Annotated in this window: 51 protein-coding genes (2 of these 51 only partly in view); 39 read left to right on the plus strand and 12 right to left on the minus strand. The window is 57.6% G+C overall.

Going from position 1 to position 57,671, the window contains the following annotated elements; all coding sequences use genetic code 11:
• The 9 genes from ACFSKT_RS00735 to ACFSKT_RS00775 form a co-directional block, all read left to right on the plus strand.
• Positions 1–22: the final stretch of a beta-ketoacyl synthase N-terminal-like domain-containing protein gene (locus tag ACFSKT_RS00735; RefSeq protein WP_377719885.1), read on the plus strand. It extends 3,410 nt beyond the left edge of the window; 22 of the gene's 3,432 nt are visible here — the last part of the coding sequence; its start codon lies beyond the left edge, outside the window; it ends in the stop codon at positions 20–22.
• 12 nt (positions 23–34) lie between these two features.
• Positions 35–301, plus strand: coding sequence for a phosphopantetheine-binding protein (locus tag ACFSKT_RS00740; RefSeq protein ID WP_377719886.1), 267 nt, complete (start codon positions 35–37; stop codon positions 299–301).
• A 24-nt stretch (positions 302–325) separates the two neighbouring features.
• Positions 326–1,468, plus strand: a complete 1,143-nt coding sequence (locus ACFSKT_RS00745) for a radical SAM protein (protein ID WP_377719887.1) — start codon at positions 326–328, stop codon at positions 1,466–1,468.
• Positions 1,469–1,498: 30 nt separating this feature from the next.
• The gene (locus ACFSKT_RS00750) at positions 1,499–2,584 is read left to right on the plus strand and encodes a cysteine peptidase family C39 domain-containing protein (RefSeq protein ID WP_377719888.1); all 1,086 of its coding nucleotides are present in this window, start codon (positions 1,499–1,501) and stop codon (positions 2,582–2,584) included.
• Positions 2,585–2,802: 218 nt separating this feature from the next.
• Positions 2,803–3,723, plus strand: a complete 921-nt coding sequence (locus ACFSKT_RS00755) for a methyl-accepting chemotaxis protein (protein WP_377719889.1) — start codon at positions 2,803–2,805, stop codon at positions 3,721–3,723.
• A gap of 77 nt (positions 3,724–3,800) precedes the next feature.
• A complete protein-coding gene (locus ACFSKT_RS00760; protein ID WP_377719890.1) occupies positions 3,801–4,181 on the plus strand; it encodes a response regulator in 381 nt (126 codons plus the stop codon).
• On the plus strand, positions 4,182–5,063 hold the full coding sequence (locus ACFSKT_RS00765) for a hypothetical protein (protein WP_377719891.1): 882 nt from the start codon (positions 4,182–4,184) through the stop codon (positions 5,061–5,063).
• Between the two features lie 173 nt (positions 5,064–5,236).
• Positions 5,237–5,689, plus strand: a complete 453-nt coding sequence (locus ACFSKT_RS00770) for a hypothetical protein (RefSeq protein ID WP_377719892.1) — start codon at positions 5,237–5,239, stop codon at positions 5,687–5,689.
• A 103-nt stretch (positions 5,690–5,792) separates the two neighbouring features.
• A complete protein-coding gene (locus tag ACFSKT_RS00775; RefSeq protein ID WP_377719893.1) occupies positions 5,793–6,506 on the plus strand; it encodes a CTP synthase C-terminal region-related (seleno)protein in 714 nt (237 codons plus the stop codon).
• An 87-nt stretch (positions 6,507–6,593) separates the two neighbouring features.
• Here the strand turns inward: ACFSKT_RS00775 and ACFSKT_RS00780 are convergent, their stop codons facing one another.
• Together ACFSKT_RS00780 and ACFSKT_RS00785 are read right to left on the minus strand one after the other, a co-directional pair.
• Entirely contained in the window at positions 6,594–7,886 is a 1,293-nt protein-coding gene (locus tag ACFSKT_RS00780; protein ID WP_377719894.1) for an arsenic transporter, read from the minus strand.
• 54 nt (positions 7,887–7,940) lie between these two features.
• Positions 7,941–8,378: an HIT family protein gene (locus tag ACFSKT_RS00785; protein WP_377719895.1), complete on the minus strand. Its 438-nt coding sequence runs from the start codon at positions 8,376–8,378 to the stop codon at positions 7,941–7,943.
• Positions 8,379–8,791: 413 nt separating this feature from the next.
• On the opposite strand from ACFSKT_RS00785, the gene ACFSKT_RS00790 reads away from it, so the two are divergent.
• Positions 8,792–11,491 (plus strand): OmpL47-type beta-barrel domain-containing protein, encoded by a 2,700-nt coding sequence (locus ACFSKT_RS00790; protein WP_377719896.1) that lies wholly within the window; start codon positions 8,792–8,794, stop codon positions 11,489–11,491.
• 164 nt (positions 11,492–11,655) lie between these two features.
• On the opposite strand, the gene ACFSKT_RS00795 is transcribed toward ACFSKT_RS00790, so the two are convergent.
• Entirely contained in the window at positions 11,656–12,219 is a 564-nt protein-coding gene (locus tag ACFSKT_RS00795; RefSeq protein WP_377719897.1) for a nucleotidyltransferase family protein, read from the minus strand.
• Positions 12,220–12,427: 208 nt separating this feature from the next.
• Here ACFSKT_RS00795 and ACFSKT_RS00800 point away from each other — a divergent pair, with 208 nt between their 5' ends.
• Positions 12,428–13,912, plus strand: coding sequence for a glycosyltransferase (locus ACFSKT_RS00800; RefSeq protein ID WP_377719898.1), 1,485 nt, complete (start codon positions 12,428–12,430; stop codon positions 13,910–13,912).
• A 234-nt stretch (positions 13,913–14,146) separates the two neighbouring features.
• The gene (locus tag ACFSKT_RS00805; protein WP_377719899.1) at positions 14,147–14,878 is read left to right on the plus strand and encodes a PIG-L deacetylase family protein; all 732 of its coding nucleotides are present in this window, start codon (positions 14,147–14,149) and stop codon (positions 14,876–14,878) included.
• Positions 14,879–15,105: 227 nt separating this feature from the next.
• On the opposite strand, the gene ACFSKT_RS00810 is transcribed toward ACFSKT_RS00805, so the two are convergent.
• Together ACFSKT_RS00810 and ACFSKT_RS00815 are read right to left on the minus strand one after the other, a co-directional pair.
• Complete coding sequence (locus ACFSKT_RS00810) at positions 15,106–15,438, minus strand: DUF2512 family protein (protein WP_377719900.1); 333 nt, start codon at positions 15,436–15,438, stop codon at positions 15,106–15,108.
• A gap of 215 nt (positions 15,439–15,653) precedes the next feature.
• Positions 15,654–16,682 carry a lytic polysaccharide monooxygenase gene (locus ACFSKT_RS00815; RefSeq protein WP_377719901.1) on the minus strand — a complete coding sequence of 343 codons (1,029 nt, stop codon included), beginning with the start codon at positions 16,680–16,682 and terminating at the stop codon, positions 15,654–15,656.
• A gap of 355 nt (positions 16,683–17,037) precedes the next feature.
• Here ACFSKT_RS00815 and ACFSKT_RS00820 point away from each other — a divergent pair, with 355 nt between their 5' ends.
• From ACFSKT_RS00820 to ACFSKT_RS00835, 4 genes are all read left to right on the plus strand, one after another.
• Positions 17,038–17,646, plus strand: coding sequence for a YIP1 family protein (locus ACFSKT_RS00820; RefSeq protein WP_377719902.1), 609 nt, complete (start codon positions 17,038–17,040; stop codon positions 17,644–17,646).
• Between the two features lie 362 nt (positions 17,647–18,008).
• Entirely contained in the window at positions 18,009–22,130 is a 4,122-nt protein-coding gene (locus ACFSKT_RS00825) for an IPT/TIG domain-containing protein (protein ID WP_377719903.1), read from the plus strand.
• A 185-nt stretch (positions 22,131–22,315) separates the two neighbouring features.
• A complete protein-coding gene (locus ACFSKT_RS00830) occupies positions 22,316–23,089 on the plus strand; it encodes a DUF2087 domain-containing protein (RefSeq protein WP_377719904.1) in 774 nt (257 codons plus the stop codon).
• A gap of 21 nt (positions 23,090–23,110) precedes the next feature.
• A complete protein-coding gene (locus ACFSKT_RS00835) occupies positions 23,111–23,527 on the plus strand; it encodes a GIY-YIG nuclease family protein (RefSeq protein ID WP_377719905.1) in 417 nt (138 codons plus the stop codon).
• Between the two features lie 65 nt (positions 23,528–23,592).
• On the opposite strand, the gene ACFSKT_RS00840 is transcribed toward ACFSKT_RS00835, so the two are convergent.
• On the minus strand, positions 23,593–24,456 hold the full coding sequence (locus ACFSKT_RS00840; protein ID WP_377776293.1) for a hypothetical protein: 864 nt from the start codon (positions 24,454–24,456) through the stop codon (positions 23,593–23,595).
• Positions 24,457–24,710: 254 nt separating this feature from the next.
• Here ACFSKT_RS00840 and ACFSKT_RS00845 point away from each other — a divergent pair, with 254 nt between their 5' ends.
• On the plus strand, positions 24,711–25,112 hold the full coding sequence (locus tag ACFSKT_RS00845; RefSeq protein WP_377719907.1) for an NUDIX hydrolase: 402 nt from the start codon (positions 24,711–24,713) through the stop codon (positions 25,110–25,112).
• Positions 25,113–25,219: 107 nt separating this feature from the next.
• Here the strand turns inward: ACFSKT_RS00845 and ACFSKT_RS00850 are convergent, their stop codons facing one another.
• Positions 25,220–26,074, minus strand: coding sequence for an EamA family transporter (locus tag ACFSKT_RS00850; RefSeq protein ID WP_377719908.1), 855 nt, complete (start codon positions 26,072–26,074; stop codon positions 25,220–25,222).
• Positions 26,075–26,463: 389 nt separating this feature from the next.
• Between ACFSKT_RS00850 and ACFSKT_RS00855 the strand changes: the two genes are divergently transcribed.
• The 4 genes from ACFSKT_RS00855 to ACFSKT_RS00870 all read left to right on the plus strand — a co-directional run bounded on the left by ACFSKT_RS00855 (position 26,464) and on the right by ACFSKT_RS00870 (position 31,837).
• Positions 26,464–27,015, plus strand: coding sequence for a DUF4269 domain-containing protein (locus ACFSKT_RS00855; protein WP_377719909.1), 552 nt, complete (start codon positions 26,464–26,466; stop codon positions 27,013–27,015).
• Positions 27,012–27,206, plus strand: a complete 195-nt coding sequence (locus ACFSKT_RS00860) for a hypothetical protein (RefSeq protein WP_377719910.1) — start codon at positions 27,012–27,014, stop codon at positions 27,204–27,206. Before ACFSKT_RS00855 ends, ACFSKT_RS00860 begins: the two co-directional genes overlap by 4 nt.
• A 209-nt stretch (positions 27,207–27,415) precedes the next feature.
• On the plus strand, positions 27,416–31,171 hold the full coding sequence (locus ACFSKT_RS00865) for an alpha-L-arabinofuranosidase C-terminal domain-containing protein (protein WP_377719911.1): 3,756 nt from the start codon (positions 27,416–27,418) through the stop codon (positions 31,169–31,171).
• Between the two features lie 105 nt (positions 31,172–31,276).
• Positions 31,277–31,837, plus strand: coding sequence for an RsfA family transcriptional regulator (locus ACFSKT_RS00870; protein WP_377719912.1), 561 nt, complete (start codon positions 31,277–31,279; stop codon positions 31,835–31,837).
• A gap of 91 nt (positions 31,838–31,928) precedes the next feature.
• On the opposite strand, the gene ACFSKT_RS00875 is transcribed toward ACFSKT_RS00870, so the two are convergent.
• Positions 31,929–32,384 (minus strand): hypothetical protein, encoded by a 456-nt coding sequence (locus ACFSKT_RS00875; protein ID WP_377719913.1) that lies wholly within the window; start codon positions 32,382–32,384, stop codon positions 31,929–31,931.
• A gap of 265 nt (positions 32,385–32,649) precedes the next feature.
• Here ACFSKT_RS00875 and ACFSKT_RS00880 point away from each other — a divergent pair, with 265 nt between their 5' ends.
• The 5 genes from ACFSKT_RS00880 (at position 32,650) to ACFSKT_RS00900 (ending at position 39,872) form a co-directional block, all read left to right on the plus strand.
• A complete protein-coding gene (locus ACFSKT_RS00880; RefSeq protein WP_377719914.1) occupies positions 32,650–35,946 on the plus strand; it encodes an OmpL47-type beta-barrel domain-containing protein in 3,297 nt (1,098 codons plus the stop codon).
• Positions 35,947–36,201: 255 nt separating this feature from the next.
• Positions 36,202–37,644: an FAD-binding oxidoreductase gene (locus ACFSKT_RS00885; protein WP_377719915.1), complete on the plus strand. Its 1,443-nt coding sequence runs from the start codon at positions 36,202–36,204 to the stop codon at positions 37,642–37,644.
• The gene (locus ACFSKT_RS00890; protein ID WP_377719916.1) at positions 37,641–38,180 is read left to right on the plus strand and encodes an MFS transporter; all 540 of its coding nucleotides are present in this window, start codon (positions 37,641–37,643) and stop codon (positions 38,178–38,180) included. Before ACFSKT_RS00885 ends, ACFSKT_RS00890 begins: the two co-directional genes overlap by 4 nt.
• A gap of 46 nt (positions 38,181–38,226) precedes the next feature.
• Positions 38,227–38,748, plus strand: a complete 522-nt coding sequence (locus ACFSKT_RS00895; protein WP_377719917.1) for a DinB family protein — start codon at positions 38,227–38,229, stop codon at positions 38,746–38,748.
• Positions 38,749–38,954: 206 nt separating this feature from the next.
• Positions 38,955–39,872, plus strand: coding sequence for an NAD(P)/FAD-dependent oxidoreductase (locus ACFSKT_RS00900; protein WP_377719918.1), 918 nt, complete (start codon positions 38,955–38,957; stop codon positions 39,870–39,872).
• Positions 39,873–39,957: 85 nt separating this feature from the next.
• Here the strand turns inward: ACFSKT_RS00900 and ACFSKT_RS00905 are convergent, their stop codons facing one another.
• A complete protein-coding gene (locus tag ACFSKT_RS00905; RefSeq protein ID WP_377719919.1) occupies positions 39,958–40,515 on the minus strand; it encodes a GbsR/MarR family transcriptional regulator in 558 nt (185 codons plus the stop codon).
• A gap of 169 nt (positions 40,516–40,684) precedes the next feature.
• Between ACFSKT_RS00905 and ACFSKT_RS00910 the strand changes: the two genes are divergently transcribed.
• From ACFSKT_RS00910 to ACFSKT_RS00945, 8 genes are all read left to right on the plus strand, one after another.
• Positions 40,685–41,503 carry an HAD family hydrolase gene (locus ACFSKT_RS00910; protein WP_377719920.1) on the plus strand — a complete coding sequence of 273 codons (819 nt, stop codon included), beginning with the start codon at positions 40,685–40,687 and terminating at the stop codon, positions 41,501–41,503.
• Positions 41,493–41,834, plus strand: coding sequence for a DMT family transporter (locus tag ACFSKT_RS00915; RefSeq protein WP_377719921.1), 342 nt, complete (start codon positions 41,493–41,495; stop codon positions 41,832–41,834). The genes ACFSKT_RS00910 and ACFSKT_RS00915 overlap by 11 nt, the downstream gene beginning before the upstream one ends.
• A gap of 18 nt (positions 41,835–41,852) precedes the next feature.
• On the plus strand, positions 41,853–42,728 hold the full coding sequence (locus ACFSKT_RS00920; protein ID WP_377719922.1) for a metallophosphoesterase family protein: 876 nt from the start codon (positions 41,853–41,855) through the stop codon (positions 42,726–42,728).
• 390 nt (positions 42,729–43,118) lie between these two features.
• Positions 43,119–43,352 (plus strand): hypothetical protein, encoded by a 234-nt coding sequence (locus ACFSKT_RS00925; RefSeq protein ID WP_377719923.1) that lies wholly within the window; start codon positions 43,119–43,121, stop codon positions 43,350–43,352.
• Positions 43,353–43,795: 443 nt separating this feature from the next.
• Positions 43,796–45,313 (plus strand): stalk domain-containing protein, encoded by a 1,518-nt coding sequence (locus ACFSKT_RS00930; protein WP_377719924.1) that lies wholly within the window; start codon positions 43,796–43,798, stop codon positions 45,311–45,313.
• A 446-nt stretch (positions 45,314–45,759) separates the two neighbouring features.
• On the plus strand, positions 45,760–47,073 hold the full coding sequence (locus ACFSKT_RS00935) for a carbohydrate-binding domain-containing protein (protein ID WP_377719925.1): 1,314 nt from the start codon (positions 45,760–45,762) through the stop codon (positions 47,071–47,073).
• Between the two features lie 222 nt (positions 47,074–47,295).
• The gene (locus ACFSKT_RS00940; protein WP_377719926.1) at positions 47,296–47,835 is read left to right on the plus strand and encodes a hypothetical protein; all 540 of its coding nucleotides are present in this window, start codon (positions 47,296–47,298) and stop codon (positions 47,833–47,835) included.
• Between the two features lie 39 nt (positions 47,836–47,874).
• On the plus strand, positions 47,875–48,249 hold the full coding sequence (locus ACFSKT_RS00945; protein ID WP_377719927.1) for a hypothetical protein: 375 nt from the start codon (positions 47,875–47,877) through the stop codon (positions 48,247–48,249).
• 151 nt (positions 48,250–48,400) lie between these two features.
• Here ACFSKT_RS00945 and ACFSKT_RS00950 read toward each other — a convergent pair whose 3' ends face one another.
• Positions 48,401–49,276: a helix-turn-helix domain-containing protein gene (locus tag ACFSKT_RS00950; protein ID WP_377719928.1), complete on the minus strand. Its 876-nt coding sequence runs from the start codon at positions 49,274–49,276 to the stop codon at positions 48,401–48,403.
• A 196-nt stretch (positions 49,277–49,472) separates the two neighbouring features.
• Between ACFSKT_RS00950 and ACFSKT_RS00955 the strand changes: the two genes are divergently transcribed.
• The 4 genes from ACFSKT_RS00955 (at position 49,473) to ACFSKT_RS00970 (ending at position 53,920) form a co-directional block, all read left to right on the plus strand.
• Complete coding sequence (locus ACFSKT_RS00955; RefSeq protein WP_377719929.1) at positions 49,473–50,633, plus strand: Gfo/Idh/MocA family protein; 1,161 nt, start codon at positions 49,473–49,475, stop codon at positions 50,631–50,633.
• A 20-nt stretch (positions 50,634–50,653) separates the two neighbouring features.
• Complete coding sequence (locus ACFSKT_RS00960) at positions 50,654–51,730, plus strand: Gfo/Idh/MocA family protein (protein WP_377719930.1); 1,077 nt, start codon at positions 50,654–50,656, stop codon at positions 51,728–51,730.
• Positions 51,731–51,851: 121 nt separating this feature from the next.
• A complete protein-coding gene (locus ACFSKT_RS00965) occupies positions 51,852–52,853 on the plus strand; it encodes a hypothetical protein (RefSeq protein WP_377719931.1) in 1,002 nt (333 codons plus the stop codon).
• Between the two features lie 488 nt (positions 52,854–53,341).
• Entirely contained in the window at positions 53,342–53,920 is a 579-nt protein-coding gene (locus ACFSKT_RS00970; RefSeq protein ID WP_377719932.1) for a DUF4256 domain-containing protein, read from the plus strand.
• Between the two features lie 35 nt (positions 53,921–53,955).
• Here ACFSKT_RS00970 and ACFSKT_RS00975 read toward each other — a convergent pair whose 3' ends face one another.
• Positions 53,956–54,864: an AraC family transcriptional regulator gene (locus tag ACFSKT_RS00975; protein WP_377719933.1), complete on the minus strand. Its 909-nt coding sequence runs from the start codon at positions 54,862–54,864 to the stop codon at positions 53,956–53,958.
• A gap of 132 nt (positions 54,865–54,996) precedes the next feature.
• Here ACFSKT_RS00975 and ACFSKT_RS00980 point away from each other — a divergent pair, with 132 nt between their 5' ends.
• Complete coding sequence (locus ACFSKT_RS00980; protein ID WP_377719934.1) at positions 54,997–55,770, plus strand: phytanoyl-CoA dioxygenase family protein; 774 nt, start codon at positions 54,997–54,999, stop codon at positions 55,768–55,770.
• A 96-nt stretch (positions 55,771–55,866) separates the two neighbouring features.
• Here the strand turns inward: ACFSKT_RS00980 and ACFSKT_RS00985 are convergent, their stop codons facing one another.
• A protein-coding gene (locus ACFSKT_RS00985; RefSeq protein ID WP_377719935.1) for a glutaminase family protein crosses the window boundary here: on the minus strand, positions 55,867–57,671 show its 3' portion. Its footprint extends 235 nt past the window's final position; the window shows 1,805 of its 2,040 coding nt (coding positions 236–2,040); the start codon falls outside the window, past its right edge; the stop codon is at positions 55,867–55,869.

A 57,671-nucleotide genomic window follows, 5' to 3' on the forward strand; every position in this document is an offset into this window, starting at 1 on the left:
TCTTAGTGAAACAATCGTATAGGAGGCATTCATAATGACGACGGAAATTCAAGAGCAAGAGGAGCTTAGAGAACGCATCATCACGATGCTCCGGGACAACGTGGACGATCCGTCCATGCTCGATGACCTCGACCCGGACGCGGACTTGACCGCGCTCGGCGTCAATTCGCTGACGTTCATTAAGCTCGTCATCGCCGCCGAGATGGAGTTCGGCCTGACGTGGAACGACGACGATCTCGACTTCCGGCATTTCGCTAGCGTCAACAGCATTTTGAACTATGTCCAACAATCCGGTTTTTAAGATCCGATAGAAAGAGGGTTCGCTATGCTAACGAAAGCAGGACGATTAGGCGGGACCGCGCTCGTGGAGCACGTTCGTCAGCTGAAGCCGCAAATCAAGCAGCTCACCTTGTTCCCGTCCGAATTGTGCAATTACCGCTGCAGCTTCTGCCACATTTGGGGCGAGACGGGATGGGCGCTCAATGAGCCGCAGCGCGCGATCCGCGAACAGCTTGATATCGACGTGCTGAAGCGGTTCTTGGGCGAAGTGACCGAGAATAACAAGAACCTTGGCGTCATCATTACCGGCGGAGAGCCGATGCTGTACAAGCATTTTACCGAGCTGGTGACCTATCTGCGCAGCCGTAAGGCGAACATCTATCTCCTCACGAATGGATCGCTGATCAAGAATCGCGTCGAATTCATCATGGAGAACATCGTCGCGCTCAACATCTCGATCGACGGACCGGAAGAATTCCACGACTCGATCCGGGGCAAAGGCAGCTTCAAGACGATCTGCGAGAATATCGACGCGCTTATTCAGGAGAAACGCCGCCGCAAAAAAATGTTCCCGTTCATCAACATCACGATGGTGCTCTCCAAGTACAACTACAAGTCCGTGAAGGACTTCATGCGCGCGCTGCGCGAGCGGTTCCCGAACGAGTCGGTCGTGCTGCACGATTCGCGCAATCCGTGGATGAAGCGCCGCGACCTGTCGGTCAACCTCGCGCCGCTGCTCTTCACGACGCCGGAGCGCGGACAAGCCTACGCCCACCAGATGAAGGAGCATCTCAATTGCGACGTATCCCCGGCCTGGCAGGGCTTCGTGGAAGAGGACATCGGCATCGATACGCTGGAGCTGAAGCGCGACCTGGAGGAGCTGTGGGCCGAGGAAGGGATCGATACGTCCCATTTCGTCGATATCCACGACTATTTTACCGATATCGAGAACGTATTCGAGCGCTCCAAATGCGTGGCCCCTTGGCACGAAATGGTCATTCGCCGGACGGGGGACGTCTACCCGTGCGTGGATTTGCCGGATTACAAGTACGGGAATATTTACGAGAATTCGTTCCAGGACATGTGGGAGGGCGAGCGCGCGACGGCGTTCCGGGATTACCTTCGGGAAGACAATCTGCTGATGTGCAATCGATGCACGCGCATGTTCGCCGATGCGGAGTCGTTCTAATCTCAAGCTAGATTCAGAGAGGGGGAGCCCATGACGCAGCCAGTCGAAACGGTGCAGTCGCTCGAGCGGCGCGTGCTGCCGTTCACCCAGCCGGACGTATACGGCTTTCTCGGGCATGCGTTCGTGCTCGGAATTTTGCAAAATTACGAGGAATGCCGGCCGTGGATTCATACCAATTACGTGCAAATGTACATTTCGCAGCATTACATCGACTTGAACGAATACCGGCTGGATTTCTTTCCCGATCTGCTCATCATCTTCGGAAGCGTGCCTTGGCTGGAGTACCGACAGTCGGACAAGGCGGAATTGAAGCGGTTCAACATTAGCATCCACGATTACATCCAGCGCCAGATTGACGGCGGCTTCTACTTTTTCTCTTACGTCGACGAGTACTATATTCCGTTCACGCTGGCGTACGGCGAGCATCATTTCACGCACGATATTTTCATCTACGGCTACGATCGGGCCAAGCGGGTCTATCACTACGCCGTCTTCGACCGGAACCGTCAGTTTACGCTGCGCGAGCTCGATTTCGACGTGTTCGATACGGCATACCACGCGGATACGCGACAGAACGCGATTTCGGTCTGCCGCAAAGTGGCGCCCGAAGAGTACGCGACCTACAAGTATGATTTCAAAATCGGCAAGTACGACCTGGACGTGGCGCTGATGGCCGATATGCTGGACGACTATGTGAACGCGCGTAATACCAGCGATCGGCTGCGTCTGTACCGCAACGCCGAGCCTGGCCGCTGGGGGGTGGACGTCTATGACGCGCTGGGCGAATATTACGCCCTGCTCCGCGAAGATCGGATTAACCTGGACGTCCGCCAGATGCACAATCTGTGGGAGCACAAAAAAATGATGCTCGCCCGCATCGGCTATTTGCAGCAGCTCGGCATCGTAGCCCGCGAGCTTCCTTACCTGGACGCCTTCCAAAGGCTGGAGCAGGAGACGTTCAAAATGCGCAATATGCTGCTGAAGTTTTTCTTCAGCCGAAACCACGCCGCGCTGGACAAAATCATCGCATCGCTCGCCGTGATCAAACAGGTCGAACGCGAAGCGTGCGAGCAGCTAATTGCGGATTTGCGGCGTTATGCGGGTGCCCAGACTTGACGGTTCCATTTGATCTGTATCCAAGCAAGACCAAGGCAAGCTGCCGATCCCAACTCGGCGGCTTGTTTTTTTGCGTACAAGCGATCGAATCCCGTCATCGAAAGACGCACCGACGTCCGGCAGCCGCGCGAGAGGGCTGCTCGTTTCTGGGGCGGCTGGAATTATTCGTTAGGTTTTGATGAATCATAATGGAATTCATACGGACAAGGAGGATCACGATGGCCGATACCTTTAAACATGCGGGTAGCACGCAGGTGCTCGAACCAGGTGCCGTGCTGGCAGCCCTGGAACAATCCCTGGCGATGATCGAATTCGATTTGCAAGGTACGGTGCTGTGGGCGAACGAGAAGTTCGCCAGCGCGATCGGTTACCGAACCGACGAGCTGCGCGGCATGTCGCATAAAAAGTTTGTCGCGCGGGAATTCGCAGAGAGCCGCGAATACGCGGAGATGTGGAACCAGCTTCGCGGAGGGAAGAGATATCAAGAGAAAATTAAGCGCGTCACCAAGGACGGACGGATGATCTGGCTGGAAGCGTCCTATATGCCGGTCATGCAGGAAGGTAAAGTGAAGGCCATTCTTAAAGTCGCGACGGATATCTCCACCCGGGAAAACAAAACCACCGGGGAGACGAGCCAGCTGCGCCACCTGTCCGAGATGCTCCGCGCCCGGGCGGAGGAAGGCATGACGCGCGGCAGAGATATGGTGTCGGCGGTGGAACGGATCGCGGCGGAGTCGGAAGACAATGCCCAGCTGGTGCAATCGCTGCAGAAGCAGGCCAGCTCGATTCGCAGCATCGTGCAGACGATCCGCGACTTTGCGGCGCAGACTAATATGCTGGCCCTTAACGCCGCTATTGAAGCCGCGCATGCCGGGGAATACGGGCGGGGCTTCGCGATCGTCGCGGGCGAAGTGCGTTCGCTCGCCAAGCAGGTGCAGGATGCGGCGCAGGAGGTTCATCAGAACGTGGAGGAAATCTCGGACCACGTCGTCAAGATCGGGGCCGGTTCCCGAAGAACGGAGGAAGCGGTCGCGGAAAGCCAGACGCGAATCAAGCAGGCAATCGGCGATTTCGAAAGTATACTGGAGGCAGCGAGAAATCTGGACGACCAAGGGAGGTCTTTTGTCAAAACGAGATGATTTCGCGGTATGGAAATGAAGTCAAGTGAAGCAAACTATGGCAGGGCGCATAATAGAAACCAAAGGGGAGCAGCAGGATGAACCAGGATGTGACCATCGTCATCTGCGACGATTCCGTATTGATACGCAAGAAGCTCCGGGAAATGCTGGAGACGCTCGGCTACGCGCGCATTCATGAAGCGCTGGACGGCGAACAGGCTGTGGCGATCGCCCTGGATTACCGCCCGGACATCGTCTTCATGGATATCGTCATGCCGGTCAAGACGGGCATTGAGGCGCTTCGGGAGATTCGCGAGGCGCTGCCGGAGACGAAGGTCATCATGGCGTCTTCCGTCGGCACGCAGACCAATTTGAAGGAAGCGATCAAGCTGGGGGCGTATGATTTCGTGCAGAAGCCGCTATCGGCCGAGGCGATCAAGCGTGTCATGGAGAAGGCGTCGAGCAGGGGGGATCGCTAGATGTTTACGCAATATTTCGGCCATTATCTGCTGAACCGGGACCTGGTCTCCTTGCCGCAGCTTCACGAGGCGCTCGAGCAGCTGCAGTCCACGCGGGTCAAACTAGGGGTGCTGTCGGTCAATGCGGGATACATGAGCGCGGCGCAGGCGGACGAGATCAACCAGCTGCAGGCGACGATGGACAAGCGCTTCGGCGAAATCGCGATCGAGCAAGGACTGTTGACCGAACAGCAGCTCGGCGAGCTTTTGTCCGCGCAGAAGGAAAGCCATCTCGTCCTCGGGCAGGCGCTGATCGATCAGGGCACGTTGACGCTCGAGCAATTCCAGGAGGCGCTGGAGCAGTACAAGCGCGAGAATTACCTCTCCGATGAGCAGTTCGATGCGATCAAGAAGGGCGATATCGACGTGCTCGTCTCGACGCTGCTCAAGCTGGATAACACCAAAGAAAACGAGTGGTATCGGCAGTATTTGTCCTTATTCGCGAAAAACATGATCCGCTTTATCGACGATCAGCTGTTCATGGAAGTGAACGCGATTCCGCGGGACTACCATTGCGATTGGCTGGTGCTGCAGCGGATCTCCGGCCAAGCGAGGCTGACGACCGGATTCTCGATGAGCGAACAGGCGTTCCTGCGGCTGGCCTCCGCCTATGCCGAGGAGGCATTCGCAGCCCCGGACGAGATGGCCGAGGCGTCGGTCGGCGAATTCTTGAATCTGCACAACGGGCTGTTCTTGGTCACCATGTCCAATCACGGCGTCGAGCTGGAGCTGTCCCCGCAGGAAGTGAGCCGGAACGCAGCGCTGCCGGTCATCAAGTCGGGGCTGCTCATCACGGTGTATTTGACCGATATTTCGTTCGAGCTGGTGCTATCCGTCGATTGAGGGATGGATCCGTCACGCAGACGTTAAGGTATGAAAGGCTGCTTCCCCTTGTACTAGAAGGTGAGAGGCGGCCTTCGTTCGTTTTCATCGTTCCTACATGCGCCATCGAGGCAACCTTTGCGAATGCGCGGACGTCCATTCTTATATCGCATATCATCGAGAGGAGGTTTCGGATGAAGAAGGTCCCTAGAGCCGGCATGCTCTTGCTTCTAGGAGCGATCCTGACGGGATGCAGCGACGGCGTCCCGGCAGGCGCGGTCGAGGCAACGGCGAGTTTAAGCGAAACGAACGCAAGCGCGATCCATAAGCTGGAGCTGGGCAGGCCGGACAACCAGCACCCCGGCCGATATCCGGCCGTTGCCGAGACTACGGATCCGGGCAAGGTGCAGCAGTTCGTGGCGTGGATGGAGGCCGTACCGTGGGAGAACGCGGAAGTCTCGATGTCGCGACCGCCGGATCTGAAAATCGTCGGTACGAGTACGGGCGTTCGGGAGACGTTCGCCATCTGGTTGTCGACCAACGGCCGAAGCTACGAGGTCGTAGTCGAAGGACGCAGTTTATATGGAAAGATGTCCAGGCGGGACAGCGAAAGCCTGCGTAAATGGATCGAATCCTCCTTATCCTAGGAGGATTTTTTTTGTTGACGTCCGGGATCCTTCATCGCTATACTTCAATTTTATGGCAAGCAAGGAATCGACAGACAAACGATCGAGAGGAGCGGGCAGCGCAATGAAAATCGGGTTGATCGGCGATTATAACGAAGAGGTAGTGGCGCATCGGGCCATACCGGAAGCAATCCGGCTGGCGTCCGAAGATATCGGCGTGGGAGTAGAAGTCGAGTGGATTCCGACGACGTCGTTGGACGAGATGGCAGAAGAGAAGCTGAGATACTTTGACGGGCTGTGGTGCGTACCGGCCAGTCCCTATAAGAGCATGAGGGGCGCGCTGAACGGCATTCAATACGCACGGGAGCAGCGGATTCCTTTCCTAGGCACGTGCGGCGGATTCCAGCATATGGTCATCGAGTTCGCAAGGAACGTCGCGGGCCTGACGGACGCGGATCATGCCGAGATCAATCCGGAGGCTTCGGTCGTTCTCGTCGCGCCGCTAAGCTGCTCCGTCAGCGAGCAGACGAACGTGTTTCGCCTGACGACGGGATCTCTCACGGCTGCCACCTACGGCGCGAGCGAGACGGTCGAACAATACGGCACATGCAATTACGGTCCGGACCCGGCTTATAATGAACGGCTGGAGGCCGCGGGATTGCGCATCTCGGGGGTCGATACGGAAGGGACGACGCGAATCATGGAGCTTCCATCGCATCCGTTCATGATCGGCATGCTGTTCCAGCCGGAGCGCTCGGCGTTCAAGGGCGTGGCGCATCCGCTTATCCGGGCGTTCATCCGGGCGGCGCGGGACCGAAGGCGCAATGAATGGGGTTAGTTTGAACGTAACATCAACGAAGAGACGCCGGGTTTCCGGTCCTCGCCGAGGCGAGGCCGGAAGCCCGGCGTCTTTTCTTGGTTGATGCTATCCCATTACTTTGAGCCAGATATAGAGTCCGGTCAGCGTGACGAACAAGGTCGGCACGGTCAATACGATACCCGCTTTCAAATAATAGCCCCAGCTGATTCGCACGCCCTTGCCGGACAGGACGTGCAGCCACAGCAAGGTGGCGAGTGAACCGATCGGCGTCATCTTCGGTCCGAGATCCGAACCGATGACGTTGGCATAGACGAGCGATTCGCGAATGAGCCCTTCGGTCTCTGTTCCTTGAATGGCGAGCGCGTTAATCATGACAGTCGGCATATTGTTCATGACGGAGGACAATAGGGCGGCAATGAAACCCGCGCCTACCGTCGAGATGAACAGGCCTTGTTCACCGACGGCTTGGAAGAGCGCGCCGAGCTTGTCCGTCAATCCGACGTTGCGCAGGCCGTAGACGACGACGTACATGCCGATGGAGAAGACGACGACCGTCCACGGCGCGCCTTTCACCAGCTTCCAAGTCGGTACCGCCTCGCTCTTGCGGGCGAGGAGCAGGAACGCGATCGCCGCCGCGCCGGCCACGAATGAGACGGGAACATGCACCGTCTCGCTGAACATATAGGCGATCAGCAGGATGCCGAGCACATACCAGGACAGCTTGAATAGACGCGGATCCTTGATGGCCTCCCTTGGCTGACGCAGATGGTTCACGTCGTAATCCGCCGGAATCTGCTTCCGATAGAAGAGATAGAGGACGAGCAGGCTGGCACCGACAGAGAAGAACGTCGGCACGATCATCCGGCCGGCGTATTCGGCGAACGAGATATCGAAGAAGTCCGCGGATACGATGTTCACGAGATTGCTGATGACGAGCGGGATCGAGGCGGTATCCGAGATGAATCCGCTGGCCATGATATACGGCAAAATCATCCGGTCGTCAAACTTCAGCGCGCGGACCATCGCCAGCACGATCGGGGTCAGAATGAGCGCAGCGCCGTCGTTGGCGAAGAGCGTCGATACCGCGGCGCCGAGCAGGATGACGTACACGAACATCCGCCTTCCGCTACCGCCCGCGAATCGCGCCATATGCAGCGCCGCCCACTCGAAGAAGCCGATCTCATCGAGAATGAGCGAGAATAAGATGATCGCGACGAAGACGAGGGTCGCGTTCCAGACGATGCGGGTGACGTCCCAGACGTCGGCCCAATCGACTACGCCGAGCAGCAGCGCGGCGGCCGCGCCGGCGGAGGCCGACCAGCCGATGCCGAGCCCGCGCGGTTGCCAGATGACAAGCGCGAGCGTAATGATGAAGACGATCGAAGCAATTGCCAGCATGATGAACCTCTCTTTAATCGCAAGATAATGGGGGCTGCGAGGTAAGCTTCTTCCTCATGGAAGGCGGCCGCCTTGCTCGCGCAGCACGTCGCGCAGCAGCGCTCTCGTTTGGCTAAGGCGCTGACCGGCTCCGTGCGGATGCAGCGGGTCGCTCCATGCGAAGCCGTCGCCTTCGTATCTCGGGATGAGGTGCATATGGTAGTGTCCGAGATCGTTGAATCGACCGCCGTTCTGGCAGATCGTAATGCCATCCGGTCGAAAAGCGCGCTTCAAGGCGACCGATAGCATTCGCGATGCCTCCATAATGGCATAGGACGTCGACAATTCCATCTCCTCCACGTCGAGAGCGTGCCGCTTGGGCAGAATGAGCAGATGCCCCTCGTTGAACGGCGCGATATCGAGCACGCACGCAAGCCATTCATTTTCATACACGATTTGTACGCCCGGCTCCGATCCGTTCGCGATTCTGCATCCCAAGCAATCGATCGGCATGTTCATATCCCCTAAATAAGAAAGTTGAAATCTAGTATAACGAATGCCGAAGAGGTTGGGCAATCTAAGATTTCATAGATACATAACGTATCGAAAAAGGGGTCAACTAATTATTATTTTGAATCTGTAAACTTTAAACGAGGGAGACGGTTGGTAAATGAATTTTCGCACGATATCTTCTCCGTTCCCTACATATAACGGCTAACAAATCGAACACAGTATTAATTTCTTTCAAAGTAATTGCCTGACCCAATATCCAATGATACAATCTGTATTGTTTTGGAAACCTATCCCAATTTTTGTTGCGGGAATTGGAAGGATAGAGTTCTACGATGAACGGGGGGATCCGGCGCAGGTCGTAACGCGCAGTTCGTATTTCGTTGTCCTAGTTCGATAAAGGAGGCCCACTATTCATGCAAGCGATGTCCAAGAAACGATTGTCCGGTGCGCTCGCGCTGCTGGTCGCATGCTCGGCTCTGATTCCCGGGGCTGCCTTCGGCGCGGATTCATCCGCGGAGCCCGCACCCAAGGAGAGACCGTTCCCGTCATCATCGGGGCAATTTCGCGCCTTCGCGGAGCCGCCGCTGTTCATCGAGAATAATATCGGCAACGCTTTCGTGCAAGCGCAGGTCGACAATACCGGCCGCTTCAACGCCGCGTTGAAACATACGGAGAGCGAAGGCTGGTTCAACATCGTCTACAACTGGCCGTCCAATCCCGGCACCTCATTTACGTCGCTGAAGATCGATGGCCAAGAAATGGTCTACGGCGATTGGTCCACTGGCGAATTTCTCGCGCCGCCGGCCAACAACGAATCGCTGACGGCGAACGATTCCGTGTGGAAAACGGGAGACGTGACGGTACGTCAAGTGTTGAGCGCCGGCGTTAACCCGGCAACCGGGCTTCCCGATGCCCTGCAGATTCGCTACGTCATCACCAATACGGGCGAAACGGAGCATGAAGTAGGGCTGCGTCTCCTGATCGATACGATGGTAGCGGGCAACGACGCCGCGCCATTCAAGGTGCCTGGGGCCAGCGGGGTGGAGTCCGTCAATTACGAGCGGGATTACGTGGGCAGCGATGTTCCCGCTTTCTGGCAAGTTTTCAACGATTTCAACATTCCGGGTTACAGCGCCCAGTATTCCATGGAGGGCAGGGACGCTACGACGCCGGACCGCTTCACGATCGCCAACTGGAGCACGATGGATGATACGCTTTGGGACTATTCGATATCGGAAGGCCGGGAGACCGGCGACAGCGCGGTAGGCATGTGGTGGAACCCGGATACGTTGGCACCGGGCGAACAGCGAATCATTACGACGTACTACGGACGCCCGGGCGTCGGCGGCGAAAGCTCGCTCGTGCTGAGCGGTCGCAAGTCGCTATCTTATGACGAGTGGCAGACGAATCCGTTCAAGCTAATCTCGTACCTGTCGAACAGCACGGCCGAGGCGCTTGACCATGTCCGTCTGCAGATCGAGCCGGATGCCGGTCTCGTGCTGGACGGCACGGCCGCCGAGCAAGCGGTCGGCCAGGTCGAGCCTGGACAGACGGTGCAGACGGATTGGAAGCTGAAGGCGTCGGTCGCCGGCACTTACGGCGTTACGGTCCGCGCGTTCGAAGACGGGGCGACCGAGCCGTTCGCCACCGCCGAGTACGAGGTAGAGGCGCTGGCGCCGGTCGTGCCGCCGAACGTGTCCATCGGCGGCGGTCAAGGAACGACGTCCGATGGCACGCCGGTCGCGGGACGGGTGAGTCCGCTGACGATCTCGGCCAGCTTCGATAGCCCGCAAGCATCGGGCGTGTCGCTGCGCGTCAGCGATGCCGACGGAGACGTGTACGAAGCCGAATTGACCTCGGACAACGGCACGGACTGGTCGCATACGTTCACGCCTAGTCAGGTCGGCTTGTGGGAGGCGCCGCTCAGCGTTGCGATTACGCCTCGCTATCCGGACAATACGACCGGTCCGGTGTTGGAATTCCCGATCACGCTCATCGACCCGAGCGGATTCATCTATAACGAAGCCAAGGGCACGGATTGGAAGCTGCCTGGCGCAACGGTCACGCTGCAATATCGCGATCCGCTGCTGAACACATGGGTCAACATGAACGAAGAGGCGTATCCGGGCCAATTCATGCCGGTGACGAATCCGCAGGTGACGGGCGCCGACGGCCGTTACGGATGGGACGCCGCCGCGGGCTCGTACCGTGTCGTCGTCAGTCGGCCAGGCTTCGCGACGGCGACGAGCCGCGTCGTCGACATCCCGCCTCCGGTTACGGATCTCGACGTTGGCCTGACTCCGACGGATACGGGCGCTCCAGCCGTTACGCTCATTGGAGTCCAGTCCGGCCAAAGCTACACGGGGGCCGTTGAAGCGAGCTTCACGGCGGTGGATGATGCGGCCGGCGTTCGCCAAGTCAGCTATTCCATCGATGGCGACGCAGCCGTCGTCGTGAGCGACGACGAAGGGACGCTCCCGGCGATAAGCGGCAGCGGACAGCATACGATCGAACTGACGGCGACCGACCATGCCGGCAACGAGAAGTCAGTCTCGCTTAGCTTCGCGATCAAGGATACCGACCAGACGGCGCCGGTCACTGTACTGCTGGCGAACGACGCGCCGGCTGCGGAGTGGTATCGCGCGAACGCGATTGAAGTGAAGCTGAGCGCATCCGACGAACCGTCCGGCTCAGGCGTTGCCGGCACATACTACAAAGTGAACGGCGGCACGGAGAAGCCGTACGCCGGTCCGTTCAGCCTATCCGGCTCGTCCTCGTATCATATTGCGTATTACAGCCGCGATAACGCAGGCAATGCCGAGAACGCGAAGACCGTCACGCTGAAGGTCGACACGGCCGCTCCGACGACGACGTACAAAGTGACGCCTGTCTGGGCAACGAAGGGCGGCGTGAAGTACATCAAAGGGTACACGTGGACACTTGCTGCCAAAGACGCCGCATCCGGCTCCGGCGTGAAGCATACCTATTACCGCGTCAACGGCGGCGCGTGGAACGCGTATACCTCACCGTTCGAAGCCGCTGCGTCGACGAACAACCTCAGCATCGAATTCTACAGCATGGACCATGCGGGGAACAAAGAAACCGTGAAATAAGGCGGATCATCACCCAACATGCGAGCAGAGAAAAGAACCCGCGGCGGCAGCCGCGGGTTCTTTCTTAATGTCGCGCGGGAGAATTCGTTCGCGAGCAGGTCAGCAGCAGGGTGTGGGTTAGCAGATCGCGTACAGGTCAGCAGGGGAGCATTCCTGCTCGCGGCTTATGGAATTTCGATCGTAACGCGAGGCCATATCGCTTGCCAATTCTTCTTCGCAAGCCGCTGCGCATAGACGCGGACAAGCTTCTCATCCGTCCGATAGAGAGGCGTTGGCCGAACGGCGAGATCGAGCAAGTCCTGCACGCCGCAGGGAGCGGTCAGGACGACGCGGCCGTCATGGTCCAGTCGAACGCCGAGCGCGGTCGCGGTCTCCGGGAATTTCGAGATCGCGTCTTCGGTGGAAGCGTAAGGCGGAAGTCCGTTGACCAGATGCATCCTGGCTTGGTTCTTTACCGACCACGGCTGTCCGGGGAGCAGCTCGGCCAGGCGGGCCTCCCATCGTTTCTCCGCTTGCTCGTCCGTGCAGGCCGGGTCGAAATAGACGACGTCGATATCGGGCATCGGCGTGCGCGTCCCGAACCCGTGCAGCGCGTCCCATACTTTAGCTCTGACGAAGCCAGCGCACGCCCAGCAGTCGGGCAATGCCAGCGATTGAACCGTTCTCAAAATGTCCATCATCCAGCGATCGTCTTCGATGAGGTTCGCAACCCATTGTTCGTCGCGCATATCGTTCTCCTTTCCGATTCTGATAGGGAATGGTTGTTCTTAATCATACGGGCTTGGGGATAAAAATACGAGATTCTAGCAAAAAATGACGTAGAACGGGTAGTTACTTTCCCCATTTTCTAGTAAAATAAGGAAGGTCAATCCATTATTGAGAGGGGAATCGCAGCCGCCACTAAGCGACGCTTGATCAATATGAACGAGGTGAATGATGAAACTATCTATTGTTATTCCGGCCTATAACCGGGAGAAGCTGCTTGCCATCACGCTGGATTACATTGCCGCGCAAAAGGACGTCGATCCGAATTCTTACGAGACGATTATCGTCGACGACGGCTCGGAGGACGGCACGAAGGGCGTCTATGAGACGTATCGTCGCCGAATTCGTCACCTGAAATATGTGTACCGCGCCCGCGACGAACGTTCCTGCCGCTCCCGGGCGCGCAATCTCGGGCTCGCGGAGAGCACGGGCGAAATGGTGATGTTTCTCGATACGAGCATGCTCCTCCCGAACCATTTCATTCGCAATTTGTACCGTATAATGGACGAGCATCCCCACCCGAAGCTGAACATTTATCATTATATGATGGGCATGTGGGTGGAGCCGGGCAAGCACGATCTGACCGTCTTGGACGAGTTGACGCCGGACAATATGACCGACATTACGCGGCGATTGCTCGCGCTGCCGGAGTGGCTCGACAACCGCGAGGGACTGTTCCAGCTGGCGGATCATGACCTGAATAAGCTTGCCGCCCCGTGGACGCTCGGCTGGTCCGGCTGCTACACGGTGAATCGGACGTTCGTGCAGGCTGCGGGCGGGTTCGACGAGGCCTTCCTGGGCTGGGGAGCGGAGGATACCGACCTTTCGTATCGACTCTACAAGCTCGGCGCGCGCATTATCGCGGATAGCGAAGCGCCGGCGCTGCATCTGCCGCATTTTAGCCCGAAGGAATCATCCGTGCAAGAGGTGCTCAACAAGCGGATCAATAACGGCAAAAACCTCATGCTGCAGCATCAGAAACGGTACGAATTCGACACGGAGTTTTTTCAGCTCTATCCGGGTCCGTACTATAACCACGTGCTTGCCCGCTTCCATTCGATGTCGCTCATGGAGATCGTGCCCGGGTACTGCGGCGAGCTGCTGGGCATGCTGGGCGCAATGCTGCGCGAAGAGACCCGCACCGCGCTGATCGGCTCCGATCTGGCGTATTTCATTCAAGGCGCGGGCGTGACCGACGTCTTCCTGCAAAATCCGAACGTCATCGGTCCGCTTGGCCGCAGACTGCCTGACGTGCGCATGCATTATTTACTGGGCTTGCACACGCCGTTCGCGGACAACGCGTTCGACACCGTCGTCATTACCGATTATATACGCGCGTTCCCGGGCCGCTTCGCCATGCGGCTGTTGAAGGAAGCGTCGCGAATCGGCCGACGCGTCATCCTGCTCTTTACCGAGGAATACAATTCGGTCATCAATTGGCTCGACGGCCAGCATTGGTCGGATATCGAGCTGATCCGCAAGTCGGCCGCTGCCAACAAGCTGACGGTCGTCGAATTGGCGAGGATGGAATCGACCAGGGTGTTGGAATTGAACGGACCGCCTCCCAGAAGAGTGATCACGATGGAGAATCGAACCGGCGAAGACGGGCATTCCGACAAGCAGCCCATGCCCGCGGGGCAAGCTGCGGAGGACTAAATCGCATCGCAGCGTTAGAGAAGATCGCCTGTTAAGGCGGTCTTCTTTGAGCATTCGCGGCAAACGGCCGTTGACCGCCCAGCGGGAGCGATCCGATGAGGTTAGCCATGGCGCCCTGCTTGATACGCAACAAGTCGGGGCAGGAGATAGCATGGCGCGAATAGAAGAGAGAGACGAGCAGATAGTAGATGAAGGCGTCTAGGCGCCAAATAAACGAAAGGATGGTGCTCGCTAATGACCACTTCCGTAATGTTCTGCTATGCCCATCCCGATGATGAAACTTTCCTTAGCGCGGGGCTCATCCGGACGCTGTCCGACGAAGGCTTCCCTCCGGCGCTGCTGCTGGCGACTAGCGGCGATGCGGGTCAAAAGAACGGCGCTTACCGCGATTGGACGCGCGAGAAGCTCGGCACGCTGCGGGAGCAAGAGATGGCCGCTGCCGCGAAAATACTCGGCATCGCCGATTCGCGCTTCCTGCGCTTGCCGGATGGCCGTCTGCAAGAGACGGACGAAGCATGGTTTGTGCAGCAAGTGGCGGAGGCGATCAATCAGGTGCAGCCCTCAGCCGTGTTTACGTTCCCGCCTGATGGCGGCAACGGACACCAGGATCATCGGGCGATTTCGCGAATCGTTACCAAGGCGGTCGTGGAAGGGCATTGCAGCTCGGTTCGGCAGTTATATTATGTCTTCTCGGATTCGCTGGCGCAGGAAGGCCGAACCCCAGCTGTAACGATCGATACGCTGCCCCTCTGGCCAATCAAGGCGGACGCCCTGCGCGCCCATGATTCGCAAATCGAGGCGATAAAGCGGTATTTCGGCGATCTGTCGGATTGTCTGCCGGAAAGACGTTACGAAGCGTTCGCGCTCGCTTGGGAGAGCGGCGCGTGGTGGCCGGAGATATCGGAAACGCGGGCGAGAGCGTCGCTTGGGCTGCCGCACCCAGTCATTCCGGAACAAAGCGGTTAACGAGAAGGATAAGGAGGCACGAAGTGAAGCGGCAAGAGTTGGCGGCCAGAGAATGAGTACTTGCACGAGCGCCGATCTCCCAGGCGAATCCGAGCGGTACGAATCGCTGATTCTGCAGTGTCGAAGACGCGGCAACCGGCAGCCCCATCGACCCGCGAACAAGAACAAGGGGGAGCCAGCCGGCTCCCCCTTGTTCTTGTTCGTTATAGGTCTCGCGTTGTCCGGGTTCAGTATGCTTCTTCCCGAAGCATATATCGATGATACACGAACTCGAACGCGCCCAACATGAGCGAAATAAAGAATGCCTCGCCCATCGACAGATTCCAGTCCAAATAATCCGCGACGACGTATAGATACGCCATGGCAAGACCGAAATCGGCGATGGTCGCAACCGTATTGTTCGTCTTGCGCAAAATAAGTTGATCGCCGATCAAATAAGCGATTACCGTAAGTCCGGTCGCGGCCAGCGCGGCTTCGAGCAGCGTCGCATCGGTGTAGTACATGAGCAGCGCAATGACGATCCCGCCGTTGACCAACCATTTAAACACAAACTTCGACATATGCGGAGGGCTCCTTTACCAGGTGATCCCTCTTAAGTTGCCGCAACCGCCTGCCTTTTAATCATCATTTCCCCACGAATTCCAACATGGCCCCCCTTGCTTGACGATCCAGCTAGCGGACGGCTGCTCTGTACGCGAACGATTCATAGCGAACGTTCGCGCGCGAAACAGGCCCGGAGTTTCCTCCGGGCCTGTCTTTTCGAACCTTTAACGAATTAAGGGATCAGCTTCCACACTTCGGCCACGCCAGGCGTTTCGCCCTGTGTCCACCATCTTGCTTCGTAAACTTTGCCGTTGTAGGTGACTTTGTTGCCGCCGACATAGACGGTCGTGGCGCTCCAGGCCGGATACTGCGGCGTGGACGTTCCCGTCGTGGTGACGGATAGCGCGGCGGATAAGTTCGAGGCGCCGCTGCTATTGGTCGCTCTGACGGTGTACGAATATGTCGTGCCTGATGTCAAGCCCGAGTTCGTGAAGGAAGCGGACGTAGAAGTGCCGACCAGGCTGTTGTTGCGGTAGATTTCGTAGCCTGTTGCGCCGCTAACGGCATTCCAGGACAGCGTGACGCTCGTGTTCGTGATGCCGGAAGCCGTCAGGCCGGTCGGCGTGCCGAGGGTAGGCGTCGTGCCGCCGGTGAAGTTGACGTCGATGACATTGTAGAAGGCATTGGCCGTGTCGGCGATTTCCCATACGGCGAGAATGACATGATACCCGGATTTGGCAGGAACGTTGCAGTTGCTCGTGTACGTGAATGGAGGCTGAGTACCGTTCTTCAGCTCGGTGCAGAACGGCGTCAGGTTGAAGGAGTCGCGGGTAAGTGGGGCGTTTTGGTTCCAGCCGTCTTTCGTAATATAGTACTTCCAGCTTGCCGTGGCGTGCGCCGCGGTCAGTTTCCATGTGAACTGCTTAGGACCGGCTTGAATGTTGACCTTGTTCCAGCGCGTGGACGATTGCTCGTCGAGTTTCGGGAATGCGCCGCCCGCGCTCGCAATTTTGCCGTCCGCAGGGCCTGCGTTCGGCCAGCCTTTAGGCGCTTCCAAGCTTTGAGGCTCGTATACGATGGCGCCGCAATCGACGTTCGTGCCGTTCTTGCACTGGATCGCACGGCTTGCAGGCGAGTCGACGTATCCGTGAGCGGAAGCTTTTTGAACCAGGATCAGCGAGAGGACCGCCATTAAGAGCATCGATCCGCCCACCAGGGCCATCTTTCTCCAAAACAGTTGATTCGGCAAACTAATCGTCATCCATCTTCCTCCTTAGTCATTTGGGTTGGACAAGCGGTAAGCGCTTCCAAACGGGATTTAGAAGATGTTCACCTCCCTTCCGGCTGGTTGAAAGGGTGATACAATTTGTTGCCCTTTAATCATAGCTCACCTTTACAAATGCCACAATTACAACATTTTATACAAATTAACTATTTATTACAGATTTCAATGGATGCTCTGAAGTGCGCTGATTTGGTTGGCATGAATTGTTGCCTGGATTACCGAAACCCCAGGACGCTCCTTACGTAGTTCATCGAGAACGGATTGCATTGCCTGTTCGGAATCGTTAAGATGAACGGAGTTACTATACTTATCATCGTAAGGAGAACGACTAGTGGAACAACATTCATCCGGCCCTCGTACGGGCTCGCTTAACCCATGGCTTGCCATATGGATCCGGCCGCGCGCGACGGTTCGCGCTTTCCTGGATTCCGCGCAGCCGCAGCGCCATCTCGTGCCGCTGTCGATCGTGGCGGGAATCATGAGCGCGATCGTCGAATATTCGACGAATCCGCGTCTGCAGGATATGCCGCCGGTGGCGCTTGCCATCGCGGCCATGATCTCCGGAGCCATCGGCGGCATCCTCGGCGTCTATTTCTTCGGCTGGCTGATCGCGAAGGTCGGCGGCTGGATCGGCGGTCAAGGGCAATCCTGGGAAATTCGCACGGCCATCCTGCGGGGGAACTACATGCCAGCCATTCTCGCAGGGGTCGTCAGCATACCGAATCTGATGACTCCCGGCGGCACGGCGATCGGTCTTTTCTTCGGCGGTCTCACCATCGTGCTCGGCATCTGGATGCTCGGCATCAGCATTCTCTCCATCGCCGAAGCGCATCGGTTCAGCGTCTGGAAATCGCTGCTGTGCGGGATAATTGCCGGCATCTTGTTGACGATCGTGCTCGTGCTGGTCGTGACGCTCATTATTCTGTTGTTCAATCTATAGGTTTTCGTTTCGCTAATAAACGCTAGCAACAGGCATGCCCGGTATCCGATGATACCGGGCATGCCTATTTTTGTTGGCTAAAGCAAGCTTTGTTTGGTTGTCGCGGCATCGCGTCATGCAGCTAAAGACGCTCCTGTCCCGATGCTTTGGCACATTCCGACAAGGGCTGCCGGGCGTTGTTAGGAGAAACGATACAACCACCCAGCATGCCGCCGGAAGGATACTCCGCCGAAGCGCCATGTGATATTCTCTCACTGGAATATTTATTCATATCGCATAGTGTTTGTTAATTCCAGCTGGCACGCGAATATTCCGAAGCTGGCCATCCCGTCAGTCAGAAACCAAATGGGAGGTTGATAGAGATGGAGAAAGGCACGACGTTATTTCTGCTGAAGAACGATAGGGAGGGGGCCTACGACGGATCGGTCAAAGGCATCGCGGTCACGCGGCTCGTCAACGCAAGACCACTCGAGGCGGAGCTTGGCTTTCGGCTGGACAAGGGCTGTATCGAGCTGGCGCGCAACAAAGACTTGGACAATCTTCAGGCCTTCACGCTGGAAGCGACGATTACGCCGGACGCCGTCGGCGGAACGCGACAGAACATCATCGAAGCGCAAAGCCCGTCCGTCGCGTTGTTCATCGAAGCGAACGGGAAGCTGGTCGGCTCGGTCCATACGGCGGCCGGATGGGTATCGGTCGACAGCGGTGCGACGCTAATCAAAGGACGCGTAACCGTTCGCGTACGGATGCTGCGCGATGATGCGGGGAATACGGAACTGCAGATTGACGATAAAACCGTCGGCTCGAGGCTCATTCCGGGCCCGCTCAAAAACGTCGGCGCGCTGGGCTTCAAGGTCGGGGCTGGCATTGATGGGAAAGTTTATGCCTATACCGGCCGAATCGCGAACGTCGAGATCAAGCAAGGGGCGGTATCCGGGCAAGCTTTGGCCGCCAAGCAGGCGAGAGCCCATCAGCTGGAACAGCAAGTGAAACAAGCGACAGGCTTGTCGGATATTAAAATTAACTGGCTGCCGGACGCGAGCCGGGCGAAGCTGCAGCCAATCAAGGATATTATGAACGCAGCCGGAGTAGATAAGCTTACCGATCTCGTCACCCTTAAGATCGTCAACAAGACCGTGCTGACGCCAGGCAAAGTCATCGTCGCTCCTCGCAAAAGCAGCGGCAATGCAATCGACTGGAAGAAGGTGGCCGAGAACTTCGTGGCGGGAGCAAATCCTGGTACAAGACGCGAGAGCTTGGCCAAATACCTCGTCAACCGTAACAGCGCGCAGGTATTGAGACGCTATATTCCGGCTCCGGTTCCAACGCGTCCGCAAGTGATTGCGCAGGGCGTACCCGGCGCGATCGCCTCGGCCGCGACTTCTTCGGCTGCCCAGCCCGCATCCATCGGGGGCGCTGCGGCGCCTGCACCCGGCATTGTTGCCGGCAGAAGGACCACAGCCGCCATTCCGACCGCCGTATTGCGCGAGCTGCCGGTAATCAAGCGCAACCAGCCGCCGACGAATATCGGCGATCTGTTGAATACCGACCGCGACCTGCTCGAGATTCGCGACAACGCCATCGTCAGCAAGCTGGAATCGCGCAGCCCGGGCCAATGGCCGACCTTGAACGCGCCGCCGGTTCAGACCTATTCGCTGAAATCGATCCCGGTCTCGAGCGCCGTTATTATCGCCAATACGCTGGACTTGACGGAGACGGAGCTCGTCATCGAGCCCAACGTTACGACCTGCTACATCATCGCGGAGCAGATTATCTGCGGCAATAATGCCAAGATCTCTTGGCGCAGACCCGGGGGATCAACGCCGCCAAGGCTGGACAATCCGGATCTTAACGGAAGGAACTATTCGGGTATCCACACGAAGGCGGGCTCGCGCGACGGCTTGAACGGGGAAGACGGACGTAACGGCGATATCGGGATCGAGGGCGCGAAGGGAGCGCCGGCGCCTCATCTCGAGATTTGGGTCAAGAACATGAGCGCGATGCCGAACATCGACCTGAACGGCGAAGACGGCCGCAAGGGCGGCCAAGGACAGCGCGGCGGACGCGGCGGCAACGGCGCGGACGGTCAGGTCGGGGAGCGTTGGTGGCTGTTCGGCTGGCACTGCTCCGAGGATCCGGGCGACGGCGGAGATGGGGGCGATGGCGGCGACGGCGGTCGGGGCGGCAAAGGCGGCAACGGCGGCAGAGCCGGCAATATCACGATTGGCGTGCTGGACGGCACACTCGAATCGACGGTCACTAACAAAGCATTCAAGCTGAAGAACCAAGGCGGCCAGCGCGGCCGCGGCGGCGACGGAGGGCCCGGGGGCTTGGGCGGCGCGGGCGGCCGGAGCGGCGTCGGCGAGACGTGCAAGGATGCGCGCAACGGCCATGCGGGCGCACAAGGACAGCCGGGCCGCGCGGGTACGGATGCCGCCTACGAAGGACTGGACGGCAGTATCGCATTTTTCGAATTTACCGAGGACGCGTGGGAGGATCTATTGGAGCGCCCGTGGCTGACGGATATCACTCCAGCTCAGCCGTTCCCCGGTGACAAGCTGACGCTGCGCGGCAGTCACTTTACGAGCAACGACCGCGTCATGTTCGGCGGTCAGCTGATGGTGCCGACCGTCAACGCGGACGAGAGTCTATCGATGACCGTTCCGCTCGAGGAGACCGGCGGCGCGAAGACGGCGTATGTGATTCGACAAGATGGGACCGAGAGCAACCGGCTGACCGTGCGGGTGAAGCCGCAGCTGGATCCGTTCTCAGGCGTGCTGACGCCGGGAACCAACATTATACTCAAGGGCAGAGCTTTCGTGAACGGCGCGGCGGTGCTCGTGAACGGTTCGGCGGTGCCGGCGATCGTCGCCGACAAGAAGACGCTTGCCTTCGTCATGCCGGATACGGGCGGAGGCGGCAGCGCGGGCGGAACCGTGACGCTCCAGGTGCGCAATCCGGACGGCCTGCTCAGCAGCGGCAGAACGGCTTCGATTCCGCGCATCATGGAGATTCCGTTCAAATTCGGCCAGCACAATCTGCCGTTCGATAACTTCAAGGACGGCATTCCGAGCTGGGGCACGTTCGAGGATACATTCGGGACGGCGGAGGTCATCCACGAGATTTCGGATCCGGTATTCGGGCATCCGATTCTGACGACGGCGTTCTTCGCCTTCTATAAGCACTTCTTGAACGGAGAGGACAAGGGGGGGCTGGCGACCGGCTTCTGCACGTCGATGGCCGCGCTCGTCGCCGACAACTTCTGGCAGGGCAAGAACGATACGAACACGCTGACCAAGACAGGACTGCACGAATTCCTGACGGCGATTCACGGTCGACTGCTCAGCCGCGAGAGCTTGATCCACTTCCATGATCAAGGACGCGAAGGCGTCGCGCGGGTGGAGAAGACCGGCCGCGAGATCGAGTCGGCCTTCGTGCGCGGGTTGGACCGGAACAACGCGCCGCTGCTGTTCTTCATCCCATCCGGCGCGGTATGGGATGCCGGCTACACGGACAAACTGGCGAGTTCACATTGTGTCATGCCGTACAAGTTCGTCTACCCCGTCGGCCATCTGGGACCGAAGCTGTCGCCTGACGGCACGACGACGATCACGAGTCTGGACGGCGTCGAGATGTTCGTCTGGGATTGCAACGAGCCGGCATCGAAGAACTGCCGCGTCGTGTTCAAGGTTGTGAACGGGCAGCTGCACTTCGATTACTTCAACGGCGGAACGGACATCCAGTTCAGCAGCGCGGACGGCATTACGCTCGGCACGATGACCAACGGCCAATATTTGCTTGCCGATCACGACCTGCCGTTCAGCGGACCGCTCGGACTGACCCGCTTTGTCGTCGACTTCCTGCTCTCGCCGGCCGACCTGCAGATCGCCGACGAGAACGGTCTCACGACGGGCCGGTTCGGCAATCAGATTCGCGCCGATATTCCGGACAGCCACCCGTGCTACCTCGTCAAGGGCGCATACCTGCTGCCGGAGAACGTCCCGCTCACGCGTAAAGTGGTCGGAACGGGTAGCGGCACGTACACGTACAACTCCATTCTGCCGAATGGCTTGACCGTCGTCATCTCCGGCGTATCTACCCAGCTCGGCCAGGAGGACGTGTTGTCCGCCAACGCCGATTATTCGCAAATCCGGTTCTCGCCGGGCGCGGAAAAGAATTTCACGTTGACGCTCTCCCGCCAAGTGGGCGAGCAGGTGCGCGCGATCGCGGTGCAAGGCATTGGCGGCGGTCCCACGGACGATCTCGATATCACGCTCTCCCCCGAGCTGTCGCTCGTGCGCGTCGGCAACCGCAGCGGCATCAAGACGGTCGACGTCAAGGCATTCGTGCTCGACAAGGCGTCCAATCAGCCGCAGAACGGCCACCTGGCCGACATTCATTTACCGGAGAATCACGATCTGGTCGTCGCGGTTCCGGACTGGAACAGCCTGGACTTGAACGTCGATACGTTAAGCTTCAATTAATGCCGAATCTCAGCCGGTTTCATGCCCCATCCCACCAGGGATGGGGTTTCTTGTTGTTGAAGCATGGGTTGTCTTGGCCAGTTGGCGGTAGGTTCATTAGGTTGGGCAAAAGAAGGTTGAATGCAAACAAACGATGATGTATATTGTTTATATAAATAACAAACAAGTAAATGGAGTGTTTAGATATGGAGCTGAATGAACGTTTTTGGTCGGCGGGACTGGAGGATTTGAAGCGGGGCTATGTCGTTGACGAGGCGGGGGCGCACAGCTGCCTCATCTGCGGAGAGACGTACGAAGACGGCGTCGTGTACCGGGTCCAGGGCCATGACGACCGCATGTTCGAGGCGCGCCGGATGGCGAAGCACCACCTCGAGAGCGTGCATGGCTCAATGCTGGCCTATCTGCTGGGGCTGGATAAGAAAGCGACCGGCTTGACGGATCTGCAGAAGGAGCTCATTCGGGACTTCGCCTCCGGGCTATCGGATGCCGAGATCGTGAAACGCGCGGGCTCGGGCAGCGCTTCGACGATTCGCAACCATCGTTTCGTCCTGAAGGAGAAGGCGAAGCAGGCGAAGCTGCTGCTGGCGGTCATGGAGCTGATGGAGACCGGCGTCTCGCCGGAAGCGCCGCGCTTCGTGCCGATTCACCGCACGGCGACCCGGGTGGACGAACGGTACGCGATTACGGAAGACGACTACGAGAAGATGCTGAAGCAATATTTTCCGAAGGGGCCGGACGGTCCGCTCGAGTCATTCCCGCGCAAGGAGAAGAAGAAAATCGCGATCCTGCGCCATATCGCCTCCAAGTTCGAACCGGGACGCGCTTATTCGGAGAAGGAGATTAACGAGCGGCTCAAGCCGTTCTGGGAAGAGGATTACGTGACGCTGCGGCGATATTTGATCGAATACGGCTATTTGGACCGGAAGGAAGACGGCAGCTCGTATTGGTTGAAGGGATAAGAAGCGAAAGGAACGATCGACATGAACAAGAAGGAACAGCGCAAGCAGCTCGTGCAGAGGTATCAAGAGAAGGAGCGGCGGATGGGCGTATTCTCGATCACGAACAAGGCGAACGGGCGACGGCTGATCGGAGCTTCGGCGAACTTGGACGGCGCTTGGAACCGCGAGTTGTTCGGACTGGAGACCGGCTTGCATCCGAATAAGCTCCTGCAAGCCGATTGGAACGAATACGGGCCGGAGGTGTTCGAATTCGAGGTGCTCGAGCGCATCGAGACGAAGGATAAATTAATGTTCGATTATAAGGACGTGTTCCAGGCCGAATCGCCTGATCTGGCGTCGCGGACGATTCGGGATTACCGGAAGGAAGCGGCCAAGCGGGAGAAAATCTGGATCGAGAAGATGAACAGCTACATCCCGGAAGGCTATAACGAACGCTGACAAGAAAGGCCGCGCGGATCAACCGCGCGGCCTTTCGAATTGCGCCAGCCTCGAGTAGGCGGCTGTTAGGAACGGTTCCATCTGGCTCTCCATCGGGCAAGCCAGGATTGCGGCTTCGGATGCCGCATCGAGCGAGGCGAGAGCTCGCCGTCGTACCGGAAGTGAGGCGGGACGATACGCGATTCGGCTTGCCCGGTCATTTCATCGTGCCCTGGCGTCGAGGGCGGGTCTTCGAGTTCCGTCGCGATGGCTTGTTCAGCTTCCGTCAGTTGATCGGCTTCCGTCGCGATTATTTGTTCAGCTTCCGTCGATTGATCGGGTTCCATCGCGATGGTTTGTTTAGCTTCCGACAGTTGATCGAGTTCCGTCGCGACGGCTTGTCCAGCTTCGACGTATTCCAGGTCATTCACGCGCACGGTGAGCAGGGAGGAGTCCGGTTGCGGTTGGGCGCTGCTCAGGCTGGTCGGATGGGATTCGGAGGAATCGCTTGCGAAGCAAGCGGTCTCGGTTGTTTCTTCAACGGGTTCCTCCCGAGTCATCGTCATTGACTCCGGATCTTCCGCTTGCAATGCCTGCGCGGCAACCTGTTCATTCGACTCTTCCGATGCTGGTGCCGTATCTTCATGCGTCAACGGCTCCGGCGTTGCTTGATCTCCGGGATCGGCGTCGAATTCCGGCTGCTCTTCGAGCTGCTGACCGGGGGGCTGATTGCTCTCGGCTGCGGCCGTTTGGTGTAGGGTCTTCAATATGTCCTTCAAGCGGGCGACCTCGTCTTCCAGCTTGTCGACGCGACGGGCTAAGGCGATCCAGGCGTCGCGGCCATCCAGAACCGGAGACAACGGCGCCTGGGGGTGGCCGGACGGATCGGCGGCATCTTCGAGCAGCAGCGCGCGAAGCTCCTCCGGGGTGAGATAATTGGAGAACGACATAGGCGAGGGACCTCTTTTTCTCTCATAGAGTATCGAACTTGCAAGATTACGTTCATTATATCAAAATTTGTCGATAATGAAGCCGGTGTCGCTGAAAAAAGTTTGGCTGCATTCATCCTCGACGACGGGCGATATGGACCTGCCCGAGCACGAGCGTCCGCGCTTGTCTCGATTCCGCGAACCCCGATTTGGTCCGCTATCCCGATTGCGCTATACTAAAAGAAACGCATGACGCAGAAGTCGGAGGATATGACGTGACGACCTTAATTGATAAAATCGCTTGGGTGAAGCTGTCGGAAGGTAAGCTACTGGGGGCAAAATCGTTCGGGAGAGAGCTATATTACATACCGGGCGGGAAGCGGGAGCCGGGCGAGTCGGATGCGGAAGCGCTGGCCCGCGAAATCGAGGAAGAATTGAACGTACGCATTCATCCGCAGACGATTCGGGCCTACGGCACGTTCGAGGCGCAAGCGGATGGCAAACCGGAAGGGGTGCAGGTTCGGCTGACTTGCTACACGGCCGATGCGGAAGGCGAGCCGAAGCCTGCCTCGGAGATCGAGGACATCGTATGGCTAACGTATGCAGACCGCGATCGGGTATCGGCGGCGAGCCGGCTGTTGTTCGACCGGCTGAGACAGGATGGTTTATTGGTTTAACCGTATGGCTGGCATTCAGAAGGAGCTTCATTCTCGCGACGGCGAGGAAAGGAGCTCCTTTTTGTATAGAAGGCGGCTATGCGAGGGGCAAACGACCGACTGGCGCGTCAAGATCCGCCCCAGATTCCGATGACGAGGATGCCGGCCGTGATGACGGCGGACATGGCGACCCGCGATCGACCGGCGGACTCCTTCAGCCAATAAATGCCGAATATCGTGCCGAAGACGGTCCCGATCTCGCGGATGGGCGCAAGGTAAGACAGCGGCGCAAGCGTCATGGCGAGCAAGAACAGCAGATAGGAGCCTGGCGAGAACATCGTGCCGAGCAAAATGGTGCTGCGGTTCGCCTTCCATTCGCGCCGTATGCCGCGGGACTTAAGCACGGCCGGCAGGAGAGCGAGCACGTATGCGAGGTTGCCGAGTTCGATGAGCGCGACGGGCGATAACCAGTTCAGCACCATTTTGTCCGTCATCACGTAGCCGGTGATGCAGCACCCGACCGCAAGGGCGAGCAGCAGCTTGCGGGATTCGGGACCGTTCATCGGCCGCAGCCGCGCCACGCCGCTGATCGCGAACAAGCCGGCGACGATGCAGCCGACGCCAAGCCATCCTGGGACCGACAGCGATTCCCGATAGATCCAGACGCTGAGGATCGGCACGAAGAGCGCCCCCGTACCGCGCATGATCGGATACATTTGGGACATGTCGCCGAAGCGGTACGTTTGCGGCAGCAGCAGTCCGTAACCGATTTGGAACAGAGCGGACAGCGCGATGAAGAGCCAGCCTTCCGCGGGTATGGAGGCGCTCGAGAGTTCGATCACGAAGAAGGGGAGCAGCATGACGGCGGATGCGATGTGGATCAGCCACAGAAACACCTGTTTATTCTGGCTTCGCTTCGTGAATAGATTCCACACGGCATGCGCAAGCCCGGAGCTAAGTACGAGTAAAATGGCGATCAACACGGCGATCCTCTCCTTATTGAATCCGTCGAGGGATGGGATAGGTTCAGCATACGTCCGCGTGTTCATGAAGTCAACATAAAACAACAAAAAACAACTAATCACAACTTTGTTCAAGCAGGGGACGAAGTAGTTGTTTTCTTTGAGCAACCTAAGCCTCTGCATGCGAGGGCTGTCAGTTTCCTCGTTTCGAGCAGGTTTTCTGACAACTTGCGAAATGAGGTGGCATCACCTTCAGATAAAGTGTGGTTGTGTGTTCAGTTGTTTTTATGTTGATCTTTTTCGTCACAATTCGTTGCAGGATTGACAAAACCTTCTCAGGCAGGGAGAATTTTGAGAGCGCTAAACCGAAAACGACGACGTCCCCGATAGGGAGCTTGGAGGATTGCGGCATGTTCATGACAATCGAGTACTTGCAAGCGGGCACAAGCCATCAGCGCGCGGCTTTCCTCGCCATTACGCGTCTTGGCCTCATGGAACGGCTGGCTGAGTATGGCCCTGTGTTGTGCGGGACGATTCCGATCGGCATCGATGTCGAGGGTTCGGATTTGGATGTCATTTTGGACGTACGGGATTCGGAACGGTTTCTTGCCATCGTCTGCGAACAATACGGCCATCTGCCGGCGTTCGAGACGTCGAGGCTCGAGGTCAGGGGCGTCCCTACCGTGACGGCGAACTTTCGCTACGACGGTTTCGCGTTCGAATTGTTCGGACAACCGCTCCCGGCGAAGGCGCAGAACGCGTATCGCCACATGGTGATCGAACACCGGCTGCTGGCTGCCCGGCCCGGGTTGAGGGAGATGATCGTGCAGTTGAAACGGCAGGGCGTGAAGACGGAACCCGCGTTCGCGCGCGTGCTCGGTCTCGCGGGCGATCCGTACGAGGCGCTGCTTCGATATGGGGAAGAAGCCGGGTTGACGGATGAAGCGGAGGGGCGTCGATGAGCCAGATCATCAGCGATCTTCCATTAAAGGAGATCGAGCGATTTTATCAGGATCAAGCGTTATCCGCCGACGGAACGAACCCGATCCCGATTAAGGTCCGAAGCGTAGGAGAAGCAGCTGGGCGGTACGAATATGTTCTTGAACTGATCGACGAGGGCCATTTGGCAGGCTGGGATATTCGCTGCGCATAATCGAGCTTTTGTTCGCCAACCAAATCATATTTCTATTAACCGGAAGGCGAGCCTAGCTCGCTTTTTTTATTCCCTTTTGGTTGATAAATGGAGCAAGAGCGTCTATTATGATAAAAGATTATAAATATATTTACTAAGTAATATATATGTTACTTAAGTGCAGCAATGACTCATGCCCATACTATACAGCCTATAAGGAGAACAAGGTCATGAACCGACAAGCATCATCTTCCGCGCGCGGCGAGCAGCTGATCGCGCATTACAAATTCGACGATGCCGAGGCGATCGGCAAGGACAGCTCCGCACACCGACGCGATGCATCGGCAGAGGGAACGAATCCGCCCGCCATCCATCACGTCGGCGGTCGTCCGGCCGCTGAATTCGCTGGCGGCGCGAGCGGCACGTCCTATCTCCGACTGCCTGCCGGACTGCTCGAAGGCATCTGCGACGCGACGGGCGTCACGATCAGCGCCTGGGTATATCTCGGCAAAGGCGGCGTCTGGGAACGCATATTCGACTTCGGCAAAGGTCCGGAAGGACCGTATTTCTTCTTGACCCGCAATCTCCGCGGCGTCTGCCATGCCGAGGGCGATCTGGTCGCGGACGGGGGCAAAGCTTATCCGAGCGGTGATTGGCTGCATATTGCCATGGCGGTTGCCGGTACCGAAGGCGGCACCCGCAGCAGCGCGGGGCCGGTTGTCTACGTGAACGGCGAAGCGATCGGCGACGGCACGATCAGTCAAACCTCGAGCGGGATGTACGCCAAGCTCCGCGCCTGGTTCGCTACCTTCGCGGAACCGCAGAACTACGGAAGCGCCTACATCGGCAGGTCGCAGTATGCGGCGGATGCCGACTTCGCCGGTTCGATCGCGGATTTCCGCATTTACTCGGCGGGATTGACGCAGGACGAGGTCATCGACGTCATGTGCGAATCGCTCACCGACGAGGAGATCGTCCACTTGGCGCGGGACAAGTACCTCTCGTTCCCGGGCACGATTATAACGGGCGACATCGAGCTGCCGAACGCTTTAATGGGCGGCAAAGTACACGTGGCCTGGAATTCCAGCCATCCGCGCTTAATTACGGGTTCGGGCGGGTTCGTGCAATGCAGCGAACCGACGGAGGTCGTCTTCACCGCCGCGCTTAACCGGGGCTCGTATACGGCGCTCCAATCGTATCGCGTCACGATCATGCCGAGACATCTCTCGCCTTACACGCTCCACGTGGACGGCGACCGCGCCGGATTGCCGATCAGTCCGACGATGTACGGACTCTTCTATGAAGACATCAACAACGCGGCGGACGGCGGGATCTACGCGGAGCTCGTACAGAACCGTTCCTTCGAATCGTTCGAATTCGATACGTATTCCCATGTTAGCGGCGCCTGCGGCTGCTCGACCGGACGCAATCGCAAGCCGCTGCATGCATGGTCGGGCGATCTGGATTTCGTAACCGTCCGCCATGAAGGGGGCTTGAACGAGCATCTTGGGCTTGCGGACGCGGAGACGAACACGCATTACGTGACCGTCCAAGACGGCGCGACGCTGCTGAATCGCGGCTTCGCCGATACGAACGCGCACTGCGCCATGTTCATCCGCGAAGGCAACCGCTATCTGTTCACGGTCTGGGCCAAAGCGGACCGTCCGGGCACGATCCGGCTGGAGCTTCGCGATGAAGCCGGCCGGCCGGTCAGCACGCAGACCAGCGTCGCTATTGAAGGAGATGGCAGTTGGCGAAAATATGGAGTAGATTCGCCGATCGCGCTAACGGGTGCCTCGACCGGCCTGAGCCAACTGGCGCTCGTATTCGAAGGCGAGATTTCCGTCGACATGGTGTCCCTTGTGCCGGCCGACGTATGGGGCGCGACGGAAGAGCCGCGCTCCGCCACCGCGCATTCGAACTACGCGGGCAACCCGAATTACCGGCTGCGCCGGGATCTGGTCGAAGCGCTGCTGGATCTGCACCCGACGTTCCTGCGTTTCCCGGGCGGCTGCATCTCCGAGGGCTCGTTTATATGGGACAACGTGTACGATTGGAAGGATTCCGTCGGCGACGTCGAGCGCCGCAAGGAGAACTTCAACGTCTGGGGCTATATGATGACGATGGGGCTCGGGTACATGGAGTACTTCCAGCTGGCCGAGGACTTGAACGCGACGCCGCTGCCGGTCATGGCGTGCGGGGTCTTGTGCCAGGCGCGCTCGGATTATGTCCATCCGGCGGGCGGCGCGCTGCGCGACTACTACGTCAAGAACTTCACGGATCTGATCGACTTCGCGATAAGCACCGATTTCGAAGGCAACGAATGGGCCGCCATGCGCAGATCGATGGGGCATGCAGCGCCGTTCGACCTGCATTATCTCGGCGTGGGCAACGAGAACTGGGGGACGGAGTTCTTCGCGAGCTTCGAGCATTTCAAGGCCGAGATCGACGCCTTCATGGCGCGGCAGTATCCGGGCTACGAGCTGCACATCATCTCGACCGTCGGCGCGCAGGCGGACGACGACGCGTTCCAGCAGGGCTGGAAGTTCCTCGCCGGCGGCTTGACGGGCACGGCTTCGGTGACGTTCACCGACGGCAAGACGGATACCGAAGAGACGATCTCTTGGTACGGCAAGCAGCCGAACTACATGGATACGATCGCGGACGAGCATTACTACCGGTCCAACGACTATCTGCTCCATAACGCGGACCGCTATAACTATTATTATCGGGCATACAATCCGGACGGCACGCTGAACGAACGAGAGACCTCCAAGGTGTTCGTCGGCGAATACGCCTCGACCGACAAGAACACGCTTGCGGGCGCGGTTGCCGAAGCGGCGCTGATGACCGGCTTCGAGAACAACGCGGACGTCGTGCGGCTGGCCGCGACGGCGCCGCTGTTCAACAAGGTGCTGACGGACGGCACGTACCGCTGGACGCCGGACTGCATTTGGTTCGACGACGAGACGCTCTGGTTTACGCCGAATTACTATGTGCAGCGGCTGTTCGCCAAGTATTTGGGCACGGAGACGGTGCCGACGCGTTTCGCTTCCTATCAAGGCGGGGAGCTGACGCCGCTGATCCCGCGCGGCGGGATCGAGATCGCGGCCGGCGGCGCGGAAGTGCGCGTGAAGCGGATCAAAGTCACGTCGAACGTGGACGGAGCGGTGCTGCTGGAGCAGGATTTCCGAGAGCCGCTGCATCCGGATTGGGCGGTTATTCCAGGGTCCGCCGGGTATTCGATCGATGCCGAGGACGGTCTCGTGCTGCGGCCGCAGGCCGGAGGGCGCAACGGGCTTTATCTCTATGACGACCGCTGGACGAACTATACGGTCGAAGCCGAAGCGACGAGACTGTCAGACGAGGATGGCCTTTATATTGGCGTTGGCGTGACGGCGATCGAGTCCGACCGGAAGGACGCCATCGAATATGCGGTCGGCTACGCAGCTGGCGATATTACCGCCGTGAAGGTGTTCAAGCGCGGCGTCGAGGGATATGCGCTCGGGGACTACTCGTCCAGCACGGCGGCGGGCAATCTGCGTGCGTGCAGCGATTTGGCGATGGAGCCGGGACGGCCTTACACGGTGAGCGTCGATTACGGCGGCGGTTCGGGTGACCGGCTCGTCTGCTCCTTCACGGACGGCAGCAAGACCAGCCGCGTGTTGGATTACAAGCTGGAAGCGTACAATCATGAGATCTTCAGCTCGGTTACCCGCGACCGCGAGCATGTCTATTTGAAGCTCGTCAATCCGGACTCGGCTTCGAAAGGCACGAAGCTTCAGCTTCACGGCATTGCCGTCCGGCCGGAAGGCAAGGTCGTCACCCTTACCGGAGAAGCAGCGCTGCTGCGCGTGCCGAACGTCAATCGCAAGGGCGACGAGCGCGTCGCGCCGCGCGAATCCGTCCTCGATCTGACCGGAGGCGAGACGGAAATTCAGCTCCCGCCGCATTCCGTGACGGTTGTCGTGCTTCGTCTGGCGTAAGGGTTGCCCAAATAAATAGCATTCTTTCGCCCATCTTGTTATCGAACGCGAGTCTTTGGCAATAATGAGAGATGTAGCATACGAGACAAGGAAGGCGATAACCTTATGAAATTAAACCGTAAAGATCAATGGACCCCCGAAGATGACGCGATCTTGGCGGACATCGTGCTGGAATATATCCGCGAGGGCCGTACGCAGCTTGGCGCATTCGACGCGGTAGGCGAGCGTCTGGGCCGCACGTCGGCGGCATGCGGCTTCCGCTGGAATTCCGAGGTTCGCAAACAGTACGCCGAGGAAATCAAGCAGGCGAAGCTGGCGCGCAAGCAGCTGACCGGACGCGGACGGAATACCGTGCTGCACTTCCGCCAGCTGCTCAAGACGACGGCTCCGGCGCACGATCAACAGGGCGAAGCCCAGGTAGGCGCGTTCTTGGCCGGCATTATTCAGCTGGCCGAGCAGCACCAGTCGCAGGTGCTCGGGATGGAGCAGACGATCCAGACGCTGCGCGCGCAGCTATCCGAGCGCGATCACGTGATCGACTCGCTGCAGGAGCGGCTGAACCGGGTCGACAACACGCTGCCTTCGGATACGCAGACGTTCTTGGCCATTCTGGAACGCGCGCGTCGGTTGGGCGTCATTGATTCGACGACGGAACAATCCGGATAATCGAACAAGCGCGGGGCTTTTCATTCGTAAGCCGATGTTCTCTCAGGAGGACATCGGTTTTTTCGTTGTGACCGCTTGCGGCGTGAAGACGTTACGTCCGGCCGCGCCTCGCATGCTCCGCTTGTGCGGTCAATCGCAGCGATGGCGCGTCTTGGCTGCGTCTCGCGGCGGCCGACTGCCGGTCGTCGATGTCGGCCTTGTGCGCCGGCACTTCTTTTGCGAAGCAGCCGTACAACCGCTCCAGCTCCCGCTGCTCCTCGTAGAGATCTCGATAGATGCCGCTGAGCGGAGGCGGGTCGTCGTCGCCCTCGCGCGCGAAATCAACGACGATTGTCTTGGCGCGGCGGCTGGCCGGACGCGCATACGTCCTGCGGTACAACAGGATAACTCCGAGAAGAAGTATAAGCGTAACGAGCATTGATCTGCCGATATCCGCCTCTCCCGTCATGCCGATTATGAGGAGGGCGAATACGGCAGCGGGAACAAGCAAAAGGGTGATGGCGGCCAGGGTCAGCAATCGCTCCAGCCGCCGGAACCATATTCGCATAAGCAGCACCTCGCCCGGATGATACTTTTAACCTATGCGCGAAGGGGTTATCCGCATTTCTGGCCGGGCCTTTCTTCTCTGGCGAAGGAGAAGCATGCGCTAGCAACCGCGCGCTGTACGCATGCTGACGGTGCGAGTGGCGAGTAAAGCTTTTTACACCATGACAAAATAAGGAGCAGGTTCGATTTACAAAATCATAGAGATTGTCATAGCCTAGTTTCTGGTACACTAGTTTCATAGTTTTGCCACTACTAGGAGGATGATTATGGGATTCAAGTCTGCTTGGACATCCAAAGTTCTCAAAACCACGCTCGCGTTCGCGCTGGCGGTTCCGGCGCCTTTCCTGGCCGCCGGCAGCTGGCATACGGCACGGGCGGAAGGGCCGGCCGATCCGGCGCCGTTCATCGACGCGAAGGTGGTGAATGGCAACGCGGGCAAGAAGGTGCTGTTCGACAACACGCACGCCCAGACGGCGGGAGCGGCCGACTGGGTCATCGACGGCGCCTTCTCGGACTTCGGGAACGCGCTCGCGAATAACGGCTACTACGTCAAGGAGCTGCGCAAGACAACGCCGATCACGCTTAGCGATCTGAGCGGGTATGACGTATTCGTCGTCGCGGAGGCCAACGTGCCGTATAAGACGAGCGAACAAGCGGCCATGCTGCAATATGTCCAGAGCGGCGGCAGCATCTTCTTCATCGGCGACCATTACAACGCCGACCGGAACAAGAACCGCTGGGACGGCAACGAAGCGTTCAACGGCTACCGCCGCGGAGCGTGGACCAACCCGGTGCAAGGCATGGACGCGGAGGAGGCCGCTTCCGCGCAAATGCAGGATGTCGCCAGCTCCGATTGGCTCGCGGACAACTTCGGCGTACGATTCCGCTACAACGCGCTCGGCGACATCAACGCGACCAACGTCGTCGCGCCGGAGCAGGCGTTCGGCATCACGGAGGGCGTGGACGCCGTCGCGATGCACGCGGGATCGACGCTCGCCATCACCGATCCGAACAAGGCGAAGGGCATCGTCTACCTGCCGGAGACGAACGAAGCATGGCCGAACGCGGTCGACCAAGGCGTCTATAATGGCGGCGGCGTAGCGGAAGGCCCGTATGTGGCCATCGCCAAATCGGGCGCGGGCAAAGCGGCGTTCATCGGCGACTCCTCGCCGGTCGAAGACGCGACGCCGAAATACTTGCGCGAAGATACGGGCGCGAAGAAAACGACCTACGACGGCTTCAAGGAGGTCGACGACGGCAGGCTGCTCGTCAACATGATCGATTGGCTGGCGGAGAAGGAAAGCTACACGGCGCTATCCGAGGTCGACGGTCTTCAGCTTGATCAGCCGACCGCCTTGCTGCCGTTCGAGGAGCCGGCCGCTTCCACCGAGCCGAAGGCCGAGCCGTGGTCGGCGCCGAACGCCGGCTACAAGTGGTACGACCGCAGCACCTTCAAGCCGGGCTCCTACGGCGGACCGGCGGCGACGGCGAGCGCGACTTACAGCTTCGTGCATCAAGCGGTGCTGCCGAACGCGGCGGATTTCCAGATTCGGATCGTCATCGATAATTTGCCGGCCAATACGACGGTATCCGGTTATCAAGCCGGCATCTACCTGGTCAGCGGCGGCGCGCAAATCGCCAAGTTCCAGAACGCCGACGGTACATGGCCGGCGACGGAAGCTTACAGCACGGCGTTCAGCCTGACCTCAAATTCGAAAGGTCATGCGTATAAAGATTTGACCGTGCGCATCAAGCCGGGCACGACGGCGGCCGCGAACCTGCGCCTGCGTCAGAACGGCACCAATCTGAAGACCGCGGCCGTGACGCTGGGCAACGTGCCAGCAGAGCCGCTGCCGGAAGAACAGAATCCGATTCCGGCTCAAATCGCCATCTCCGAAGCCCGCGCCAAGACGGTCGGCACCGTCGTGACGGTCGAAGGCGTCGTGACGACCGAGCCCGGCGCGTTCGGCGGACAAGCGTTCTATCTGCAGGATGCAACCGGCGGCATCTACGTGTTCCAGAGCTTGAGCGGCTTCCATGCCGGCGACAAAATCAAGATTACGGCGCCGACGGCGCTCTATAATACGGAGCTCGAACTCGTCGATCCGGTCGCGATCGAGAAGACCGGCACGGCTGCGGTTCCGGCGGCGAAGACGGTCGATGCCGTCAACGACGCGAATCAAGGTCAGCTGGTGGAGCTGCGCGACGTGACGATCGCGAATATCATCGCGGCTTCCCCGACGGGCTCCTTCGAGTTCGACGCGGTCAAAGGCGACGCGAGCACGCATGTGCGCGTCGACGGACGCACCGGTCTAACGCTGTCCACGTTCCCTTATCAAGCCGGACAGAAGGTCAGCATCCAAGGCGTCGCGGCGATCTTCAAAGGCGTCTATCAGCTCAAGCCGCGCGGCATTGCCGATTTCGCGGCGGCATCGGACGCGGAAGCGCCGGTCACGACAGCGTCCGTGTCGCCTGCAGCTAACGCGAATGGATGGCATAACGAGAACGTTGTGCTTACGCTGGCGGCGACCGATAACGGCAGCGAGCCGATTACGACCGCCTATCACTTGAACGGCGGCGCCTCGGGCGATTATGCAGGACCGGTCACGATCGCCGAAGAAGGCGTCAACGTCGTGACGTTCGCATCCGTCGATGCGGCCGGCAACCAGGAAGCGGCGCAATCGGTGCAAGTGAAGCTGGACAAGACGGCTCCGACCGCCAGCCTGACTCAATCCGGCGGCAGCGTGGGCGATGTGACGGATACGGATACGCTGCGATTCGAGCTGGCCAGCGCCGACGCCGTATCGGGCGTCGCCTCGGAGACGCTGCTGCTCGACGGCACGGTCATCGCGGAAGGCCAAGACGTGCAGGCTTCGAGCCTCGGCGAGGGCGAGCATGCGGTCAGCTACGCGGTAGTCGACGCGGCGGGCAACAAGACCGAAGCATCCGTGACCTTCGCGGTGAAGTCCTCCACGACGGTATCCACGGGCAAACCGGGCAAGCCGGTGCTATCCAGCACGAGCGGGTATTCCGGCTTGAAGGACGGCAATTACACGGTGACGATGAACATGTGGTGGGGCCAGAACGGCACACGCTTGAACGTCTATGAGAACGGCGTGCTCGTCCACGCCCAATCGCTGACGGACGCGGCGCCATCCGCCCAAATCGCGAAGTTCGACGTAAGCGGCAAATCGAACGGCACGTACACGTATACGGCGGAGCTGAGCAACAAGTACGGGACGACCGTCAGCGAGCCGCTGGTCGTGCAAGTGACGGACGCGGCGCCGGGCAAGCCGGTTCTGTCGCACGATAACTGGGACGGCGACGGCAGCTTCAACGTGACGATGAACATGTGGTGGGGCACGAACGCGACCGAATACCGGTTGTACGAGAACGGACAGCTGGTCGACTCGAAGCCGCTTGCCTCCGCAACGCCGGGCGCGCAAAGCGCGGTGACCGCGATTAGCGGCAAGCCGGCAGGCGTCTACGAGTACGAGGCCGTGCTGGTCAATGGCGCAGGCTCGACGAGCAGCGCGAAGTTGACCGTCCAGGTGACGAAGTAATCGAACTTATTTATCCATGAATGAAGAAACGTCGGATGCGCCTAAAGCGCGTCCGGCGTTTTTCTTTTTGTCGCGAACCGGACATTCGCATAGGAACGCAAGCCGCATTGTTGTCGCAGCCTTTGCCCGATTCAAGGGGGGAATGGTGGCGTCTCCTCGGCCTTCGCGAACGGTACTAGCGAAAGTTAGTACTAGGTGGGCGCTTGCGGCCGAAGGATAATGGAACGATAGAGCGCTTAAGCAAGGAGGATTCCGATGAAAAAAGCGTTCGCGCTTGCGCTGCTGGCCGCCTTATGCCTGCACACCTATGCGCGATTCCAATCGCCGGATCAGGACCCGTACCTGATTACGGATTACAGCCGGCTTCATCCGGTCAAAGTGAACCGCGTCGTCACGGGGATGGAAGAACGCCAGCTCCGAGACTTGGTACTGGAGGCGCGCGACAAAGACCTGACGATCTCGATCGCGGGCCAGCGTCACAGCCAAGGCGGGCATACCTACTACAAAGACGGCATCGTCCTTGACATGACCGCGTTCAATCGCGTCCTCGATTTGGATCCCGTCAGGCGCACGATCCGCGTCCAAGCCGGCGCCACATGGGGCGACGTGCAAGATTACGTCAATCCGCACGGCTTGTCCGTGAAGACGATGCAATCGCAGAACATCTTCACGATCGGCGGTTCGCTCAGCGTGAACGCGCATGGCCGAGATATTCGCAACGGTTCGCTCATCGCGAGCGTCGAATCGTTCCGGCTTATGAACGCTCAAGGCGAGACGATCCACGTGAGCCGAACCGAGAATGCGGCCTTGTTCCCGCTCGTCATTGGCGGCTATGGTTTGTTTGGCATCATCGTGGACGTCACGCTGCGCTTGACGGACGACGAGTTGTACCGCATGCGGACGGATGCGATGGACGTGTACGCCTACAGCTCGTATTTCGAACGAGAGGTGCTCGGCAATCCGGACGTCCGCATGCATCTTGCGCGCATATCGGTGGCGCCGGATCATTTTCTGACCGATATGTACGCCATCAATTATGTACGGGACGAATCCGAGCCGCTGCAGGCACATAATCGGCTGCGGGAGCAGGAGAGCGGGGTGCTGCCCGCCAAAATCATGTTCGGCCTAAGCCGCAAGACCGGCTGGGGCAAAAACACGCTGTGGACGATGCAAAAGGCGCTGTTCGAAAGGCAGGAGGGGCAACTCATCTCCCGGAATAACGCAATGCGATCGGAGTCGGCTTTCATGGATTATCAAAGCGCGACGGATCAGGACCTGCTGCAGGAATATTTCATCCCCGTGGAACGATTTGCCGAATTTATCGACGATTTCCGAAGCGTGCTGGATGACGAACGGCTGAATTTGTTGAATATTACCGTGCGTTATGTCAATCGCGACGAAGAAGCCGCATTATCCTATGCCACCGACGATATGTTCGCGCTGGTGTGTCTGTTCAACGTTCCGCTCTCCGAGGAAGGACAAGCGCATACGAAGCAGGCCATTCAAGCCGTGATCGACCGCGTGCTCGCGCATAAAGGAACGTATTATTTGCCCTATGCCGCCTATCCGACCGTCGAGCAGTTTCACGACGCTTATCCGGGCGCAGAGGCGTTCTTCCGAGCAAAGGAGCAGGCGGATCCGGCCTCGCGGTTCGTCAACTATTTTTATGAGGATTACGGAAGGGAAGGTCGGCGATGAACATCCGATGGTTAATTCGCTCGCAAACGATGGTAACGCTGGCTGCGGGGATGATCTATCCGTATTACTTGCTCTTTCTGAAAAATCTCGGGAACAGCTTCACGAAATACGGCTTGGCGTTCGCGGTGTTCACGATCAGCTCGGCCGTGGCTTCCCAGTGGCTTGCCCGGAGCGTGGACCGTCACGGCAAACGGATGCTTGTCGCAAGCTCGCTCGGCATGATGGCCGCGATGGCCGCGTTCCCCTGGGTCATGAGCTATTCCGTGGTGCTGCTGCTTCAATTGTTGATGGGCGTCTGCGGCGCCATGCAGAAGATGAGCGAACGGACGCTGCTTGCCGACCTGACGGAACGCGGGAATCGGGGCAAGACGATGGGAGAGTATCAATTCTGGACGTCCGTCGCCTCCGGCTTGGCGGTCGTATTCGGCGGGTATCTGATCGATCTGCTGACCATCGACGCCTTATTTTATGTCAGTGCCGGAATCTATGGAGCGAGCGCTTGGGTGACATGGCGGCACAAAAGGGTGCTATACTGAGGAAGAGCAAGCACCTTTGAACAATGAAATAGAGGAGAAACGCAGGATGAAGCCTGACCGTATTTATGCCCGTTTCCTAACGTTATCGCAGCATTATATGACCGAGCTGGACACGTACGCGTGGGAGGCGTTCAACCGGAAGCCGTCCGCGGATTCGTGGTCGCTCGGCGAAATGTACAGTCATATCATCAATACCGGCTTCCTGCAGATGCAATCGCTGCACGCCTGTCTGCAAGCGCCGGAGAACCGAGAAGCCAAGAAGACGTCCGCCGGCAAACTCGTCTATCTGATCGGCTGCATCCCGCCCGTCAGAGCGAAGGTGCCGAAATCCGCGGAAGGGACGGCAAGCGTGCCGGCCGACAAGCAGGAGCTGATCGACAATATGGCTCAGCTGCGCAGGCAGATGGAAGAAGCGCTGCCGCTCGTGAAGGTCGCCTCGCCGAATCGCAAAGTGGAGCACCCGTATTTCGGCTATATTAACGCCCTGGAATGGTATCATCATATCGTCATGCACGTCGCGCATCATTTGCGTCAGAAGAAGCGGATCGATGCTTTTCTGAAGCGATAGCGCCGGGCGAAGCGCGAATAGAAGGCCGCTGGAACGGTTGTAGTCGTCCAGCGGCCTTCTCGCGTTTAGGCGGACCATGGACGGCTTCCTCGAAAACGTAAAAATAACGTATAGACAAATCGAGGATATCGTGGATATAATATATCTATAATTAAGCAATACGATTCAACCAACCCTACACGAAATCGATAAAGGATGGGATTAGAGTGAACAATACGAACCAATTTGACGTCGCTATTATCGGCGGCGGACCGGCAGGGCTAAGCGGGGCCTTGGTGCTCGGGCGAGCCAGAAGAAGCGTCGTCGTCATCGACGAAGGGAAAGCGCGCAATCGGGTCACGCGCGAGACGCACGGTTTCCTGACGCGGGACGGGGTTAGCCCGAGCGAATTCAGAGCCGCGGCAGCCGAGCAGATGCGGCAGTACCCGTCCGTCTCTCTCGTGCAGGACGCGGCCGTGGAAATCAGCGGCGCCGATGGGGCTTTCCGCATCGTAACCGCGAGCGGCGACGCGTACGAAGCGAAGAAGCTGTTGTTCGCCGTCGGCAAGAAAGACCGGCCGTTGGACATAGCGGGATTAGCCGATGCATATGGCCGAAGCGCGTTCGTCTGTCCCTACTGCGACGGCTGGGAGCTGCGGGATCAGCCGCTTGCGGTCATTGCGAGCGGGGAGGGTGCGATGCATATGGCCAAGACGTTGGCGGGCTGGACGTCGCGGTACGTCATCTGCACGAACGGGCCGGACGGCTTGACGGACGAGCTGCGCGAAGCTTTGGCCAAGCGCGATATCCCCTTGTATGACGCCCCGATCGAACGGATCGAATCGAAGGAGGGGATGGTGGAGCAGATCGTGCTTCAGGATGGACAGCGCCTTGCATGTACCGGGATTTTCTTCGCGCCGGCGCTCGTCTCCGGATCGGACCTCCCGCAATCGCTCGGATGCGAGATGACGGAAGCGGGCAGTCTCGTCATTAATGAGTTCGGCGGTACGAGCGTGCCTGGCGTATTCGGCGCCGGAGACGCGGCTACGATCAGGTATCAAGCCATCATGGCGGCGTCGATGGGATCCATCGCTGCGGTCGGCATCAATATGGAGCTGCTTCAGGAAACATGGGACAACGCGTAACCATTCGGGGCGAGTAGAAAAAAACCGGACGCTGCGGACCAGTCGGGGAAACTCGGCTAAGGGTTCACGTCCGGTTTTTTTGCGCTTAAGGGCTGTCGCCCCGTGCCGTCTGATCGCCGAATAGCTCGCCCGCTTCCAGGCGGTCGACGAAACGCTGGAGCCACTCGTAGTACTTGATGCCGTGTCGAAGCTTATGCAGGTCGGCCAAGCAGCGCTCGCGTTCTTCCGCGGGTGTCGCTTCGGACAAGACGAGCTCCGACAGCTCGGGCAGCACCTCGTGAATCGCGCCTGTCATGACGTCGATCTCCCGCTGCAGCTTCATCGTGAAGAAGCTGCGGAACGCCTGGAAGAAATCGGTCTCCGCGACATATTGGTCCTTGCGGTCGAGCTTTTCCTCCAGCTTGGTCACCATCTTGGATTCGAGCAGCGATCGGATGGCATAGCTCATGTTGCTCTTGCTCATGTTCATATGGCCCATCATATCTTCGAGCGTGAACGGCTTGTCCTCGAAAAACATGATGCCGTACAGCTGACCGAACGAATAATTCGCGCCGTATAAGTCCATCGTCTGGGCGATCGCGTCGATGACCGTGCCGCGAAGCTGCTCGCGTCGCGTATCTTTCTCCCCGATTTCTCTCTTCATGGCGAAGTCTCCTGTTCCCTAGTGATGCTTCCATCTTCTTTTCGCTACTTATTGTACATGAAAATTTGTACGTTATCGAGCAATTCGCGAATTCATCTTGATAAATTCAAACAATTCAATAATAATTGAACGAAAGAGGGCGAATTGGAAGTCTAAGGGAGAGCTGCGAATGGGAATGATCGCCGTAAACGGGAAATCGTACGCGATAGCGGGTTTGTTATTCGATAAAGACGGCACGATCCTGGATTTTGTCTCGATGTGGGGCCCCTGGTGCGAATGGCTGCTGCAAGGGTATATCGGGCGGCTCGAGCAGTCCGCCGCGGGAAGCGTCATGTCGTTAGGCTTGACGCCCGAGTTCCTGCCGCGATTGCTTGGCACCATGCACCAACCGGACGGCCGAATCGTCGATTATGACCGGAATGGACCGCTGGCGATGGGAACGATGCCGGAGCTGTTCGGCATTTTGTCCTGGCATGCCTACCAAGCCGGACTATCTTGGGCGGAGGCGAAGGAGCTCGTCGAGGCTTGCCGTCTGGAGGCGGAGGACCGATTGGCGAAGACGAAGCCGATCAAGCCCCTGCCGGGACTGATTGCGCTGCTCGAGGCGGTGAAAGCGGCGGGCATGCCGATGGCCGTCGTGACGGCCGACGATACCGGGCCCGCCGAGCGGCATCTGGCTTGGATGGGCATCCGCCATTATTTCGAGACCGTCGTCGGGAACGATCTGGCGGAGCGCGGCAAGCCGTTCCCCGATCTGATGGAGCTGGCTTGCCGCCGGCTTGGCGTCGAGTGCGCAAGCGTCGCGATAATCGGAGATACGAATGCCGACATGCGAATGGGGCGCGCGGCAGGCGCGGCCGTCACGATCGGCATCGCGCCGCCCGATGAAGCCGGCTTCGCGGATGTCGCGGCTCGTCTGCCGGATGCCGACCACGTGATCGCGGCTTATGCCGAATTAAGCGTACGGGGAGCAACCGATGAAGGCTGAGGCCGCATGGGGCTGGGTATTTTTGGCGATGGCCATCGGACTCGAGCTGTCGGGGACGCTCGCGATGAAATATTCCGCTGGCTTCTCCCGCCTTTGGCCGTCCGTGCTCATGTTCGCATTCTACGGTGCAAGCTTCACGTGTTTGAATTTCGCGCTGAAGACGATCAACGTCAGCATCGCCTACGCGATTTGGTCCGGCGTCGGCATCGTGCTGATTACGCTCGCAGGGTTCGTCTTGTTCAAGCAGCCGCTGCCATGGACATCGATGATCTGGGTCGGCGTAATCGTCGCCGGCGTCGTCGGATTGAACATAAGCGCAGGCGGACATTAAAAGGTGAGGTGGCTGGCTATGCAGCAGAACGGGAGACTGGCTTGTTTTCAAGTGATAACCGATACCCATGTGACAACGGATGCGCAGCATGTCCATAATCGAAATTTCGAACGGGCGCTGCTCGATATCGCCGCCCTCGAACCAGGCAGCATCGGCATTATGCATGTCGGGGATATCACGGACCATGGCTGGGAAGCGGAGTACGTCGAGATGGCGCGGATCTGGGCGCAATGCCGCGAGCAGGGGCTGTCGGTCCCGATCCGCTTCGCGCATGGCAACCATGATCTGTTCGGCGGCAAGGCGGAAGCGCAGCTAGAGCGGTTCCGGCGATATACGGGGATGCCGGGTCCGTATCATGCGCACGAGGTCGGCGGGTACCGCTTCTTGTTCCTCGGGTCGGAGCAGGTGGAGCCGGAGCGGAAGGATTTTGCCTATCTGTCGGGCGAGCAATTGGCGTGGCTGGACGTACAGCTTCGCGGCGCGAATGAAGAGAAGCCGGTCTTCGTCTTCCTGCATCAGCCGCTCAAGAATACCGTATCCGGCTCGCTCGAAGCGCAAGGGTGGCACGGCGTCATTCAGGACGAGGAGCTGCACGCGATTGTCTCCCGTTATCCGCAGGTTATGCTGTTCAGCGGGCACACGCATTGGGAGCTGGAAGCGCCCCATGCGCTGCATATCGGAGGCGGCCATGGGCCGGCCATGCTTAACGCCGCTTCGGTCGGGTATTTGTGGACGGACGAGGATGAGCATAAGGCGGGCAGCCAAGGCTACTTCGTGGATGTGTACGCGGATCGCGTCGTTGTGAGGGGAAGGGATTTTGCAGGCGGACGCTGGGTGGACGAAGCCGCATTCGAACTCGGGCGCGGCGCGCTGCGAACAGGTGGAACGCGTTAACCCGATAGGCGTGGGCGATGTGTGCAAGCAGGCTTTGGGCGCGGGATTTCCGGCCTTGGAGTCTGCTTTTCGTTTGGAGAACGAATGTGTAATTTGGTATAATTTAGGTAATTCTTAGCCAGCCAGAGCGTGCGCATCGTTTATCGGGGATGAACTTCTATCCATTTTGCGGAGGGCGTTTGTCATTATGGTCAAAGGGAACCCAAAGGGAACCCATCGCGGCAGCAGGGACCAAGCCAACAACAGCAACTCAACCACCGGCGCGATCGCGCAACGGCCGCGACATCGAAGTCCAAACTGGGTCAAGCGGAAGCCAGAGCAAGAGCCGGCGTCCGGCAGGACTGGCGGAGCGGTCTGGACAAGCCGCCGAACAGCGATCGATCGCGAACCGTGCCACAAGGTACAGCGAGCAGCATAAGATCGGCGGGTGCCGCGGATCAAGCGAAAGCCGGCGATCGGATCGTCGTCACGATCAAGAGACCGATCATCGACATGGACGAGCCGTGGGGCTACCGGAACAAAGCGCAGCTTCAAGTCGGCCGGACGAACGGCGAGCTGCAGGTCGGACTTTATGCTCGCGGCGAGACGAAGCGCAAGCGCCTTCCCCAGAAGAAGGCGATATAGAAAATCGCATAAAAATCAGTTGATAGAGCAATTTCAAAAGCTGCTTGAATATGATCATTATTTATTAAGCCATGATTTGAATGAAAGAACTATTGCTCATAAATTAGCAGTATATCTTCAAGAAGAATTTAATGAGTATAATGTCGATTGTGAATATAACAAAAATGTTGAGGAGGACAATGACTCAAAAAAACGAAGCGAGAGTTCCCGAATTAATATGGTATAGAGATGGTGAGAGACTAGACGGAGTGGATAAAACAGGAAGGTGACCCAAGGAGCTATTTCTTGGTAAACTATGAGAGAGTTTTAATAGTAGGCGTGATGGAGGAATATTAGTGGATCGTTTATGTTCAACAAGATGGATTCTCCTGTTCTTATGCGTTTTTATCGGAAGTGCTGGGTTAGGATCGACTGCCCAAATTGCGGAGGCATCGTGGACAGAGATGCCTGAAACGATGAAGGTGAAATGGAAGGTGGACGTTAATGGTTTACCGTCTTCCCCCGTAATCGGACCTGATAACAACATCTATGTTGTTTCAAAAGACAAGCCCATTAGCGATGATCGGAAAGGTACGCTCACTGCCTATCGCGAAGACGGTATGCTCAAATGGACATACCCGTTGGACCAGGCGACAAGTATACCGCTTGTAGTCGGAGAAACGGTATACATTGTCGACGGTGGGCTGATTGCTCTTCGAAGTGATGACGGGACCGTTTTGTGGAAGGCATCTGTATTGAGCAACGGACTGTATGGAACGCCGACATATCGGGACGAGGTTCTATATGTAACGGACCGTAATCAAGGTGAGATTCACGCAATAGACGTACAGGGAAATCATCTGTGGGAACTAAAGCTAAACGCAGCTAACGGATGGATTTCTCCGCCGGCTGTCAGCAAGAATGGGTGGGTATATGTTATTTATACAAAGCTGATAAAAGGCGCTGAGCCATCTGACCCATATGTGTACGAGGTAACCAACGAGTTTGGAACGAAGTCATATGAGAAGTACCACTCAACGGTATACGCTTTTGATGAAGAAAGGGCGCTACAGTGGCAAACGGAGCTGGACGGGGTGCTTGAAACCAAACAAGCTCCCATACTAACCGATAATGGGCAAATAGTCTTAGGCTCAAACCGTCTCTTCTCGATCGATTCAAGTGGCAAGATTTCATGGAGTACGGCATACTTCGGAAATGATAATGTCGGTGAGACTGCTATTTGGAAATCAAGAATTTATTATCCCAATGGCAATTCGATTTATATATATGGACTGAACGGTACGCTCGAGCAGACGATCCACGTTGGATCACCTTTCGGAAAACCGTTCCTAAGCAAGGAGGGTGTGTTGTATGTATCTGGGGAGTTTGGTTATCTGGATGCGTATAATCCGGATTTTTCCCGAAAGTGGAGATACGACATCATGCCTCCTTCCTTATGGAACGTAACCAGTGGCTCTGTCGTCAGCGGGTCAGACGGTACTTTATATGCGGTAGGCATTCGGAATCGAAATAATAACCCAAATGCCTATTTGATAGCTTTTACAGACCAGCCGACGATGAAGGCGGGCGGTGCGCCTTTGACGACTGTGCAAGGCTCGGGGGTGGGGAGTAATTCTATCACTGTTCTGTTAAACGGCGAATCGATGGCATTATCCTCACCACCGATGCTATTTCGTGGGCGGGTATATGTTCCGATGCGAGAGCTCTTCACGAAACTTGGTGCAAATGTGGAATTTCAGAAAGGTACCATCAGAGCGACAAAGGATTCAATTACACTCGTGTATAAGATCGGAGCAGCCGAAGCGCTCGTGAACGGTTGGGTAACTCAACTAGACGCTCCGGGGAAGGTGCTTCAAAACCAGACGTTTGTTCCGCTCCGATTTATCAGTGAAGTTTTCGGTTACAAGGTGGAATGGAATTCTACGAACCAGTTCGTCCTGATAACCAGTGACCACTATTAATTTGGTGTTAATACAGTCATAAATTCCTACATCCAAACTTGCCAAGAAATTAAGTTGGGATTTGATCAACACGTGAAGCATGATTACAAAAAATTCTTCTGGAGTCAGGTTTATTCTGACATCTTCGTTTATATTGGCTTTACCGAACCAACGAAATTGTCTTGAATTGATTCTTCCGGAAGATGACATTTTCTGCGATGATACATTTTTGAACCTTACGAAGAGAACGATAAATAGATTTCCAGTCAGATCCCCCGGACAAGAACGTCCGAGGGATCTTTCTATTTCTCCCTTGTTGTTCCCGTCTATCCGACACGCACAACAATCGCCTCCCTCATTTAAGTTTGATTTAAGATCACCGCAGTAGGATACAGATAAGTCCTCCAGCGATCCCGCTTTCCAAACCTACGGACGAATTACACTTAACATACGAGGAGTGTTTACGAATGAAAACGAACAAAATGAGAACGATTAGCGCCATCACGTTGGCGGCATTACTTACTTTATCGGCCGTGGGGTGCTCCCAGGCGGAAGTCGACACCACCGGCGCTGTCGCAGCAGCGCCAACCGCAAACTCAACCGCGTCGGTAAACGATGCGGTCAACACAACGGCAGCCGAAACGTCGACCGCAACAGGCAGCGCAACCGCAACCGAAACGTCTGGCGCCACGACGACCGAAACGTTGGCAGACGCAGCGGAGGCAGCGAATACCGACACGACGGCATTATTCAGTGATCGGGATCTCGAACAGGCGGCCGACCTTGCGGAGGCGACGCAATTGAAACTGCAGAGCAATCAAGATGTGCTGCTAAGCCAGGAAGGCGTCTATGTCTTAAGCGGCGAGGTTGAAAATGTGACGGTCGTGGTCGAGGCGGCCGAGGAGGCGAAGGTTCAACTCGTACTGGACGGCGTACGGATCACGAATGCGGATGCGCCGGCTATTTATGTAAAAGCAGCGGATAAAGTGTTCGTGACCACGACCGATAGCGAGAACGACATGAACGTGACCGGAAGCTATACGGCGGATGGCGATACGAATGTGGATGCGGTCATTTTCTCGAAGGCGGATCTGACGCTGAACGGAACCGGCGCATTGGCCATCGAATCTCAGCAAGGCAACGGGATTTCGTCCAAAGACGATCTCAAAATTACCGGCGGCGAATATACGATTCAATCCTCGGCGGATGCGTTGGAAGCCAACGATGCGATTCTAATTCACGATGGAACGATTACGATTGATACGGATAAGGATGCCCTGCATAGCGAGAATGAGGAGGATGCTGCTCGGGGGAATATCTATATCGTCGGCGGAACGTTGAATATTACCGCGGCCGATGATGCCATCACAGCCAACAACCTCGTCCAAATCGACGGCGGCACCATTCATATCGAGACGTCCGAAGAGGGCATCGAGGCGAATACGATCAAGGTGAATGATGGTCACATTACGTTGTATGCGAACAATGACGGCATTAACGCCACGCCTAAGGTCGACTCGAACGTCGCGATTGAAGTCAACGGCGGCACGATCGAGGTCAGCATGGCGAGCGGCGATACGGATGCGTTTGATTCGAACGGCGATATTATCATTAATGGCGGCACGATTCAAGTCGACGCAGCTTCCGCCTTCGACGCGGATGGCACAGCTCAATTGAACGGCGGCGAGGTGACGGTCAATGGCGAAGCGATTACGCAAATTACCGCATCGCATGGCGGCGGTGGCCGAGGCGGAGCGGGCGGCAGAGGCGTGCGTCCCTAGTTTAGCTGCTCGTATGCACATCTCGGACCGAGTGGTTTCGTCCAGGACGGCAATCGGCGAATAATTTCCCAGCTCGAGTTAAATACTGGTTCAGTAGCGTGATGAACAATCGGCAAGGCGGCTTAGGCATCGATCGATTCCTGCAACAAGCGCCAGAACGAGGATGACGACAATAGGTAACCGACCTGTAGCGTTGGTGAGCGAAGGAGTTGGAAGATACAGATGGCGGATACACTTCAAGCGGTTAGCGACCGGGTTCAGATCGTCCAGAATCTGTTGAATGGGATTCCATTGGGCGGTAATACGCTGGCTGTCCAAGCGATCCAGCAGGAGCTCAGCGAGCTGGGCCGCTATATCGAGACCGCGCAGCAGCAGCAAGCCTTCTCGAGTCACGCGGGTCAAGAGCGGGAGTATCTGGCGGGATGCCAGGTCCAGGTACGGAAAATTATTCAATCGCTCGACTACATGATGACCGCATCCGCGGAGGATTACCGGCAGGCGGCAGGCGAGGGGAAAAACGACCTCGAGCACCAGCCGGACGCCACGCAGCAGAGCGCCAATCCGGAGGCCTATCAGCATAAATCGAATTTCTGGCAGCTCACGGCCTGCAAGGATGAGATGCGCCAGATCGCAAGCGGCATCATGGAAACCGAGGAACAGCTGGAGCATGGACAATTGATGCAGAGCAGCTTCACAGCTAACGATAGCGTTGATGCCGGCGAGCTGGGCGCTCCATCCGACACCTCGTCGTTGAGTCCGTAACTTACGCGCAAGGCATATGAACTTGAGGAGGTTGCTCTAATGGCGGAGAAAAGCATTTTGGCCTATTTCAACAGCCCCGACCAAGCGGAAGAGGCGCTGAATCAAATGAAATCCCTTCGAATCGTGGACAGCTCGATCAACCGTTTCGACGGTTATCCCGGCAACGGCCTCGATCATATTGAAAATCCGATTACAAGCGATTTTCCCGGGCTGGGGTATTTGACGCTCGGCGGCGATTTCTCCGAGCGGGACGCCTCGATCCTATCCGCCGCCAGCGTCAGCGCCAGTGGGATGAGCTCAGGCGGGGTAGAGAACCGGGTGACGGGTCGCGATATTCTGTTGACCGTCATTGTCGATGAAGCGGATTACGAGAAAGCGATGCAAGCGGTGCAGGCAGCGGGCGCCCTGGGATGAAGACCATGCATCTTTAGCAGCTGAGCGGCGGCGGGGCCTCTAGGGGGGGCACCGCCGCCGCTATTTTTTTGGCTCGAAATTAGCACGATCGACCGGGAAGTATCTCGGAATTTAGCGAAGGATACACGGTTCTTGCTTTTCTGTGGAGCGTCTAAGTCCGCGCCCATTTTTTGCGATATTGATGGGGGGTAATCCCCAGATGCGATTTGAACAATTTGCAGAAATAGGAGCTATTCATGAGCCCGACCTCTTCGGCGATGAGCGAGACGGGCTTGTTCGTCGTGGTCAACAGCCGAACGGCTTGATGGATTCGGCGCGTTCCGATGTATTCCGTGATGGTGATGCCGGTCGCTTCCTTGAAGAGATGGGACACGTGGAACGGCGAGATATGCAGAGACCTCGCCATATCGTCCAGCCGATACGGAACGGCGTAGTTGGCCTCGATCCAGTTCAGAATATTCTCCACTTGATGGTTTTTCCGGCGCTTGGGATAGCGGGTCGCATGCTGATTCTGTCTTTCCCATTCCTGCTTCAGCAGTCGGTACAGGTTCACCAGGAACAGCGAGATTTCCTCGTGGTTGTCCGTCTCCGTCAGGGTGGGCAAGCGCTCGTTCATAATTTGAAACAATTGCTCCATCAGCGGAAGATCATGCAGCGCATACAGACAGGGGAAAGGAAGCTGTCCGGAGCAGATAAAGCTATAAAAGCTGTGCAGTCCCGGCCATTGCGCAAAATAATGCTCGAACATCGTCGGTTCGAAAATGGCCATCGATCGTTCGAAGCACTGATCGTCAGCGTAGTCGAGCGTCAGGTGATGGAGCTGGAAAGGCTGGAAGATGCAGAGCATGCCCGGCTTGATCTCGTAACGGTTGTTGTTCACGATCATCGTCCCGCTCCCCTGATGAATCAGCAGCAGCTCGACTCCGAGGTGGGAGTGGAACGTTTCTTTATGCTCGTTATTGACGCTTTTACGTTTGTAGGCGAAATACAAGGGCACCTCGCTATAATTACTCGTTGCAACCGGCAAGTCACTCGCTCCTATCACTTCATCATGTAGGCGATGCCTTTATCCACACTATAACGAAGCGGATCAGCGACGACAACTAGAACGCTTACAAAACCGCAACAGAGCGTCATTTCCGCCTTAACCGGAAGTACAATGCCTTCATCTGCTCCGCTATGATTGGGATAAGAATCACCACCATTTTCCGGGAGGCACTGTCATGTTAAAAGTCGCGATTATCGGGACTGGAGCGATCTCGTCCGCGCATATTGAAAGCTATCTGCAATTCAAGGACCGCTGCGAAATTGTCGCCTTATGCGATCTGTATCCCGAGAAAGCGGAAGCCAAGCGGGAGCAATTCGGATTGGATGCCGTGATCGTGACGGATTACAAGGAGCTGCTGGATCAGGGGATCGACCTGGTATCGATATGCATGCCTCCGTTCGTCCATGCGCCGGTTACGATCGATTTCCTTCATGCCGGCAGTCATGTGCTCGTGGAGAAGCCGATGGCCTCTTCGCTTGAAGAATGCGACGCGATGATCGAAGCCGCGGGGCGAAGCGGGAAGGTGTTGTCCGTCGTCGCGCAGAACCGGTTCCGCAATCCGATCATGAAGCTGAAAAGCGTGCTGGACAGCGGGATGGCCGGCAACATTTTGCATGCCCAAGTAGATTCGTTCTGGTGGCGCGGCCACTGCTATTACGATTTGTGGTGGCGGGGCACGTGGGAGAAGGAGGGCGGCGGCCCTACGCTGAATCATGCGGTACATCATATCGACGCCTTGCTCTGGATGCTGGGGCAGCCAAGCGAGCTTCACGCGTATATGAGCAACGTCGCGCATGACAATGCGGAAGTGGAGGACTTGTCCATCGCGGTGCTCCGATATCCGAACGGTAGCTTAGGTCAAATCACAAGCTCCGTCGTGCATCATGGCGAAGAGCAGCAGTTCATCTTCCAAGGACAGCATGCCCGGATCTCGGCGCCATGGCGCGTAACGGCTTCGCAGTCGCTGCCGAACGGCTTCCCGCAGCGGGATCAATCGCTCGAGGAGAAAATTCAACGCTACTACGACGAGCTGCCGGATCTGCCGTACGAAGGACACGCCGCGCAGATCGATAATGTGCTGCAGGCCATCGAGACCGGAGCGCCGGTGCTCATCGATGGCGTTAGCGGACGAAGCACACTAGAGCTCATCACGAGCATTTACAAATCCGCCAGCACCGGCGAGAGGGTCGCGCTTCCGCTGCAGAAGGACGATCCGTTCTATACGCGGGAAGGTCTCATGAAGCAGGTGCCGCATTTCTACGAGAAGGGCGCCTCCGTGGAGAATTTCGCGGATCTGAAGATTACGACAGGCAGCAGCTATAACGGAAAATCATAACCGAGGCGGAGGTCAAGACGATGACGAAGAGCGACGGCATGAACTATGCGCCGAAAGGCAAACCGAACCCGGTGGTGGGCCCGGGCGAATTCACGATCGCCGCGGTAGCGCTCGACCATGGGCATATCTATGGCATGGTGAATGGGCTGATTGAAGCAGGCGCGACCTTGAAGTGGGTGTATGACCGGATCCCCACGCGAGCGGAAGCGTTCGCGCGAACCTATCCCCAAGTGAAGATCGCGTCATCCGAGGAGGAGATTCTGGCCGATCCGCAGGTTCATCTGGTTGCCGGGGCGGCCATTACGTCGGAGCGCTGCGCGCTGGGGCTTCGCGTGATGGACGCCGGCAAAGATTACTTTACGGATAAAGCGCCCTTCACGACGCTGGAACAATTGGAATCGGCCCGTGCCAAAGTGCGCGAGACCGGCAAGAAATACGCGGTATACTACAGCGAACGGATCCATGTGGAAGCGGCGGTGTACGCCGGTCAGCTCATCGAGCAAGGGGCGATCGGACGGGTGATTCAAGTGACCGGATTCGGTCCGCACCGCCTGAACGCGCCGTCCAGGCCGGATTGGTTCTTCCAGCGGGAGCAGTATGGCGGTATTCTGTGCGACATCGGCAGCCACCAGGTCGAGCAATTCTTGTTTTATGCCGGTTGCAAGAAGGCGGAGGTGCTGCACAGTAAAATCGCCAACTATAACAACCCCGACTATCCGGAGCTGGAGGACTTCGGCGACGCCGCTCTAGTGGGAGACAACGGAGCGACGCAGTATTTCCGAGTCGATTGGTTCACGCCGGACGGCTTAGGCACGTGGGGAGACGGACGCACCCTTATTTTGGGCACGGAAGGTTACATCGAGCTGCGCAAATATATTGACGTTGCCCGCGAGAACAGCGGCAATCATGTCTACTTGGTCAATCGGGAAGGCGAGTACCATGTTAACGTCAGCGGGCAGGTTGGCTATCCGTACTTCGGTCAGCTCATCCTGGACTGCCTGCATCGGACCGAGAATGCGATGACGCAAGAGCATGCCTTCATGGCGGCGGAGCTGTGCTTGAGAGCGCAGCAGGATGCGATTCGGATCGAGCGTTAGGTGAGTTGCGGCCTTATCTCTCATAAATCATATCCCTGTAAACCCTTCTTCTTTGGAAGGGTTTTTCTTGTGAAGATGGAATAGTAACGCTTAGGCATCACGGTGGAATGGAGTGAGGATAATGGGTCAACGAGCGAATTTACTCATTGTTAGAAATCAATCTTACGAGTTGTTTTACAGTCATTGGTGTGCGAATACGCTGCCTACAGATTTATTTTGGGGCGAACAGTTCGCCATTCCATTCGTCGAGATGCAGCGAAAAGTGGATGAATCCGGATGGTTGGATGATGTCTGGGCAGAAGGCGGGGCAGTCATTGATCTAGATTTGAAGAAATTAGTCCTCTACGGTGGTGAAGATATCCTGTGCGACATCCCGCTCAGAAATCTCTATTTGGATCTGTTGAGATGTACGTGGCATGGTTGGGAAGTCCAGTGGGCTTATGAGGGGATTGTAGATTTGGCTACCTATGTTGGTTATCCGAAGGGAAACGTATTAACCAAATCCAGCGCTGAACGCGTTGATATCCGCTTTGCGCCTCCGGAAGAAAAGAGTTGGGTAAATATGGTGGCAAGCATTACGTTTTCTCATGACGATTTGCTTCTGTTTCCGTTATGGGGCGACCTAGACGAATATTTATCGTATGGCCCGGATTTGATTCCTAACATCGATAGAACTTATGGTTATAAAAGAATGTCCTTGGAAGAGTGGACGCCTACCTTCCCGGAGGCGGGGTTCCATATGGATCTTAGGACCAAGAGACTAGCGTATTGGCATGCGAAGGACATGCCGAACCTGTCTCATGTGCTTCAATCAACGTGGTTCGATTGGGAAGTTATTCATCATTTTGGCGACTATGAATCGCAATTAAGAAGCACGAATGGACTGCTGAAATTTCAGGACGTCAATCGGCGTAAATTATTGGGAGAGTTGAAGGTCTTGCTTTTGCGTGAATCGTCGAATCCGTTAGATGCCATCGCCAGTATTGTAAAGAAAGAAGCAGATGCGGGAAAAAGCGTTGAGGTCAACCCATATGCGTTAAGAAACAATCGATATGAAATACCCAAACCGATTAAAGAAGAAATTCTGGATAAGGCCATAACAAGTCTCGAAAATATGGAGTAGCTGTCAATGAAAATAATGTGGTGTTGGCGTTGCAAGAGCGAAATGCCGATGTTAGATGAAGACGAATATGCTCGGATTCAAGAGTTGTATGGACATGGCATGAAAGAGACACATGCGTGTAGGCAGGAGCAAGGAATACAATTTGAACCGACGTCCATGGAGGATCGATTCATGCCCGTGGTGAAGGAATATGAGCGAATAACCGGTGTTGCTGATATGCATTACAATGCAATTATGCATCATCGGATCTCTCTATTTGGCGATCCTTGCCGATCTTGCGGGAAGCCGTTGCGCACGCCGAATGCAACGTTATGTGTCAGCTGCGGGTCATCTAAATGATGACTCGTGCACGATGAAAATGGAGGGTACTTGGCAAACCATTGCTTTTCAATTCATCGTCCATGTATCCTTGAAAATACCGGACTATCGAGCTGCAGGGCACATATCGACTGCCCACGGTTAATCCATCGTTGAAGGAGAACACGAATATGACCACAAATCCCATCAGCAGTGAAAAAGAGCTAGCGCCGGATCAACTGGAAGGGCTGCTCAAAGCATTGAAAGCGCGTTTCGAGAAAAACATGACCCGGCATCCCGAGCTGGAGTGGGTGAATGTCCGAGCCAAGCTCGAGGCTCACCCGGACAAGTTGTGGTCGCTGCATGAAATGGAGCGCACGGGCGGCGAACCGGATATCGTGGAGGTGGACCCGGAGACGGGGGAATATATCTTTTGCGATTGTTCGGCGGAAAGTCCGAAGGGGCGCAGAAGCATTTGTTACGATCGCGAAGCGCTGGAGTCGCGCAAAGAGCATAAGCCGCAAAATAGCGCGGTCGAGATGGCGGCAGAGATGGGCATTGAGCTGCTGACAGAAGAACAATACCGCAAGCTGCAGGAGGTCGGCAGCTTCGATCTGAAGTCGTCGAGCTGGGTGCAGACGCCTGCCGATATTCGAAAGCTCGGCGGCGCCATCTTCTGCGATCGTCGCTATGACCGGGTCTTCATGTACCATAATGGCGCCGAATCCTATTACGGGGCTAGAGGTTTCCGTGGTTTGTTGAGGGTGTAAGCGAAAGTGAAGAAGCCGTAGTTCGGACCATCCGACTACGGCTTCTTTTTCAGTTGAACGAGTTCAGCTTCGGCCCCTCGCTGCCGGCTCCGGTAGAGCGCCGGCGGCGTGCCGGTGTGCTGGCGGAACAGCCGGGTGAAATAATGGACGGTGCCGAACCCCGTCGCGTCGGCGATGTGCTTCACGGACAGCTCGGATTCCCGCAGCAGCCGGGCCGCCTCCTGGAGCCGGCGCATCTGAACATAGCCGGTGAACGTCGTGCCCAGCTCCTGCCGGAACAGCCGGGCAAGATGGCGCGAGGACAGGTAGAAGTATCGGGCGACCTGCTCCAATTGAAGCGGTTCGCCGAGATTGTCCCGGATATAGCTCTCGGCCTGCTTCACAATCTTGGAGCCGGCGCGGCGCGTTCCGGCAATCGGCGGGGAGTCGCTCCCGAGAAAGGTCTGCGGAAACATGGCCAGCATGACATGCGTCATGCGCTCGAGCAGAAATTGCTCGTCCTCGCTCACCTGCATGGCCGAACGGGATAGGGCTCGCCATACATGGACGAGCGCGCTCTCGCCTGCATGATGGAGCACCAGCGGGCCGGACGCGGTCATGCGTTCGAAGCGGTCCAGCCATCGCGGGCTGGTGCCGTCAGGGATTAGATCGAAGCCCACCCAGAGCAGCGCCATCCGCTCGTTCCGGATTTGATGAGGCACATGCGGGCGGGAGAGGAAGAGCGTTCCTTGCTTCAAGGGGTGCGTGATCCCGCCCTCCTCGTATTCGCCGCTGCCATCAAGGACGTAGCAAGCTTCGTAGAAGGAATGTCGATGTGGGCTGTTCGTCTGATGTTGTCTCGCGGCCCCCCAATAATGGACGACGAACGCCAGCTGATCGTCAGCCGACGTCTGCACGGCCGTCTGCAAAATATGGGCGGCTTGTTCGAAAGTCTCGTATTCCATGGCAGGCTCTCCTTGCGCGCAAAATGTCCGAATCCGACAAAACGATGTTCGGCTGGTGACAATACGAAAAACGTCAAAACGCGTACGATAAAAGCGGAAGGAAGACGAACGAGCAATGAAGGGGAGATGCTAATGTTGTCTACGCAAGAGGCCGCTTTGTACAAGGAAAACGGGTATGTACTCGTCCGGGGCGTATTCAGTCCGGAGGAGGTCGAGCAGATGCGCGGCGCGGTGGAGCGGACGATCCGCAAGGCCGCGGCAGCGAAGTTCGATGACAATCATGCTTGGCAGGGAGACTTTATTCCGGCCGAGGAGCTGAAGAAGCTCGTGCTGAAAGGGTTCCACGATCTTCAGTTCCACGATGCGTGTTTCACGCGAGCCGTCGCGCATCCCAATATGGTGGCCGTGCTCCAACAGCTGATCGGACCGAACGTCCAACTCCATCATACGAAAATGCTGGTGAAGCCGCCAGAGAAAGGCGCGGCGTTCCCCATGCACCAGGACTATCCGTACTTCCCGCATGCGAACCACTCCATGCTCGCGGCCAGCGTCCATCTCGACGATGCCGACGAGGAGAACGGCTGTCTGCGCGTCATACCGGGATCGCACAAGGAGGGCCCGCTGCCGCATGTCGGCCGGCATTATCTGGATCATCGCGAATACCCGATCGCGCTCGGCATCCCGCAGCCGGCGAAAGCCGGCGATGTGCTGTTCTTCAATTATTTGACGATTCACGGGTCCGACGTGAACCGCAGCGCCAGGCCACGCCGCAACGTGCTGTTCCAATACCGGGATCCGGCGGATGCCCCCATCGCGGAGACGCATTTCGACTGGGGGATGGGCATGATGGTCGCCGGCGAAGATCCGGTGTTCCGGCGGTATGAAACCCAGGTCGCGATCAAGTGACGAAGGGTTAATGAAGCGAATAAACGACCAAAACAATCAAAGGATTACTCCGCCTTGCTGAGGCGGAGTAATCCTTTTTTTTTGACTGATGTTGGTTCAGGCGGTTACAGGCCTAGCGGGCGTTACGGCAGCTCGGGCAGGCTCAAGCAGGGCGATGAACAGGCCGCCGACCACCGAACGATTCTGAAAGCCGATCTGGCTCCCGGTCACCGTATCGTACCAGTCGCTCAGCGGCACGCGGCTGGTCGTCTCCTGCTGCGCCAGCCAGAGCGGGGCGATCATCGCCTCGAAATCGGCCTTCGACGCGGCCAGCGAGGCGCTCCAGACGAGCCAATCCGCCTTCGTATAGGTGTTGCGGCTGTCGAGCGGCGTCCCGTACCGGTTTTGTTTCGCGCGATAATGCGCGACTTCCGTCTCCGCGATGGAGGCCGGGAACAGTCCGAGACGGAGCAGACGGTCCCATACGAGATTGTATTTCAAGCTCCACGAATCGGAAGGGCTGTCGAAGGTCAGCTTGTAGTGATCGCCAGCCGCGGCCATGTCCGCCCATCGGGCAGCCATCTCCTTCGCGGTCTCCGCATATTCTTCGTGCCCGGCATCCCCGAGCATTTCGCATAGCCGCGCATAAGCGCCGATGCCGATAATCGCCTTAATCGACAGATTGGCATTATGCGCCAAGTGTCCGGCGAAATCATCCGTGCACAGCTGATTGTCCGGATCCAGCCCGTGCGTCTTCAAGTACGCCGCCCACTTGGACAGCAGCTCCCAATGCTCGCGGGCAAAGTCCGCTTTGCCTTCATAGGCACATACGGCGGCTGCCATGATGAGCATGTTGCCGCATTCCTCGATCGGCATCTGGTATTCCAGCTTGTTCTCGCCGTAGACCTGCCCGTTCGCCTTCGGATAACAGCCGACATCGTGCGGCGCGAAGTCGAAGCGCCATTCGCCGCTGGCGGCATAGCGGAAGATCGGCCGCATCATCCCCTTGACCAGCTCCGGGTTATAGAGGAGGAACAGCGGGATCGACGGGTAGCTGACATCGACCGTGGCGATGCATCCGTTGCTGAAGTTCTCCTTGGAGAAAAATAACGGCGTTCCCGCCTCGTCGCATACAAGCTTGTGCGCGGCGATCGCCTGCCTGTACGCAAGCGAGAGCAGCTCCGCGTATTTGGCGCCTCCGGCTTGCGCGCTTGCTTCAATCAGACTCCGGTTAAAGCGTTCGCATTGGGCCAGGACCTCGTCGTATTCCGTCATGGCGGAGATGAGCATGTCTTCGAACGCCGCGCCGTTCCTGCGCCAGTAGGCCGGAAGCGGCGTGCCGAAATATTCGATCGCCAGCACGTCGTCGTAGGCGGCTGCGACGAAGGCGGATTTGGCCGCGGCGTCCACTTGGCCGAAATCCATGGTGACCGCCATGACCGGCAAATCCGTAGAGACGGCTCGGGGCGGGCCGGCATCGTCATGCTCGGGCAGCATGCCGGTCCTGGCGAATCGCACTCTTGTTTCGCTGGAGCCGATGACCGATTTCACCTCCGCATGCTCCGATTGAAGGGCGGCTAGATAAGCGTACCCCCAGTCAATTCTCGTATCATCGCCTACCCGAGCGAGGATCGGCTGCTCCGCCGTGCCCATCCGGAGGGCGGTAATTGTCTCGTTCAAAGGAACGCGCGACCAGCCGACAATCTGATCGGGCGAGTGGACGCACAATTCGCCGGACAGATCGAGATAGAGCTTCACTTGATGCGGGGCGCCGTCAATGGAACGGACGCGGGCGGTGATGTACGTGACCGGCCGCGACAAGAGATCCAGATCCTCCAGCAGCAGCGGGGTCGCAAATTGAATCTGCAATCCGATTCCGCCGGCTTCGAACGCATACGAGGTCGTGAGCGGTTCTACCGTTA

The organism is Paenibacillus xanthanilyticus (assembly GCF_042682185.1).
Taxonomy (GTDB): domain Bacteria; phylum Bacillota; class Bacilli; order Paenibacillales; family Paenibacillaceae; genus Paenibacillus_Z; species Paenibacillus_Z xanthanilyticus.

Excerpts from the sequence above, each read along its gene's own strand:
- ACFSKT_RS00740 (WP_377719886.1), top strand. The coding sequence starts at position 35 with ATGACGACGGAAATTCAAGAGCAAGAGGAGCTTAGAGAACGCATCATC.
- ACFSKT_RS00745 (WP_377719887.1), top strand. The coding sequence starts at position 326 with ATGCTAACGAAAGCAGGACGATTAGGCGGGACCGCGCTCGTGGAGCAC.
- ACFSKT_RS00750 (WP_377719888.1), top strand. The coding sequence starts at position 1,499 with ATGACGCAGCCAGTCGAAACGGTGCAGTCGCTCGAGCGGCGCGTGCTG.
- ACFSKT_RS00755 (WP_377719889.1), top strand. The coding sequence starts at position 2,803 with ATGGCCGATACCTTTAAACATGCGGGTAGCACGCAGGTGCTCGAACCA.
- ACFSKT_RS00760 (WP_377719890.1), top strand. The coding sequence starts at position 3,801 with ATGAACCAGGATGTGACCATCGTCATCTGCGACGATTCCGTATTGATA.
- ACFSKT_RS00765 (WP_377719891.1), top strand. The coding sequence starts at position 4,182 with ATGTTTACGCAATATTTCGGCCATTATCTGCTGAACCGGGACCTGGTC.
- ACFSKT_RS00770 (WP_377719892.1), top strand. The coding sequence starts at position 5,237 with ATGAAGAAGGTCCCTAGAGCCGGCATGCTCTTGCTTCTAGGAGCGATC.
- ACFSKT_RS00775 (WP_377719893.1), top strand. The coding sequence starts at position 5,793 with ATGAAAATCGGGTTGATCGGCGATTATAACGAAGAGGTAGTGGCGCAT.
- ACFSKT_RS00780 (WP_377719894.1), bottom strand. The coding sequence starts at position 7,886 with ATGCTGGCAATTGCTTCGATCGTCTTCATCATTACGCTCGCGCTTGTC.
- ACFSKT_RS00785 (WP_377719895.1), bottom strand. The coding sequence starts at position 8,378 with ATGCCGATCGATTGCTTGGGATGCAGAATCGCGAACGGATCGGAGCCG.
- ACFSKT_RS00790 (WP_377719896.1), top strand. The coding sequence starts at position 8,792 with ATGCAAGCGATGTCCAAGAAACGATTGTCCGGTGCGCTCGCGCTGCTG.
- ACFSKT_RS00795 (WP_377719897.1), bottom strand. The coding sequence starts at position 12,219 with ATGCGCGACGAACAATGGGTTGCGAACCTCATCGAAGACGATCGCTGG.
- ACFSKT_RS00800 (WP_377719898.1), top strand. The coding sequence starts at position 12,428 with ATGAAACTATCTATTGTTATTCCGGCCTATAACCGGGAGAAGCTGCTT.
- ACFSKT_RS00805 (WP_377719899.1), top strand. The coding sequence starts at position 14,147 with ATGACCACTTCCGTAATGTTCTGCTATGCCCATCCCGATGATGAAACT.
- ACFSKT_RS00810 (WP_377719900.1), bottom strand. The coding sequence starts at position 15,438 with ATGTCGAAGTTTGTGTTTAAATGGTTGGTCAACGGCGGGATCGTCATT.
- ACFSKT_RS00815 (WP_377719901.1), bottom strand. The coding sequence starts at position 16,682 with ATGACGATTAGTTTGCCGAATCAACTGTTTTGGAGAAAGATGGCCCTG.
- ACFSKT_RS00825 (WP_377719903.1), top strand. The coding sequence starts at position 18,009 with ATGGAGAAAGGCACGACGTTATTTCTGCTGAAGAACGATAGGGAGGGG.
- ACFSKT_RS00830 (WP_377719904.1), top strand. The coding sequence starts at position 22,316 with ATGGAGCTGAATGAACGTTTTTGGTCGGCGGGACTGGAGGATTTGAAG.
- ACFSKT_RS00835 (WP_377719905.1), top strand. The coding sequence starts at position 23,111 with ATGAACAAGAAGGAACAGCGCAAGCAGCTCGTGCAGAGGTATCAAGAG.
- ACFSKT_RS00840 (WP_377776293.1), bottom strand. The coding sequence starts at position 24,456 with ATGTCGTTCTCCAATTATCTCACCCCGGAGGAGCTTCGCGCGCTGCTG.
- ACFSKT_RS00855 (WP_377719909.1), top strand. The coding sequence starts at position 26,464 with ATGTTCATGACAATCGAGTACTTGCAAGCGGGCACAAGCCATCAGCGC.
- ACFSKT_RS00860 (WP_377719910.1), top strand. The coding sequence starts at position 27,012 with ATGAGCCAGATCATCAGCGATCTTCCATTAAAGGAGATCGAGCGATTT.
- ACFSKT_RS00865 (WP_377719911.1), top strand. The coding sequence starts at position 27,416 with ATGAACCGACAAGCATCATCTTCCGCGCGCGGCGAGCAGCTGATCGCG.
- ACFSKT_RS00870 (WP_377719912.1), top strand. The coding sequence starts at position 31,277 with ATGAAATTAAACCGTAAAGATCAATGGACCCCCGAAGATGACGCGATC.
- ACFSKT_RS00875 (WP_377719913.1), bottom strand. The coding sequence starts at position 32,384 with ATGCGAATATGGTTCCGGCGGCTGGAGCGATTGCTGACCCTGGCCGCC.
- ACFSKT_RS00880 (WP_377719914.1), top strand. The coding sequence starts at position 32,650 with ATGGGATTCAAGTCTGCTTGGACATCCAAAGTTCTCAAAACCACGCTC.
- ACFSKT_RS00885 (WP_377719915.1), top strand. The coding sequence starts at position 36,202 with ATGAAAAAAGCGTTCGCGCTTGCGCTGCTGGCCGCCTTATGCCTGCAC.
- ACFSKT_RS00890 (WP_377719916.1), top strand. The coding sequence starts at position 37,641 with ATGAACATCCGATGGTTAATTCGCTCGCAAACGATGGTAACGCTGGCT.
- ACFSKT_RS00895 (WP_377719917.1), top strand. The coding sequence starts at position 38,227 with ATGAAGCCTGACCGTATTTATGCCCGTTTCCTAACGTTATCGCAGCAT.
- ACFSKT_RS00905 (WP_377719919.1), bottom strand. The coding sequence starts at position 40,515 with ATGAAGAGAGAAATCGGGGAGAAAGATACGCGACGCGAGCAGCTTCGC.
- ACFSKT_RS00910 (WP_377719920.1), top strand. The coding sequence starts at position 40,685 with ATGGGAATGATCGCCGTAAACGGGAAATCGTACGCGATAGCGGGTTTG.
- ACFSKT_RS00915 (WP_377719921.1), top strand. The coding sequence starts at position 41,493 with ATGAAGGCTGAGGCCGCATGGGGCTGGGTATTTTTGGCGATGGCCATC.
- ACFSKT_RS00920 (WP_377719922.1), top strand. The coding sequence starts at position 41,853 with ATGCAGCAGAACGGGAGACTGGCTTGTTTTCAAGTGATAACCGATACC.
- ACFSKT_RS00930 (WP_377719924.1), top strand. The coding sequence starts at position 43,796 with ATGCCTGAAACGATGAAGGTGAAATGGAAGGTGGACGTTAATGGTTTA.
- ACFSKT_RS00935 (WP_377719925.1), top strand. The coding sequence starts at position 45,760 with ATGAAAACGAACAAAATGAGAACGATTAGCGCCATCACGTTGGCGGCA.
- ACFSKT_RS00940 (WP_377719926.1), top strand. The coding sequence starts at position 47,296 with ATGGCGGATACACTTCAAGCGGTTAGCGACCGGGTTCAGATCGTCCAG.
- ACFSKT_RS00945 (WP_377719927.1), top strand. The coding sequence starts at position 47,875 with ATGGCGGAGAAAAGCATTTTGGCCTATTTCAACAGCCCCGACCAAGCG.
- ACFSKT_RS00955 (WP_377719929.1), top strand. The coding sequence starts at position 49,473 with ATGTTAAAAGTCGCGATTATCGGGACTGGAGCGATCTCGTCCGCGCAT.
- ACFSKT_RS00960 (WP_377719930.1), top strand. The coding sequence starts at position 50,654 with ATGACGAAGAGCGACGGCATGAACTATGCGCCGAAAGGCAAACCGAAC.
- ACFSKT_RS00965 (WP_377719931.1), top strand. The coding sequence starts at position 51,852 with ATGGGTCAACGAGCGAATTTACTCATTGTTAGAAATCAATCTTACGAG.
- ACFSKT_RS00970 (WP_377719932.1), top strand. The coding sequence starts at position 53,342 with ATGACCACAAATCCCATCAGCAGTGAAAAAGAGCTAGCGCCGGATCAA.
- ACFSKT_RS00975 (WP_377719933.1), bottom strand. The coding sequence starts at position 54,864 with ATGGAATACGAGACTTTCGAACAAGCCGCCCATATTTTGCAGACGGCC.
- ACFSKT_RS00980 (WP_377719934.1), top strand. The coding sequence starts at position 54,997 with ATGTTGTCTACGCAAGAGGCCGCTTTGTACAAGGAAAACGGGTATGTA.